Source organism: Pseudomonas sp. PsB (genome assembly GCF_043658375.1).
GTDB classification, from domain to species: domain Bacteria; phylum Pseudomonadota; class Gammaproteobacteria; order Pseudomonadales; family Pseudomonadaceae; genus Aquipseudomonas; species Aquipseudomonas putida_Z.
The window spans coordinates 1-53,494 of record NZ_JBIGLU010000028.1 but is presented as its reverse complement, the minus strand read 5'-3'; the positions used below and the strand labels follow the sequence as shown (position 1 = coordinate 53,494).

Here is a 53,494-nt window from a genome sequence, read left to right as displayed (position 1 = left end):
CAGCAATTTCAACTGTTGCGCATCAATCCTGGGGCCGCGTTGCGGCCCTTTCGCGACACAAGGCCGCTCCTACAGGTTGAACCGATCGGTCAGACCGAATCAGGCACCACGGCGATCACATCGATCTCCATCAGCCACTCGGCCTGGGCCAACCCGGCCACCACCAGCCCGGTGGAAATCGGGAACACGCCCTTGAGCCACTTGCCTACCTCCTTGTACACCGGCTCGCGGAAGCGCGGGTCGGTGATGTAGGTGGTGGTCTTGACGATGTGCGACAGGTCCGAGCCGGCTTCTTCGAGCAGTTGCTTGACGTTCTTCATCGCCTGCTCGGCCTGCGCCCGTGGGTCACCCAGGCCCACCAGGTTGCCTTCGAAGTCGGTGCCGACCTGGCCGCGCACGTAGATGGTGTTGCCGGCGCGTACCGCCTGGCACAGGTCGTTGTCCAAGGTCTGGTTGGGGTAGGTGACCTTGGTGTTGAACATGCGGATGCGAGTATGGGTAGGCATCAGTGGGCTCCGAGGGTGCTGACGTTGCTGATCTTGGGTTGTTGCTGCTCATCCGCTGCGCGTTGTTCGCGGTCGCGGTAGGCGGTATAGGTGCGTTGCGTGGCGATGTGGCCGGCGACGTGCTTGGCGTCGTGCCACACGCCCCAGATGAACGACGAGCCACGGCGCGACAGCCACGGCAGGCCAAGGAAGTACACACCCGGCTCGCGGGCCACGCCGCGTTGGTGCTGGGGCTTGCCGTTGGCGTCGAAGGTGTCTACCTGCAGCCAGCTGAAGTCGACACCGTAACCGGTGGCCCAGATGATGCTGGTGACGCCGGCCTTGGCCAGGTCCAGTTGCAGCAGCGGGTTGCGCATGCACTCCGGGTCGGCCAGGCGTTTGCGGGCTTCGGGCTCTTCCGGCAGGTCCAGGCCGTTGCGTTCGATGTAGGCATCGGCGGCATCCAGCAGGGCCAGGTAGTTTTCGTCGCCGCGGTTGATGTTCTCGACCAGGTTGTCCTGGAAGCGCGCCACGCCGTTCTCGAACGACTGGGTCAGGCCGACCAGGGTCATGCCCTGGTGGGCGAGGGCGCGGAAGTCCACGGTGTGGCCGCCACGGGCGCCACTGACGGCAATGGTCACGTGCTCGCGGCCAGGCTTGGCGATTTCCGCATCCCACTCACCCAGCACGCCCAGCCACCAGCAGAAGTCGCGGTTGCGGTAAGCGCGTGGTGGGCGATCGTGGGCGCCGACCGAGAGGTACACCTGGCGCCCGGCACGCATCAGTTCTTCGGCGATCTGCACGCCCGAGGAACCGGCGCCGACCACCAGCACAGCGCCTTCTGGCAACTGCTCGGGGTTGTAATAGGCAGCGGAATGGATCTGGTGCAGGTTGCTGTCTTTCGGCGCGATGGCCGGGATCACCGGCTTCTGGAACGGGCCGGTGGCGGCGACCACGCGGTTGGCGCGAATCACGCCTTCATTGGTTTCGATGGTAAAACCGGGGCGGTCGCTGTTGCGCAGCACTTTCTTCACTTCGATGCCGGTGCGTACGGGCAGGTTGTACTTGCGTACGTACTGCTCGAAGTAGTCGGCCACCTGGTCCTTGCCGGCGAAGGCGTCGGCGTCGAGGTTGAATTCCAGTCCCGGGAAGCGGTCGTGCCAGACCGGGCCGTTGGCCACCAGCGAGTCCCAGCGGCCGGTGCGCCAGGCCTCGGCGATACGCTTGCGCTCCAGCACCAAGTGCGGCACGCCAAGCTTGCTCAGGTGTTCGCTCATGGCCACGCCGGCCTGGCCGGCGCCGACGACGAGGGTGTCGATTTCGAGGTTGTTCAGTGTCATGTCCGAGCCCTTGTTCAGGCGGTTTTTGTCAGGTCGGTTTGGAGGACCGCCGTTGCCTGGGGCCAGACTAGGGATGCCGTGGAAATGGCGAAAATAGTATTTAGCTGGGGCTTGCCGATAAAACGGCGAAGGCCCTGGATTCTGTGGCTTGCGAGTTGGACGCCAAGGGACCGCGCGCTGTGTCGACAGGAATAATTGGCCCGAAACAGATGTAGGAGCAGCCTTGTGCTGCGAAGCGCCGCGCGGGCGGCGCTCGATCTCAGCCAGAGCAAAGTTTTTTCCTGCCTAACCCCTCGGAAAAAGGTCGTTTCGCCGGCCGAAAGGTTCCACCCAGAATGCCGTGTATCGCACAGCACAACAGGAACCATGACATGACTTTTTCCATCATCGGTCGTTGCCAGGAAACCGGCCAGGTCGGTATCGCCATCAGCTCTTCGAGCATCGCCGTGGGCGCCCGCTGCCCGTGGGTGCGTGCCGGTGTGGGTGCGGTCGCCACCCAGAACATCACCTTGCCGGCGCTGGGCCCGCAGATCCTCGATGCCCTGGAGCAGGGCCAGTTGCCGCCTGCCGCTGCGCTGGACCGGGTGCTGAGCGCCAATGGCTGGAGCGAGTACCGCCAGCTCACGGTGATCGACAGCCATGGCCAGGTGGCGCTGTTCACTGGCAAGGAAGCCTTGGGCACGCACTACGCCCTCGCCGGTGAGCAATGTGCGGCGGCGGGCAACCTGTTGGCCTCGACCCAGGTGATCGAGGCGATGGTGCAGGCCTTTGAACAAGCCGGTGGGCATCTGGCCGACCGCCTGCTGGCGGCCATGCACGCGGCGATGGCCGCAGGCGGCGAGGCGGGGCCTGTGCACTCGGCGGCGTTGAAGATTGCCGGCGAGCTGACCTGGCCGCTGGTGGACCTGCGCGTGGACTGGGCCGAGGCCGACCCGATCGGCGTGCTCGATGGCCTGTGGCAGGCGTATCGGCCGCAGATGCAGGACTACGTCACCCGCGCCCTCAACCCGACTGCCGCGCCAAGCTACGGGGTGCCGGGCGATGAGTGAATTTGCCAGTCGCGCACTGCTGGCCAGCCTGATCGGCTTTGCCACGGTCAGCCGGGATTCCAACCTCGAACTGATCAGCTTCATCCGCGACTACCTGGCCGAGCTGGGGGTGGAAAGCGAACTGTTCCATAACCCGGAAGGCACCAAGGCCAACCTGTTCGCCACCATCGGCCCCCGGGACGTTGGCGGCGTGGTGCTGTCCGGGCATACCGATGTGGTGCCGGTGGACGGCCAGGCCTGGACAGTCGAGCCGTTTGCCCTGAGTGAGCGCGACGGGCGCCTGTATGGCCGCGGCACGGCCGACATGAAGGGTTTCATCGCTTCGGTGCTGGCGGCTGTACCGGCGTTTCTCGCCCGGCCGTTGCGCATGCCGGTGCACCTGGCGTTCTCCTACGACGAGGAAGTCGGCTGCCTGGGGGTGCGCTCGATGCTGGCCGCGCTCGAGCAGCGCCCGCACAAGCCACGGCTGTGCCTGATTGGCGAACCCACCGAACTCAAGCCGGTGCTGGGGCACAAGGGCAAGCTGGCGATGCGTTGCCAGGTACATGGCGCGGCCTGCCACTCGGCGTACGCGCCGTATGGGGTGAATGCCATCGAGTATGCGGCGAAGCTGATCGGCAAGCTGGGTGATATCGGTGATGCCCTGGCGTTGCCGGAGCATCACGACGAGCGCTTCGACCCACCGTTCTCCACTGTGCAGACGGGTGTGATCAAAGGGGGCAGGGCGCTGAACATCGTGCCGGCGGAATGCGAATTCGATTTCGAAGTGCGGGCCTTGCCGGGGTTCGAGGCGCAGGCAGTGGCCGACCAGTTGCAAACCTATGCCGAGGCCGAATTGCTGCCGCGCATGCGCAAGGTCAATGCCGCCAGCGCCATTCGCCTGCAGCCGTTGAGTGCGTATCCGGGGCTGGCCACGCCAGCGGATAGCAAGGCGGCTGGCCTGGTGGCGTTGCTCAGTGGTTCGGATGAGTTCGGTACGGTGGCGTTTGGTACCGAAGGAGGGCTGTTCGACCAGGCGGGCATCCCGACTGTGGTGTGTGGGCCTGGGAGCATGGACCAGGGGCACAAGCCGGATGAGTTCGTCAGTGTCGAGCAGTTGCGGGGGTGTGATGCCATGTTGCTGAGGCTGGTGGATTACCTCAGGCAGGGTTGATTGCGCTGGCCTCTTCGCGGGTAAACCCGCTCCCACAGGATCTCGTCAGTCTCAAGGGCTGTGCAGTACCTGTGGGAGCGGGCGTGCCCGCGAAGGGCTGCAAAGCAGCCCCAATCAAGATTTCAGAAGGTAGCCTTGACCTGCAGGCCAACCACCAGCGCGTTGTCGATGTCCTTCCCGGAGAACGCGCCCGGCTCGATGATGTACTGCACATCCGGGCGCAGGTTCAGCCACGGAGTGGCCTGGTAGCCATAGCTCAGCTCGATCAACTGCTCGGCGCTGTCGATATCGGGGAACTGCTGCCCGGCATCGAACGCGGCATCTTCCAGCACGTCGCGGCTACGCGGGTTGGGCACGGCACGGCCATAGCCCAGCGCCACGGTATCCTTCGGGCGGCCTGCGAACGGCTTGTACAGCACCACGCCGGCGCCATACCACTTGGTGAACGGCGAGGCGGCCTTGCTCGACGCCGAGTACTGGCCGAAGGCATGCAGGCTACGGCCCGGCAAGCCCTGGTCGTTCCACACGGCCTGGTCGACCAGCAGATAGTGGCCGCCGCGGCCGGACACTTCCTCGTCGCTGCCGATGCGCTTCACATCGGAGCTGTCGTAGTAGTAGCCCAGTTTGTACTCGCCAGGCAGCTCGCCCTGCAGCTTGTACACCAGCTCTACCGGTACCACGGTGCCGGTGGTGTGCTTGGGGCCCAGGTGCCAGGCGCGGCTGGAGTTGCCGTTGCTTTCCGGGTCGACGTTGAACGCCGCCACACGCAACTGCCAGGACGGCGACAGGTCATACTTCACCCGCACGCCCAGGTGGGCATTGGGGTAATTGGTCCAGCCACTGCCGCCAGACATGTTAAGCGGGTGGCCGCAGAAGCCGGCGTTCATGAAGTTGCACAGGATGCCACTGTCCAGGCCGCCCAGGTCGTTGCCCATGGCCATGTAGCCGAGCTTGACGTTGAGTGCCGGGGTGAACAGGGTGCGCTCGTAGCTCAGCTCGGTCAGGCGGGTGTACAGGCCGCCGAAGTTTTCCTGGATCGGCAGGCGGTTGCCCACCAGGTCTTCCGAGGCGCTGTTGCCGCGGCGGTCGTTGATGGTCAGCTGGACCTTGCCGCCGTTGTCCAGGCCATACAGTTTCGACAGGTCGAACTGCACGCCCAGTTTCAGGTTTTGCGAGTAGCGCGCCGAGCGGTGCAGGCCGCCGTGGGCGTTGTAGGCGGTTTCGCCGCTGTAGTCGCCGGTGAACTTGACGCCGTCTTCTTCCAGCTGGTGACGCAGGCCGCCCCAGTCACCGGTCAGGGTGCTGCGGGTCATCAGGTCGCCGTCGGCCAGGGCGGTGCTGCTGGCCAGGGCCAGCAGCAGGGTCGGGGTGATGCGAATTGCGGATGGCATTGCTGAATCTCGTATTCTTTTCTGGGGCCAGTTCGCGGGCAAGCCCGCTCCCACAGGATGATCACTGCCCAAGCGGACGGTGCAGTCCCTGTGGGAGCGGGCGTGCCCGCGAAGAAGGCGACGCGGTCTTACGGCAAGGCGTAAGAAATCACGTAGTCGCCACGGTCAGTCGACTGGCGCGCGCCGCCAGCCGTGACCACCACGTACTGCTTGCCGGTCTTCGGCGAGACGTAGGTCATCGGGCCGCCCTGGCTGCCCACTGGCAGGCGAGCCTTCCAGATTTCGTTGCCGTTGCTGCTGTCGTAGGCGCGCAGGTAGAAGTCCTGAGTGCCGGCGATGAACACCAGGCCACCCTGGGTCGACAGGGTGCCGCCCAGGGTCGGCAGGCCGATCTTGATCGGCAGGTGCATGCGGATGCCGAGCGGGCCGGTGTCCTCGACGGTACCCACCGGCACCTGCCACGCCACCTGGCGGGTCTTCATGTCGATGGCGGTCAGGGTGCCGAACGGCGGCGCCTGGCACGGGATGCCGGCCACCGACAGGAAGCGGTTCTTGTTCACCGCATACGGGGTGCCCTTGAGCGGTACTGCGCCCATGCCGGTGTTCAGCGCTTCGCCACCGGAAGCGGCGCCGCCCTTGTTCTGCGACGGGATCATCTGGATCCACAGGCCCAGGCGCATGTCGTTGACGAAGATGAAACCATGTACCGGGTCGGTGGAAATGCTGCCCCAGTTCATGCCACCCAGCGAACCCGGGAAGCTCAGCGACAGGTCGGTGCCCGGCGCGGTGTACAGGCCGTCGTAGCGCATTTTCTTGAAGTCGATGCGGCACAGCAGCTGGTCGTACGGGGTTGCGCCCCACATGTCCGATTCGGTCAGGGTCTGCGCGCCGATCTGCGGCATGCCCACCGACTTCGGCTGGGTTGGCGAGTACGGCTCGTTGGGGATGTTGCTTGGCTTGACCGGTACTTCGTCGACCTGGGTCAGCGGCTTGCCGGTGGCGCGGTCGAGCACGTAGATCTGCCCGGCCTTGGTGCCGATTACCACTGCAGGTACCGACTGGCCGTCGTCCTTGGTGAAATCGATCAGGCTCGGCTGCATCGGCAGGTCGAAGTCCCACAGGTCGTTGTGCACGGTCTGGAACACCCACTTCTGGTTGCCGGTGGTGGCGTCCAGGGCCAGTACCGAAGCGCCATAGGTGTGGTCCAGCTTGCTGCGTTCGACACCGTAGATGTCGGTGGACGACGAGCCCATCGGCAGGAACACGGTATTCATCGCCGGGTCGTAGGACATCGGGGCCCAGCTGTTGGGGGTGCTGCGCACATAGGTGCTGTCGCCCTGCGGCGCCTGGCGATCTTCCGGGTTGCCGGGGTCGAAGGCCCAGCGCATTTCACCCGTGATCACGTCGAAACCACGGATCACGCCACCAGGCATGTCGGTCTGGACGTTGTCGGCGACGCGGCCGCCGACCACCACGGTGGTACCGGCCATCAGTGGGGCCGAGGACAGCTGGTAGTAGGAGTCCGGCACATCGCCCAGGCCGGCCTTGAGGTCGACCTGGCCGTTGTTGCCGAAGCCCTGGCAGAACTCGCCGGTGTCGGCGTCGACGGCAATCAGGCGGCCATCGATGGTGTTGGTCAGCAGGCGACGCTGGCAGTTGGCACCGGCCGGTACGCTGGCCGCGGTGATTGGCGAGCTGTTCGGCTGGGTCGGCTGGGCGATGGCGGCAGTGGCGTCGAAGTAGGCCATGCCACGGCAACGCTGCCAGACCTTGGACTGGGCGTTGATCGCGTTCTTCCACAGCTCCTTGCCGGTGTCGGCATCGAGGGCGATCAGGTTGTTGTGCGGGGTGCAGATGAACACCTTGTTGCCGACCTGCAGCGGGGTCAGCTGGTCTTCGGCACCGTTGCCGTCGCTGAGCGCCACGTCACCGGTGTGGTAGGTCCAGGCCACTTTCAGCTTGTTGACGTTGTCGCGGTTGATCTGGTCCAGCGCGGCGAAGCGGCTGCCACCTTCGGTGTTGCCGTAGTGGGCCCAGTCCTTCTGCGCCTTGTCGGCCTCGACCGGGGTCATGCCCGGGCCTTTGCCGGTGGGGGCGACGCTTGGGTGGGCGACGAACATGTTGCCGGCGGCGATCACCAGCAGCACGGCCATCACCCCGGCAACGCCATAGGCACCGCGGCCGGCGCTGGTGCCATTGGCGCGGGCCAGCAGCGGGTAGACCAGCGCCACCACCATGCCGATTGCGCCGAACATGAACAGGCGCGAGAACAGCGGCCAGAACACCAGGCCAGCGTCGATCAGCGCCCAGATGGCAGTGCCGACCAGGAACGCCGCGTACAGCCAGGCGCCAGCCGGTTTGCGGCGAGCGATGAGGACGCCGGCGATGGCCATGGCCAGGCCGCCGACCAGGAAGTACCAGGAACCGCCCAGGCCGGCCAGCTTGACGCCGCCCGCAGCCAGGAGGAGGCCGAGCAGGGCGATGATCACGCCCAGGCCGACCAGGATGATGTTTGTGGCGCCAGAGGCGCGCGGTGTTTCTTTCATGCCAGGGATCTCAGCAGGTGGAATGCGCGCAGTGTAATCTCTTAGCTTGCTAATTAACAAGTTGGTACATAATTTTGTGGGGCGGATTGTCGCAGGGCTGAACTCTGCAAGGTGTGGCTAAAAGTCTAGATCATGCGTTTAAAATTGCAGTAAACAGGGTGTTCATGTCGGTTGGGTAACCCACGTTCGAGTTTCGATTACCGGATTCACGCCGGCCAAGGAGTGCCGCTGCTGTAGAACACCGCGAGCCAGATGGTGGCGGTGCCGGGGGCGGTCCACTCCACGCGGTGGCGGTAATGCGGCGGGATATCCAGGCAATCGCCCGGCGCCAGCAGGCGGGTGTGGCTCTCGTGCTCGAAGCGCAGGCCGGCGGCGCCACTGAGCAGCACGATCCATTCGCCTTCGGCCTGGTCGTACCAGAAACCGGGCGGGCTGGCCTGGCCGCTGGAGACGATACGTTCCACGCGCACGCCCGGGCGGCTGAGCAGTTGGTCGACCCATTCGGCGCTGGTGGGGTCGCAAGGGGGCAGGGCAGTCAGCAGGTTGGTCGGGATCATGGAAAACCTCGTTTGGAAGGGGGTGGTTCCACTATGGACGCAATTGCCGTACGCCGCGCTTCTTGACCGGCCCGGCTGTTTGTAAGAACTTTCCGGGATTTGGAAGACGGGCAACAAATGGACAAACTCCTGGCGATGAAGATGTTCGTGGCCACCGTCGATGCCCAGGGCTTTTCTGCCGCCGCACGCCGGCTCGGGCTGGCGACATCGTCGGTGACGCGCCTGGTCGATGCCCTGGAAGCGGCGTTGGGCGCCACCTTGCTCAACCGCTCCACCCGCCAGGTCAGCCTGACCGAGGCCGGCGCCCGTTATTACGAGCGCGCGCGGGGTATTTTCGAGGCCCTGGACGCGGCCGATGCCAGTGTCGCCGATCGGGGCGAGGAGCCTGTCGGTGTGCTGCGCCTGTGCTTGCCGGTGGAGTTCGGCAGGCGGGTCATCGCCCCGCACCTGGGGCCGTTTTTGGCGCAACATCCGGCTCTGGAGCTGGACATCGACCTCAGCGACCGCCTGGATGACCTGCTTGACGGGCGCTATGACCTGTCGATCCGCCTGGGCGACCCCTCGCCCAATGACGAGCTGGTATGCCGCCAGCTGGGTCGCTTCCAGCGTTGGCTGGTGGCCAGCCCGGGCTACCTGGCCGGGCATGACGCGCTGGAGCATCCGCGGCAGTTGCTTGAGCACGCCTGCCTGCGCTTTCGCTACGGGCAGAAAGGGCGCCCCTGGCGCCTGGCCCGTGGGCAGGACAGCCTGGAGCTGGACGTGAGCGGGCCGTTGCGCAGTGCCAATGCCGACATGCTGCGCGAAACCGCACTGGCGGGCAGCGGTATCGCATTGTTGGCCGACTGGCTGGTACGTGAGGATGTGGCGGCCGGGCGCCTGCAACGCCTGTTCCCCGATTGGCAGGCCAGCCCCGGCGCGGCCAATGACAGCATCAACGCCCTGTACCTGCCCAACCATCGTGGTTCGCGGCGGGTGAATGCCTTTATCGACTTTTGCGAAAACTTGCTGCAGCGCAGCACCTAGTGTTGCGCAGTGCGCAAAGCCCTGTTGCGCCAGCGCTGGATTCTCGCCAGGAGTGCGTCTGGGTAAGGTGGCCGGCATATTCCAGCCATTGTCGAGGACACTCGCATGAATCCCTCCCTTGCCGCCGCGCAGCCTGCAGCCACCGGTCTCAGCCGGGCCCTGGTCGCCCTGCTGGCGTTCTGCTGCGGCGCGATCGTCGCCAATATCTACTATGCCCAACCCATCGTCGGCCTGATCGCCCCGGACCTGGGGCTGTCCACCGAGCATGCCAGCCTGATCGTTTCGCTCACGCAGCTGGGCTATGCGTTGGGCCTGCTGTTGCTGGTACCGCTGGCCGACCTGTTGGAAAACCGCCGCTTGATGGTGGCTACCGCCGTGCTGGCCTGCGTCAGCCTGCTGCTGGCGGGCACCAGCAGCAGCGGCCAGGGCCAGCTGTTCCTCGGCTATGCACTGCTGATCGGTTTCAGTTCCGTGGCGGTGCAGATGCTCATCCCGCTGGCGGCGCACCTGGCGCCGGAGCAGCAGCGTGGGCGGGTGGTCGGCAACATCATGGGTGGCCTGCTGCTGGGTATCCTGCTGGCGCGGCCGTTGTCCAGCCTGGTGGCCGACTACTTCGGCTGGCGTGTGGTGTTCATAGGCGCTGCCGGGGTGATGCTGGCGATCATCCTGCTGCTGGCCCTGACCTTGCCGCGGCGGGTGCCCGAGCACAAGGCCAGCTATGCCGGGCTGATGCTGTCGCTGCTCACGCTGCTGCGCCGTTACCCCTTGCTGCGCCAGCGCTCGCTGTACCAGGCGTTGATGTTCGCGGCGTTCAGCCTTTACTGGACGGCGGTGCCGATGGCCCTGGCAACCGAGCATGGCCTGTCGCAGAGCCAGATCGCGGTATTCGCACTGGTGGGCGCGGTGGGCGCCGTTGCCGCACCCATGGCCGGCCGCCTGGCCGATGCCGGGCATGCCCGGGCCGGTTCACTGTTGGCGTTGTTGCTGGCGCCGGCGGCACTGTTGCTGGGGCTGACGGTGCCTGGCTACAGCGTGATCGGCCTGGGCCTGACCGGCGTGCTGCTGGATTTTGCGGTGCAGATGAACATGGTCATCGGCCAGCGTGAACTGTACGCGCTGGACCCGGCCAGCCGCGGGCGGCTGAACGCGGTGTACATGACCAGCATCTTCCTGGGTGGGGCGCTGGGTTCGGCGGTGGCCAGTGCGGTGTTCAGCCAGTTTGGCTGGCAGGGTGTAGCGCTGGTGGGGGCGGGGTTGCCGGGTGTGGCCTTGCTCATCTTCCTGGCCAAAGCGCGCCGGGGTTGAATGCTAGCGCGGTCACCTGTGGGAGCGGCCTTGTGTCGCGAAAGGGCCGCAAAGCGGCCCCGGCAATTCTGAAGTGATGCGTAGATCCTGGGGGCGCTTCGCACCCCTTTCGCGACGCAAGGCCGCTCCCACAAAAAGAACTGCACACGCCTATATCAGACGCTACCGCCCAAGCGGCAACGCCACACCAATCAAGGCAAACAGGCTGCCGCAGCAGCGATTGAAGCCTTTACCGCCCTTGGCCAGCCATGGCCGGATGCGAAACGCCAGGCGTGCCAACAGGTATTCGACCAGGAACTCGACGCTGGCAAAGGTTGCCGCCATCACCACGAACTGCAGCAGCAACCCACGCTGCGGGTCGATGAACTGTGGCAGGAAAGCACCGTAGAACAGCAGCACCTTGGGGTTGGCCATGGCCGACAGCAGGCCTTGGCGGAACAGGCCGGCATTGCCCAGCCGCGCGCTTTGCGCGGTCAGTTCCAGGTGCAGGCCCGGGCTGCGCCACAGCTGGATACCCAGCCAGATCAGATAGGCGCCACCCACCCACTTGAGCACGCTCAGCACCGAGGCCGAGGCCTGCAGCAATGCGCTGAGGCCAAACATGGCCAAGGCGATCAGGGCGCTGAAGCCAAACACCCCGCCGACGATGGTGAACAACGTCCGGCGTGCGCCATACAGGGCGCCGTGGGTCAGGGCCAGCAGGCTGTTGGGGCCCGGGGTCAGCGACAGGCCGATGCTGGCCAGCAGGTAGATGAGCCAGGTGTCGAGTGCCATGGTGGGGAATGCCTTGTTGATGGGGAGGGCGTCAGTCTATGGCGCCGACCTTGGCCGGCAAGGGTATGATCCGGACATTGAATGGTCGTTTCTGGACGCGATGCCAATGCTGCCCGATATCCGCTTGCTGATCTTGCCGTTACCGGATTTTGCCCTGCTGCCGTTCGGCGCCTTTCTCGACAAGTTGCGTTTCAGCGCCGACGACGAGGACTACAGCCAGCAGCGCTACTGCAGCTGGACCGTGGCAGGGCTGACCCTCGACCCGGTGCCGTCGAGCAGTGGCGCGGTGGTGCAGGTCGAGGCCGTCGCTGGCCAGCTCGAGCTGGCCAGTTTCGACTACCTGGTGGTGTTCGGCGGGCGCAACGCCATGGCCACTGCCGCGCTGGCGCCTCGCTACCGGACCTTGCTCAGGCAGGCCGGCAAGGCTGGCGTCAAGCTGGTGGGGGTCGACAACGGTGCTTTCCTGTTGGCCGCCTGCGGGTTGCTGCAGGGGCACAAGGTAGTGGTGCATTGGCGCCACGAAGCCGAATTTCGTGCGGCCTTCCCGCATTTGCAGGTGCTGAGTGAGCAGCTGTATTGCATCGACGGTAGCCGCATCACCTGCGCTGGCGGCACCGCGGCCATCGACCTGGCCGTCGCCCTGTTGTCACGCGCCTGCGGGCGGGCCCGGGCGCTCAAGGGCCTGGCCGACATGCTGGTGGATGAAACCCGCGATAGCCGCCATGCCTTGCGTTCCCTGGAGCTGGGGACGGGGCAGGGGCGGCAGGTGCAGCGCGCGCAGGCGTTGATGCGTCATCACCTGGGAACGCCGTTGGCGGTGGAGCAGTTGGCGGCGGAGTTGGGCATCAGCCGGCGCCAGCTGGACCGGCAGTTTCACGCCAGCCACGGCATGAGCGCCAAGGCCTGGTGGCTGGAGATGCGCCTGCAACAGGCGCGCTGGCGCTTGCTCAATTCCAGCCACAGCCTGGCGCAGATTGCCGATGAAGTGGGCCTGGGCGATGCCAGTTACCTGGGCAAGTGCGTGCGGCGACGGTTTGGTTGCACGGCCCAAGCGTTGCGTGACGGCAATATCTCGCCCTGAAGCCCGGCGCGCACTCTGTAGGAGCGGCCTTGTGTCGCGAAAGGGGTGCGAAGCGCCCCCGGTATCTTGGCATCAATGCAAAACTGCCGGGGCCGCTTTGCGGCCCTTTCGCGACACAAGGCCGCTCCTACATAAAGCGCGTCAGCCGGGTCTACTGCGGCGTCCCGAACAACCCTGTCCAGTAAATCCCCGCATCACTCTTCGGGTCCACTGCATACGCAGCGCCCAGCTCGCGGAAGTCCGGGTTCATCAGCGTCGCGCAATGCCCGGGGCTATCCAGCCAGCCATCGACCACCTTGCGCGCGGTATCCCGCCCGGCGGCGATGTTTTCGCCGATCTGCTGGTACAGGTAGCCGGCCAGCTCTGCCCGGTCACCGGGGGTGCGGCCATCCTTGTCGATGTGGTCGAAGAAGTTCTGGTTGGCCATGGCCCGGGTGTGGTTGGCGGCAACCCCGGCCAGCACCGTGCTCCAGCTCAGTGCAGGGGCGGCGGCGAAGGGCTGGCCACCGCATTGGCGCGGCACCTTGCGCGCGGCGTTGATCTCCTGCAGCACCTTCTGCCCCTCGGCCTGCCAGTCGCCCAGGCGGCCACTGAGCAGCGGCCGGGCCAGCACGATGCGCCAGTCGCGACCTTCCTGGCTGACGCCGATATCGACGAACTGCGGGTCGAGCACCACCTGGCAGAAGCTCTCTTCGATGGCGTGCATGGCAGCGCGCGCATCACGCGGCCCCGACAGGCTGATGGCCTGCACATTGACCATCGGGTAGGCGGCGCGGGTCATGGCCTGCTGCAGGTCGCGGGTACCCTCTGGCGACAGCGCCAGGCGGGTATCGCTGTTGAGCGGCGGCAGCTCCAACGACGCTTCGCCACCGCAGGGCTGGGCCTTGCTGCGGTAGACATTGATCGAATCGATCAGTTGCGCCTCTTCGCCGGTGGCAGCCAGTGCCCCGGCCGAAACGACCAGGCCCAGCGACAAGGCGGCAACGGATGACAGGACGCGCATGTGGATCTCCCTATGACTGGCAGCGTCGTGGTTTGCGCTGCTCATCCTACACAAGCCCGGGGCTTTTGGCCCGGGATCGTGCAAAGCAATGAAAACGCCGGCATTCGTTGCTGGCGGCAAAAGAGGGAGTAGACCACTGATCATCGGAAAAGTGCGAACAGTTGGTAATCATTCTTATCGAAGCACAGCTGTCGGCCCGTTTGCCGGCGCCCGGCGGGTATCAGCGCGCCACCGCCTGGTTCGGTTTGTAGAACAGAAAATGCCGGGTCTGCGCCGTCCGGCGGTAGGCTTTGGCCCAGTCCGGGCGCACATTGCGGTCATGGAAGTACAAGGCACCCCCGGTGCGGTCTTTCAACTGCTGGTTGAGCGCCTTGCGCGCGATTTCCTTGGCAATGCCGTAGCGTTGCGCTTCTTCGACCTGGTCCGGGCGCCCGTCGCACCACCAGGAGAACTGGCAGGCCTTGCTTTCCACACCCTGCTTGACCACGCCGCAGATGGTATCCGGGAAGCCATCGTGGCCCAGGCGGTTGAGCACGACGTTGGCCACGGCGGCCATGTCTTCGGCGTCGGCACCCTTGGCCTCCCAGTAGATGGTGCGGGCCAGGCAGGTGATGCTGTCATCCAGCGGCGCCTGGCCGGCCGGGTCCACTGCCTGCGCTTCGCCCGGTGTGAGGGTCTCGGCCTTTTTCGGGGGTGGTGTGTCATTCACCACTTTTTCCTCGAGCACCTCGGCCTTGTCCTCGGCGACGGCAGCCTTGGCCGGGTCGGCCGCGTGCAAGGGGCCTGCGAGCAGGGCCGAAACCAGGCCGATCACCATCCACGTAAGGCGCATGATGCAAGCTCCCGAACTGTGGGCTGGTTCACAGTCTAGCCAAGCGCGAGCATCAGCACCAAAGGCAGGGTGGCGGCGGCCAACACGGTCTGCAGGGCGATGATGGTGGCCATCAGCGGTGCGTTACCGCCCATTTGCCGGGCCATCACATAGGAAGATGACGCGGTCGGCAGTGCCTGGAACAGCACCGCCACCACCGCTGCCTGGCCACCCAGGCCAAGCAGGCGGCACAAGCCCCAGGTGGTCAGCGGCATGACCAGGAACTTGAATGCCGACGCCGCCATCAGCGGGCGCACCTGCTGGCCCAGGCGGGCACCACCCAGGGCTGCGCCGACGCACAGCAGGCCCAGCGGCAGGGCGGCCTGGCCCAGGGCCTTGACCGTGGGTTCGATACCCGCTGGCAGGCCCAGCCCACTGGCGCGCAGCAGCAACCCGCCGGCGCAACCGACGATCAAGGGGTTGGCAAAGATGGCCCGCAGCACCGTGGCCGGTGAGCTATGGCGGGCGCTGAAGCGGGCGAACACCAGCACGCAAAGCAGGTTCACCAGTGGCACGATGGCGGCGTTGGCCACCGCCGCCAGGGCGATGCCGGCGCTGCCGTAGATACCCGCTGCAAGGGTGGCGCCGATGTAGTTGTTGAAGCGGATACCGCCCTGGAACACCGAGGTGAAGTCGGCACCGTCGTGGTTGATTGCGCCTTGGTACAGCACCAGCAGCACGGCCCCGGCCAGGGTCGAGAGCATCAGCACGCCGACCATGCCCAGCACCGGCACGCCATCGAGGTTGGCGGTGGCCAGGCCATGGAGGAACAGTGACGGCAGCAGTACGTAATAGCTCAGGCGCTCGGCGCCGGGCCAGAAGGTATCGGCGAGGAAGCCGCGCAGGCGCAGGAAAGTGCCCAGGGCAATCAGCAGGATGATCGGCAGCAGGGTAGTCAGCAGCAGGTGGAGCATGATCGACGTTCCGTGGTCGGGTACGGGGCACAGACTACTGGTGCGGATCGATCTGTAAAAACGTTGTTTTCTGCACTGACCGTTGAGAAAAAATGCATGTTGCTGGCGGTGGTCTCTGTGGGAGCGGGCATGCCCGCGAACACCGGCGCAGCCGGTGCCATCCACCGCGTTGAATTCTTCGCGGGCACGCCCGCTCCCACAGAGACCCTGCCAATACAACCAGTCATGTGCAGTCACAAGAAAGTCGAGCCGTGCTGTTCACGCCTCCAGCGCAGTCTTCAGCACCGCACTCAAATGCCGCCGCTGGCTTTTCTCATGCTCCAGCAACACCACCCGCCGGGTCAGCTGCGGGTCGCCAAACGGCAGGCAGGTGGCCGGTGGCAAGCGTTGCAGGTCGTCATCGGCCATGGGGATGATTGCCACGCCCAGGCCCATCACCGCCATGCGCGCCAGCGCTTCCTGGCTGTCCAGCTCCATCTGCTCGCTCACCTGCAGATGCTGGCGGCGCAGCTCCTGCTCGATCTGCCGCCCGGCCCAGGCACGCTTGTCGAAGCGCAGGAACGGCTGGCTGGCCAGCAACTGCGGCACGCTTAACCCGGCCAGGTCGGGGCTGGCGATGGCCCAGAAGCGGTCTTCGAACAACGGCGTGAAGTCCAGGCTTTGTGGGTAGGGGCTGACCGGCTCGGTGGTGATCGCCGCATCGAGTTCGCCGTCTTCCACCCGCCGTGCCAGTTCTGCCGACATGCCGGAGGCCACGCTGACATGCAGCTGCGGATGGTGCGCCTTGATCCACACCAGCGCCTTGGGCAGGCGCCGCGCCAGCACCGTGTGGATCGCCCCCAGGCGCAGGCGGCCGCGCAGGCTCGGGCCGCTGGCCAGGGCGTCGGCCAGTTCGTCATAGCTAGCCAGGATGGTCTCGGCGCGGGCCACCGCCAGCTGGCCGGCTTCGGTCAGCGACACCTGCCTGCGGCTGCGGTCGAACAAGGTCACCTGCAGTTCGTCTTCGAGGGTCTTGATGTGCAGGCTCACCGCCGAAGGGGTGAGGCTGAGCAGGTCGGCGGCACGGGCGAAGGTGCCGTGGCGGGCGATGGTCACCAGGGTGCGCAAGGCTTTGAGGGACATGCGGGTGAGGTCCGGTTTCAAGCTGACAGAGCTGCATTGTCAGGCCCGGCCCTATCGCCGGCAAGCCAGCTCCCACAGGTACGGCACCCTGTGGGAGCTGGCTTGCCGGCGATAGGGCCGGGGCAGGCAGCACTGCTCAACGCCCACCACGCCCATAAGCCTGGCTGATCCGGTCGATCACCATGGCAAGGGCGACGATCGCCAGCCCGGCCTCGACGCCTTGGCCGACATTCAGGGTCTGGATCCCCGACAGCACATCCTCGCCCAGCCCGCGGGCGCCAATCATCGAAGCCACCACCACCATCGACAGGGCCATCATCACCGACTGGTTGAGCCCGGCCATGATGCTCGGCAGCGCCAGCGGCAGGGCGATGCGCCGCAACCGCTGCCAGCGGCTGGCACCCAGGCCATGGGCGGCTTGCAGCAGCGAAGGGTCGATCTGGCTCAGGCCCAGTTCGGTCAGCCGCACCAGCGGTGGCAGGGCATAGATCAGCGTGGCGAACACGGCGGGCACCTTGCCCAGGCCGAACAGCATCAGCACCGGGATCAGGTAAACAAAGGCCGGCAAGGTCTGCATCACATCCAGTACCGGTAACAGCAACCGCTTCGCCAGCGGCCGGGCAGCCAGCAGGATGCCCAGCGGCACGCCCACCAGCACGCAGAGGCCGGTACTGACCAGCACCAACGCCATGGTCTGCAGCAGTTTGTCCCACAACCCGAGCATGCCGATCAGGGCCAGCAGCGCCACCAGTACCGCGCTGCGCAGTACGCTGCGGCTGGCATGCCAGGCCAGCAGGCCGATCAGCAACAGCAGCAGCCACCACGGCAGCAGGCGCAGCAGGGTTTCCAGGCCGACCAGCAGTTGCAGCAACTGGTCCGAGACGCTGCGCAGGTGATCGCCGTAATGCAGCACCAGCCAGTCGACCAGCCGGTTGACGCTGTCGGCAAAGGAGAATCGCAGGGCTTCGGGGAAGCCGCCGCTCACAGGCTGCCCTCGACCTTGCTGGCAATGTCCGCAGGCAACCAGGCTTTCCACACCTCGCGGTTATCGCGCAGGAAGGTGAGGGCAGCGTCGCGGGGCGGCGTGCGCTTTTCGCTCATGTCGGCCAGTGCCTTGTTCAGACGGTCGATGGGCAGGTCGACCCGCTCGAACACCCTCACCAGCTCCGGGTAGCCCTCGCGAAAGGCCTTGGATACGCCAATCGACAACTTGGCCGGCAGCGAGCTGCTGCCCTTGGGCTCGGGGTTGCCGGCATCGGTGAGGGTGGCCCAGGCCTGGGCATCGAACGGCGGCTCTTGCAGGCGTATGAGTTTGTAACGCCCCATCAAAGGGGTCGGGTTCCAGTAGTAGAACAGCACCGGCTGGCCACGGCGGATGGCTGAGCCGATTTCGGCATCCATTGCAGCCCCGGAGCCACTGCGGAAGTTGGTATAGAGATCATTCAGCCCGTAGGCCTTGAGTTTCTGGCTGTTGACGGTTTCGGATGTCCAGCCGCTGGGGCTATTCAGAAAACGCCCTTTGCCGGGTGACTCGGGGTCGCGGAACACCTGCGGGTAACGCTTGAGGTCCTCGACGCTGCGCAATTCCGGCGCCACGGGTTTCAGCTTGCGTGCCGCATCGCCCTCGATCACGTAGGCCGGCACCCACCAGCCTTCTTCGGCGTTCTTGACCGTGTCGCCCAAGGCGAACACCTGGCCGGCCTGTTCTGCCTTGACCCAAGCCGGACTGCGCCCGGCCCATTCCTCGGCGATTACCTGCAGGTCGTTGCGCGCCAGGGCCACTTCCATGCTGACGGTGCTGCCGGGCAGGGTGTCGGTGGTGTAGCCGTAGCCACGCTCCACGATCAGCCGCAGGATCTCGGTGGTGAGGGCACCGCTTTCCCAGCCGATGGCACCAAAGCGAATGGGCGTGGTGCGTTCTGCCGAGGCGGCGCTGTCGGTGCTGGCCAGGCCTACGGCGAGCAACAGGCCGGCCAGCAACGTCGGAATCTTTTTCATGGGGCCTCTTGGAGTGGCGCTACTGAGTTGCCGCAAGTGTAGACGACCGGCTCCAGGCCCGGCAGGAAGGCCGCTGCACGCGATTGGCAGCGGCCTGCAAGTGACTCAGACGCGGAACTGGTCCATCAGCGCCTGTTGCTGGTTGGCCAGGCTGTTCAGCGACTGGCTTACGCGCGCCGACTCGTTGGCCTGCCCCGACAGCGATTCGGTGACATCACGGATGGTTGCCACGTTGCTGTTGATTTCCTCGGCCACTGCGCTCTGCTCCTCGGCGGCCGAGGCGATCTGCAGGTTCATGTCGGTGATCACCGTCACTGCCTGGCCGATGCGCTGCAGCGCGGTGACGGCCTGGCCAACCTGCTGCACGCCGCCCTGGGCCTGGCGGTGGCTGTTGTCCATGGCCCCGACCACTTCGCGAGTGCCGTTCTGCAAGGCCTCGATCACCTGGCGGGTTTCCTCCACCGATTCCTGGGTACGCTGGGCCAGGTTGCGCACCTCGTCCGCGACCACGGCAAAGCCACGGCCGGCTTCACCGGCACGGGCCGCCTCGATGGCGGCATTGAGCGCAAGCAGGTTGGTCTGCTCGGCGATCGAGCGGATCACTTCCAGCACCGAACCGATCTTCTCGCTGTTCTGCGCCAGGCCTTCCACCTCGGCCATGGCGTTGCTCATGTCGGCGGCCAGGGCATCGATGCTGTGGGTGGTGCGGTCGATCACCGCCAGGCCTTCGCGGGTGGCCTGGTCGGCGTCGCGGGCGGCCTGCGCGGCCTGGGCGGCGCTGCGGGCGACGTCCTGGGCGGTGGCACTCATCTCGTGCGAGGCAGTGGCTACCTGGTCGACCTGGCGGTACTGCTGCTCCATGCCGGCGCTGGTCTGGGTGGCAATTGCCGAAGACTGGTCGGCGGTGCCACGGGCAGCCTGCACCGAGCGTTTGACCTCGGCGATGGTCGGCTGCAGCTTGTCGAGGAAGCGGTTGAACCAGCCGGCCAGTTCGCCCAGTTCGTCCTGCTTCTGGTAGGTCAGGCGGCGGGTCAGGTCACCTTCGCCGCTGGCGATGTCCTTGAGCATGCTTGCCACGCCGAGGATCGGCCGGGTAACGCCGCGGGCCATCAGCCACACCATCAGCAGGCCGGCAATCGCCGCCGCCAGGCCCAGGCCAAGTTCCAGCAGGGTGCCGCTGGTGTTCAGCGCGTCCAGTTCCTGTTTCAGCGCTTCGGCCGGCCCGGTCAGGGCGTTTTCCGGCACATCCAGCAGCACGCCCCAGGGCTGGGCATCCGGAATCGGCCGGAACGCGGCCAGCACTTTCAGGCGCTGCTGGTCGTGCACGATGGTCATCTTGCCGTCGGCCAGCTTGCGCACCAGTTCGGCACCCTTGGCGGTGTCGACCTGGTCGAAGCGCTGGGCCAGCTTGCTGGCGTCGGCGCTGTAGCCGGCCAGCAGGCCGACCGGGCTGAGGATGCCGACCGTGGTGCGGCCTTCGTACAGGCTGCGGCTGGCCTCCTGGCTCAGGGCTTGCAGGCTGTTGAGGTTGATGTCGATGGACAGGGTGGCGATCACCTTGCCGTCGACTGCCAGCGGGAAGACGATGCTGGTCATCAGCACCTGCTGGCCATCGATGTCGTAGAAGTAGGGCTCCACCACGCACACCTTGCCGGATGTGCGCGGGCACACCCACCAGGTATTGGCTGGCTGGCCGCTGGGGCCGATCTCGGTGTTGGCCATGTCATGCTCGGGCAGGGCCATGGCCGTCAACTGGCCGACACGCGGCTGCGACCAGTACAGGGCGAAGCGCCCGGTTTCGTTGCTGCCCAGATCCGCCTTGCCGGCGAACAGGCTGTCCTTGTTGTCCAGGGCGTTGGGCTCGAACACCAGCGACAGGCCGAGCAGCTCAGGGTTGGCTTGCAGGGCGGCGCGCACCTGGCGGGTCATGTCCTCGCGCAGGTCGAAGGCATCGAGAAAGCGCTTTTCCGCCTGCTCGCGCAGGAACAGCACCTGGCGGGCGAAACCGGCGCCGTACTGGTAGGCGTCCATGAACTGGCGGCGGATGTTCAGCGCCTGCACCTCGCCCTGCGACTCGATGCGCGACTGCGCCGACTCGGTCAGCATCTGCATGCTGCTGGCCTTGACCAGGTCCGAGCTGTGGTCCATGCGGTACAGCGACAGGCCGACGAGCAGGGTGACGATGCCGGCCAGGCAGAGACCGGCGAGCAGGGTGATCTTCCACTGGATGGAAAGTTGTCGCAAAGGCATGGGGTGGGTCCCTTTTTTTGGGCAGTAAGGGTTATGGCTTTGGGGCTGGGCGGGGTTGAGAGGTGCCTGGCTGGGGATGTGTGTCGCCTGTGAGATCGAGCGCCGCCCGCGCAGCGCTTCGCAGCACAAGGCTGCTCCTACATCTGTTTCGGGCCAGTAAAGCCTGCGCCAGCGCGCGCGACCGCCTTGTTTGTCCGACACGGTATCGAGGTGGACGCCAAGGGCCCGCGCGCCCCTACCTCAGGAATAACTGGCCCGAAACAGATGTAGGAGCAGCCTTGTGCTGCGAAGCGCCGCGCGGGCGGCGCTCGATCTCACAGGCGACAGAAATCTCCAGCCAGGCATCTCCCAGCCTTCCCACCATATCGGCCCATCCCATTTTTTCTTTATTCAAACATTCAATTTAAATTTCAGCCCTCCGTGTAATCCGCCGCAACATGGCGCTTTTGACATCTGCTGCCCACTGCTTCAGAGTGCGCGCTTTTTTTCTGTCGCAATGAGGTAAGCCAACCATGAATGCAGTGATCGCCGCGGTCGGCATCATGCTGATACTCAGCCTGTCCCGCGTGCACGTGGTCATCGCCCTGATCATCGGGGCTCTGGCCGGTGGGCTGGTGGGCGGCCTGGGTATCGAGGGTACGCTCAAGGCCTTCAACGGCGGCCTCGGCGGCGGGGCCACGGTGGCCCTGTCCTATGCACTGCTGGGCGCCTTTGCCGTGGCCATCGCCAAGTCCGGCCTGGCCCATGCCCTGGCCGACCGCGCCCTGGCCATGATCGACCGCCAGGGCCATGCCAATGGCGGCAAGGTCAAATGGTTGCTGGTCGGCCTGATGCTGGTGGTGGCGGTGTCGTCGCAGAACATCCTGCCTATCCACATCGCCTTCATCCCCTTGCTGGTGCCGCCGCTGCTGTACGTGCTGACCCGCCTGCGCATCGACCGCCGGCTGATCGCCTGCGTGATCACCTTCGGCCTGATCACCCCGTACATGTTCCTGCCGGTGGGCTTTGGCAACATCTTCCTCAACGAAATCCTGCTCGCCAACGTTGCCCGCGCGGGTGTCGACGTGAGTGGCGTGAATGTCACCCATGCCATGGCCATCCCGGCAGCCGGCATGCTGGCTGGCCTGTTGCTGGCGGTATTCATCAGTTACCGCAAGAAGCGTGACTACGACCTGGCGCGCATCGAGCAGGTGGAGCAGGTGAGCGTGCAGTACAACCCGCTGACCCTGCTGGTGGCCGGGCTGGCGATTGCCTCGGCGTTCATCGTCCAGTTGTGGCTGGACTCGATGATCATCGGCGCCATGGTCGGCTTCCTGATCTTCTCGCTGTCGGGCATCGTGCGCTGGAAGGACACTGACGACCTGTTCACCGAAGGCATGAAGATGATGGCCATGATCGGCTTCATCATGATTGCCGCCTCGGGCTTTGCCGACGTGATGAAGGCCACCGGTGAGGTGAAGAGCCTGGTGGAAACCTCGGCGCAGTGGATCGACCACAGCAAGGGCATCGGTGCCTTGCTGATGCTGCTGGTGGGCCTGCTGGTGACCATGGGCATCGGCTCGTCGTTTTCCACCGTGCCGATCCTGGCCGCAATCTTCGTGCCGCTGTGCGTGCAGCTGGGCTTCGACCCGCTGGCCACCGTGTGCATCGTTGGTACCGCCGGTGCCCTGGGCGACGCCGGCTCGCCTGCCTCGGACTCGACCCTGGGCCCGACCTCGGGGTTGAACGTGGATGGCCAGCACCACCACATCTGGGACACCGTGGTGCCCACCTTCATCCACTACAACCTGCCACTGCTGGCGTTCGGCTGGTTGGCGGCGATGACGCTGTAAGACGGGGAGGGCGTCAGCCCTTGTCGGGCGGCGGCGAGATGCTGTTGAGCACGGTGCTGCCGTCCTTGCTGCGGGTCAGGTAGACCGGCAGCACCTTGGGCAGGTTGTTGACCAGGCGCCCCACCTCACGGGTGTTGTAGATGCCGCTGATGCGGATGCGGCCGGTGCTGGCGTCGGCCAGCAACAGCGGTGCGTCGAGGTAGCGGTTGATAATCGGCAGGGCCTGTTCCAGGCTCAGGTTGTCGAGCACCAGCTTGCCGTCGCGCCAGGCCAGGCTGTTGCCGTAGTCGTCGCTCTGCTCCAGTTGCGGCTCGAAGTCGCCCTTGTGATAGCTGGCCTGCATCCCCGGGCCCAGGCGGTAGCCACCGGCGCTGCCGTCGCTGGATACCAGTACCGAACCCTCCACCAGGGTGACCTTGACCTGGTCCTGGTACTTCCACACGTTGAACTGGGTGCCGGTGACGCGGGTCTGGCCGCGACCGGCATGCACGATGAACGGGTGGCTGCTGTCGTGCTGCACCTTGAAGAACGCCTCGCCACGCTTGAGCGTGACCTGGCGCTGGTCCTTGTAGTTGAGGTAGGTGAGCTCGGTGTTGAGGTTGAGCTGCACTGTGCTGCCGTCGCTCAGTTGCACGGTCTGCATGTGCGCGCCGGCTTCGAAGTGCTGGTAGTGGTTGGGCAGCCAGCCTTGTTCCCAGCCCACCCAGCCGGCCAGCGGCAGCACCGCCAGGGCGATTGCGGCAGCGGATGCCAGCGGCCGCCAGTTGCGCGGGCGCGCGGCCTGTTGCACGGGCGGGTTGAAGTCGATGACAGTGGCATTGCGCGGCAGCAGGTCGGCGGTTTGCCAGATTTCCAGCATCGCCTGGTATTCCTCGGCATGCCGCGGGTCGGCCGCCAGCCAGCGGGCGAACGCCTCGCGCTCGCCCGCCGTGCAATCTTCGGCGTGCAGGCGCATGCACCAGTGCGCGGCGGCGTCGGTGATGGCATCGTCTGGGCTGGGATTGAGGCGGTCGTGGTTCATTGCGGCTCCGGGTTTTGCGCATTCTACCCTTGCTGGAGGGCTCCCGAGAACCGAGGTAATGGCGAATGACTATCAGTTGTGCCGGTTTTCGTCGGATTGGTGATGGTTTTTCAGCGTTTGAGAACCCTTCGCGCAGGTAAATTCAGGCTGAAATCGTTGGGGCTGCTGCGCAGCCCTTTCGCGACACAAGGCCGCTCCCACAGGTACAGCGCTGCCCGATGGGTTGGTGCGATACCTGTGGGAGCGGCCTTGTGTCGCGAAAGGGGCGCATAGCGCCCCCAGCGGCTCATCAGAACTGTGCCGCCTCCAAACCATACAGGCTGCCACTACCCGCCCGGATACTGGCCTCCAGCCCCAACCCCCGCGGCAAGACCCGCTGGAAGAAGAACTCCGCACACGCAAGCTTGGCCCCATGAAACGCGGCATCCTCGTCACGCCTGGCCAATGCCACCGCCGCCATCCGCGCCCACATGTAGGCATACGCAGTCAGCCCGAACAGCTGCAAATATTCCACCGCCACCGCGCTGACCAGGTTGGCATCCTCGCCGGCCCGCCCCCGCAGCCAGGCGCTGGTGGCCTCCAGCCGCGCCAGGCTCGCTTGCAGGGCTTCACGGTGCAGCGGCGCATCCACGCTGAAGGCCCGCACTTCGGCGGCAAAGCTGGCCAGCGCCTGGCCACCGTCGGCCAGCACCTTGCGCCCGAGCAGGTCGAGGGCCTGGATGCCGTTGGTGCCTTCATAGATCTGCGCAATGCGCACGTCGCGCACCCGCTGCTCCTGGCCCCATTCGCGGATGTAGCCATGGCCGCCATACACCTGCTGGCCGAGCACGCAGCTTTCCAGGCCGTTGTCGGTGAAGAACGCCTTGGCCACCGGCGTCAGCAGCGCCACCAGGCGCTGCGCATGCTCGCGCTCGCCAGCGTCTTCGGCGTAGCGCGCCAGGTCCAGCTGCTGGCCGACGTAGGCGGCAAACGCCCGCCCACCTTCGGTGAGGGTGCGCATGGTCAGCAGCATGCGCCGCACGTCGCCGTGGTGGATGATCGGGTCGGCAGCCTTGTCTTGTGCCTGCGGGCCGCTGGCGGCGCGGCTTTGCAGGCGTTCATTGGCGTAGCGGGCGGCGCTCTGGTAGGACGCCTCGGCACAGCCGATGCCCTGGATGCCGATGGACAGGCGCTCGTAGTTCATCATGGTGAACATCGCCGCCAGGCCCTTGTTCGGTTCGCCCACCAGGTAGCCGACGGCACCATCGAAATTCATCACGCAGGTGGCCGAGGCCTTGATGCCCATTTTGTGTTCGATCGAGCCGCAATGGGCGGCGTTGCGCGCCCCCAGGCGGCCATCGGCGTCGACCAGGTACTTGGGCACCAGGAACAGCGAGATGCCCTTGGCGCCGGTGGGTGCATCCGGCAGCTTGGCCAGCACCAGGTGGACGATATTCTCCGTCAGGTCCTGTTCGCCGCCGGTAATGAAGATCTTGCTGCCGCTGATGCGATAGCTGCCGTCGGCCTGGGGCTCGGCGCGGCTGCGGATCAGCCCCAGGTCGGTGCCGGCATGGGGTTCGGTGAGGCACATGGTGCCGGCCCAGCGGCCTTCGTACAGGGGCGGCAGGTAGGTGGCCTTGAGCGTTTCGCTGGCATGGGCATCGATCGCCAGGCAGCTGCCGGCGCTCAACGCCGAATACAGGCTGAAGCTGCAATCGGCGGCGTAGAGCATTTCTTCGAACAGCACACCGAGCATTTTCGGCATGCCCATGCCGCCGTGCTCGGGGTTGCCGCCCAGGCCGACCCAACCGCCTTCGCGGTAGGTGTGCCAGGCCTCGCGGAAGCCGTCAGGGGTAGTGACTTCGCCTGCGGCAAAGCGCACGCCTTGCTCGTCACCGTTGCGGCTGAGCGGGGCAATCAGCTGGCCGGTGACCTTGGCTGCTTCCTCGAGGATGGCATCGGCGGTATCGGCGTCGATGCGCTCGGCCAGGGCAGGCAGGCGGGCCCACAGGGCCGGGGCGTTGAACACATCATGCAGGACGAAGCGCATGTCGCGCAGGGGGGCTGTGTAGGTGGTCATCGGTAGCTCTTGAAAAGTGGGAAATCTGGGCTGGCCTCTTCGCTGGTAAACCCGCTCCCACAGGGATCGCGCCAAACCTGAGCACATTGCTGTACCTGTGGGAGCGGGTTTACCCGCGAAGAGGCCGCTACGGGTTCAGAGGGCTTTGGCCCGGTCGCGCAGCACGTACTTCTGGATCTTGCCGGTGGAGGTCTTGGGCAGTTCGCCGAACACCACGGTCTTCGGCACCTTGAACCCGGCCAGGTGCTCGCGGCACCAGCTGGTGATGTCGGCTTCGCGGGTGTCTTCGCGGCCCGGCTTGAGGGCAATGAAGGCGCACGGGGTTTCCCCCCATTTTTCATCCGGACGCGCTACCACCGCGGCTTCCAGTACCGCCGGGTGCTTGTACAGGGCGTCCTCGACCTCGATGGTGGAGATGTTCTCGCCACCGGAAATGATGATGTCCTTGAGCCGGTCCTTGATCTCGACATAGCCGTCGGCGTGCCACACGGCCAGGTCACCGGTGTGGAACCAGCCGCCACGGAAGGCTTCGACGGTGGCCTCGGGGTTCTTCAGGTAGCCCTTCATCACCGTGTTGCCGCGCATGAAGATCTCGCCCAGGGTGTCGCCGTCGCGCGGCACCGGCTCGAGGGTTTGCGGGTCGGCGACCATCAGGCCGTCGAGGGTCGGGTAGCGCACGCCCTGGCGGGACTTGATCCGTGCGCGCTCTTCCAGCGACAGTTCATCCCATTCGTCATGCCAGGCACACACGGTCACCGGGCCGTAAACTTCGGTCAGGCCGTAGGTGTGGGTGACCTGGATGCCCATCTCTTCCACGGCGCCGATGACCTTGGCAGGTGGCGCGGCGCCGGCGACCATGGCCTGCACCGGGTGCTCGATGGCCGCCTTGGCCGCCTCGGGCATGTTTACCAGGGCGTTGAGCACGATCGGCGCGCCGCACAGGTGGCTGACCCGGTGCTCGCGGATCAGGGTCAGGATCTTCTGCGGGTCGACCCGGCGCAGGAACACATGGGTGCCGGCCAGCGCGGTGATGGTCCATGGGTAGCACCAGCCGTTGCAGTGGAACATCGGCAGGGTCCACAGGTACACCGGGCGATGGCCCATGCCCCAGACCATCTGGTTGCCCAGGGCGTTCAGGTAAGCGCCACGGTGGTGGTAGACCACGCCCTTGGGGTTGCCGGTGGTGCCGGAGGTGTAGTTGAGCGAGATCGCCTGCCACTCGTCATCGGGCCATTCCCAGGCAAAGTCCGGGTCGCCTTCGGCGAGGAACGCCTCATAATCCAGTTCGCTGACCGCACGGCCTTCGCCGTACTCCGGGTCATCCACATCCACCACCAATGGCGGGTGCTCGAGCAAGGCCAGGGCCGCCTCGATGACGCTGTGGAACTCGCGGTCGGTGATCAGCACCTTGGCCTCGCCATGCTGCAGCATGAAGGCGATGGCCTCGGCGTCCAGGCGTACGTTCAGGGTATTGAGCACGGCGCCGGTCATGGGCACGCCAAAATGGGCTTCGAGCATGGCCGGAATGTTGGGCAACATCACCGCCACGGTGTCGCCACGGCCGATACCCCGGCCCACCAGGGCGCTGGCCAGGCGTCGGCAGCGTTGGTAGGTCTGCTGCCAGTTGCGGCGGATGGCACCGTGGATCACCGCCGGGTAGTTGCCGTATACGGCAGCGGTGCGTTCGATGAAACTCAGCGGGGTGAGGGCGACATGGTTGACGGCAGCGGGCATCAGGCCCTGGGCATAGATCGACATGCGGTAATCCTGTAGGGGAGGCAGGCACAACCTGTGCGCTTGACCCCCGGTGGCTGATTGTTAGCTCTGTTCAGGGTGCAGGGAGGCGGACGGTGGGCCGCTCCCCCTTGTCGCAGTTTTACGCGAGTCGCTATGGTATTAGGAATATCGACTATAGCAATATAGTAAAACTACTATAACAACGAGCCGCCTACCGTGGACAACACTGCCTATCCCTTGCTCGCCAAGGACCCGCAACCCAGCCTGATGCTGGCCGGCGATGCCAGGCCGCTGGCACTCAACCCGGCGCTGCAGGCCTGGGTCGATGAAGGCCCGGCCCTGGCCAGCTGGCTGCCGGGCAACTGCGCCGCCCTGGTGCGCGCCTGCCTGCGCCAGCGCCGGGCGATCGCCGATGTCGAGGTGCAGGTCGGCGAACGCATCGTGCTGTGGAGCTTCATCCCTGACGACCAGGGCCAGCAGGTGCTGGCGCGTTGCCGCGACGCCAGCGACGAGCGCCATGGCGCACGCGAGGCCAGCCGCGCCCGGCGCCTGTACCGGCTGATCATCGAGAACACCACCGACCTGATCTCCCGGCACAGCCCCGACGGCCGCTTCCTCGATGCTTCGCCGGCAGCATTCCGCCTGCTTGGCCTGTGGCCTGAACAACTGCGCGGCATGGCCGTGCACACCCTGCTGCACCCGCGCGAGCGCCGCCAGGTGCTGCGCCAGGCCGCCGCCGCCCTGGACCAGGACGGCTACCACACCATGACCTGCCGGGTGCGCCAGGCCGCAGGCGGCTACCGCTGGTTCGAAATCGCCAGCCGGGCCATCCGCGAAACCTACACCGGCGCGGTGGTGGAGGTGGTCAGCGTGTCCCGCGACATCACCCTGCGCATCGAAGCCCAGGAAAGCCTGGCGCACAGCGCCCGGTTGGCCACCTTGGGCGAGCTGGCTTCGGGCATTGCCCACGAGATCAACCAGCCGTTGGCCGCAGTGGTCAACTATGCCAATGCCAGCCAGCGCTACTTGCAGGGCCTGGAGCGCGACCCGCAGGCCCGCGAGCGGGTGGCGCAGGGCCTGCAACGCATCAGCGAACAGGCCACCCATGCCGCTGAAGTGATCCGCCGCCTGCGCGCCTTCCTGCGCAAGGGGCCGCGCCGCCTGCAGGCGCTGGATGTGGCCGAGGTGGCCGGCGAAGCCATGCGCCTGTGCGCCTGGGAAGCCGCGCGTGACCAGGTGGTGGTCGAGTTGCGCATGAGCGCGCAGCTGCCCTTGGTGTATGCCGACCGGGTACTGCTGGAGCAGGTGCTGTTGAACCTGCTGCGCAACGCCATCGATGCCAACCGCGAGCAGCATGGCGAGCGGCCGTCACGTATCCTGCTGGGCGCTGCGCGCGATGGCGATGGCGTGCTGGTCGAGGTGGTCGACCAGGGCCCGGGCGTGGCGCCCGAGCGCCTGGATGAAATCTTCACGCCGTTCACCACCAGCAAGGCCGACGGCCTGGGCCTTGGCCTGAGCATGAGCCGCAGCCTGATCGAGGGCTTTGGCGGCAGCCTGTGGGCGCGTGCCGGTGACAATGGCGGTCTGGTACTGTGCTGCCGCCTGGCGGTCAGCAGGGGATAAGGGGAGATGGCGGTGCAAGCGAAAGTGTATGTGGTCGATGATGACCAGGGTATGCGCGACTCGACGGTGTGGCTGCTGCAGTCGGTGGGCTTGCAGGCCTTGCCGTTCGCCGGCGGGCAGGCGTTTCTCGACGCCTGCGTCGACGATGGGCCGGCCTGTGTGCTGCTGGATGTGCGCATGCCTGGGCTGGGCGGGTTGGCGGTGCAGCAGGCGATGCGCGAGCGTGGCCTGGGGTTGCCGGTGATCTTCGTCAGCGGCCATGCCGATGTGCCGATCGTGGTGCGGGCATTCAAGGCCGGCGCCTGCGACTTCATCGAAAAGCCCTACAACGACCAGTTGCTGCTCGACAGCGTACAGGCTGCGCTGGAGAGCGCCGGGCGGGCACGCCAGGACGACCAGGCGCTGGCCCGGGTGCAGGCGCGCATCGACGGGCTGACCCCACGCGAGCGCGACGTGTTCGTGCCGTTGGCCCAAGGGTTGAGCAACCGCGAGATTGCCGAGCGCCTGGGGGTGAGCGTGAAGACGGTGGACCTGTACCGGGGGCGGGTGATGAAGCGGTTGCAGGCCGATAGCCTGGCGGAGTTGGTGGGCATGGCCATTGCCTGCGGGGCGGTGGAGGCACTGAGCCTGCGAACACCGTAGCAGGCCTTGACGCATGGCCTGTAGGAGCGGCCTTGCGTCGCGATGGGTCGCGAAGCGGCCCCAGGTTTTGTGCCCCAGCAGAAATTGCCGGGGCCGCTTTGCGGCCCATCGCGACACAAGGCCGCTCCTACAGGGGCAGCGCAAGGGGCAGAAATCATGAAATTTTCCATAGCAACCTAATCAAAGCTTTGACATTCACTGCCTAGGCAGTAATATTTTTACACAATTACCCGAGCAGCCTCCGATGGCCCATTTCTCCCCCGAAAACTTCCAGACCTGCGCCATCGGCATGCTGCTTGGCCGCGCGGCGATCCTCAAGGACCGCATTCTCGACTGGCACCTCGAATCCGAAGGCGTCACCGCCGCGCAGTTCAAGGTGCTGATCATCGTCACCCAGTACCAGGTGGACACCCCGGCCGAGCTGTGCCGCTACCTGGGCCTGGACAGCGGGTCGATGACCCGCATGCTCGACCGCCTCGAGCAGAAGGAGCTGATCGTGCGCAACCGCTGCGCCGACGACCGCCGCCAGGTGCGCCTGGCCCTTACCGCCGATGGCCAGCGCCTGGCTGACCGCCTGCCGGAAATCGGCGCGGCAGCCATGAACGAGTTGTGCGGCGCGCTGGCAGCCGAAGAGCTCGAGACCCTGGAAGGCCTGCTGGCCAAGGTCCTGCTCGCTGCCGGCGACCCGTTGACGATCCGCCGCTTCGGCGATCGTTGAACCCTGTCACGAATTATCCAAGGTATTGTCATGGCCACTCCCGCAGACACCCCGACTCCCTCCGCCGCGCCCGAACCGTCGCGCAAGCGCAAGGCCTGGCTGCTTGGCCTGGTGTTGCTGCTGATCCTTGCCGGCGTTGGTGCCTGGGCCTGGTACAGCCTGGTCGGGCGCTGGCACGAAAGCACCGACGATGCCTACGTCAACGGCAACGTGGTAGAGATCACCCCGCTGGTCACCGGCACCGTCACCAGCATCGGTGCCGATGACGGCGACCTGGTCCACGCAGGCCAGGTATTGCTGCAATTCGACCCGGCCGACAGCCAGGTGGCCTTGCAGTCCGCCGAAGCCAAGCTGGCGCGCAGCGTGCGCCAGGTGCGCGGGTTGTACAGCAACGTCGACGCGCTCAAGGCGCAGCTGGAAACCCGCCAGGCCGAGCTGCGCAAGGCCCGCCAGGACTTCAACCGGCGCAAGGTGCTGGCCGACAGCGGTGCGATTGCCGCAGAAGAATTGTCCCATGCCCGCGATGACCTGAGCGTGGCCGAGGCTGCCGTCAACAGTGCGCGCCAGCAGCTCAGCACCAGCAGCGCGCTGGTCGATGACACCGTGGTGTCCTCGCACCCCGAGGTGATGGCCGCCGCCGCCGACCTGCGCCAGGCCTACCTCGACCATGCCCGCACCACCCTGGTGGCACCGGTCACCGGCTACGTCGCCAAGCGTACCGTGCAGCTGGGCCAGCGCCTGCAACCGGGCACCGCGACCATGGCGGTGATCCCGCTGGACCAGGTGTGGATCGACGCCAACTTCAAGGAAACCCAGCTGCGCGACATGCGTATCGGCCAGCCGGTGCAGATCAGCGCCGACCTGTACGGCAGCGAGGTCAGGTACAGCGGCACGGTCGACAGCCTTGGCGCCGGCACCGGCAGCGCCTTCGCCCTGTTGCCGGCGCAGAATGCCACTGGTAACTGGATCAAGATCGTCCAGCGCGTGCCGGTACGCATCCACCTCAGCCCCGACCAGCTCAAGGACCACCCGCTGCGCATCGGCCTGTCCACCGTGGTCGAGGTCGACCTGCACGACCAGAGCGGCCCGGCCTTGGCCCAGCAGCCACCGCAGCAGGCCAGCTACACCACCCAGGTGTATGACCGCCAGCTGGTCGAAGCCGACAACCTGATCGCCCGGCTGATCCACGAAAACAGCGCAACCGGCAAGACGGCCCAGCGATGAGCAACAACGCTGCTGCCCAGTTCACGCCACCGAGCCTGCTGCTGACCACCATCGGCCTGTCGCTGGCGACGTTCATGCAGGTGCTCGACACCACCATCGCCAACGTGGCCTTGCCGACCATTTCCGGCAACCTGGGGGTGAGCTACGAGCAGGGCACCTGGGTCATCACTTCGTTCGCGGTGAGCAACGCCATCGCCTTGCCGCTGACCGGCTGGCTCAGCCGGCGGTTCGGCGAGGTGAAGCTGTTCATCTGGGCCACGCTGCTGTTCGTGCTGGCCTCGTTCCTGTGCGGTATTGCCCAGTCGATGCCGGAACTGGTCGGTTTTCGCGTGTTGCAGGGCGTGGTGGCCGGGCCGTTGTACCCGATGACCCAGACCTTGCTGATCGCCGTCTACCCGCCGGCCAAGCGCGGCATGGCCCTGGCGCTGCTGGCGATGGTCACGGTGGTGGCGCCGATTGCCGGGCCTATTCTCGGGGGCTGGATCACCGACAGCTACAGCTGGCCGTGGATCTTCTTCATCAACGTGCCCATCGGCCTGTTCGCCGCCGCCGTGGTGCGCCAGCAGATGCGCACCCGGCCGGTGGTCACCAGCCGCCAACCGATGGACTATATCGGCCTGCTGACGCTGGTCATCGGCGTTGGCGCCTTGCAGGTGGTGCTGGACAAAGGCAATGACCTGGACTGGTTCGAGTCGTCGTTCATCATTGTCGGCAGCCTGATCTCGCTGGTGTTCCTGGCGGTGTTCGTGATCTGGGAACTGACCGACCGTCACCCGGTGGTCAACCTGCGCCTGTTCGCGCACCGCAACTTCCGCGTCGGCACCATCGTGCTGGTAGGGGGCTATGCCGGGTTCTTCGGCATCAACCTGATCCTGCCGCAGTGGCTGCAGACGCAGATGGGCTATACCGCTACCTGGGCCGGCCTGGCGGTGGCGCCGATCGGCCTGTTGCCGGTGCTCATGTCGCCGTTCGTGGGCAAGTACGCGCACCGCTTCGACCTGCGTGTGCTGGCCGGGCTGGCGTTCCTGGCGATCGGCAGCAGCTGCTACATGCGTGCCGGGTTCACCAGCGAGGTGGACTTCCAGCATGTGGCGCTGGTGCAGCTGTTCATGGGCATTGGCGTGGCGCTGTTCTTCATGCCGACCTTGAGCATCCTGCTGTCCGACCTGCCACCGCAGCAGATTGCCGATGGCTCGGGCCTGGCGACTTTCCTGCGTACCTTGGGCGGCAGTTTCGCGGCGTCGCTGACCACCTGGATCTGGATTCGCCGGGCGGACCAGCACCATGCCTACCTGAGCGAACACATCAGCCAGTTCGACCCGGCCACGCGGCATACCCTGGAGCAGCTGGGCGGGGCCAGCCCGCAGAGCTATGCGCAGCTGGAGCAGATACTCAACGGGCAGGCGTACATGATGTCGACGGTGGACTACTTCACCCTGATGACCTGGGTGTTTGCCGGGTTGATCCTGCTGGTGTGGTTCGCCAAACCGCCCTTTACCGCCAAGGCGGGGCCGGCGTCGGCAGGGCATTGAGCCGGGCCAGAACAAGGCCCGGGCTCTTTGCCAGATGCCAGGTCAGGCACTCGCTGCTGCGTACCAGGGCCGCTGCATGCGCAGCACCAACCGGTCGATTTGCGGCACCAGCAGGTTGCCGGCCAGCACGGCGAAGCAGAGGCCATCGGCGTACAGCCCGAATTCGCGAATCAGCTCGGTCAGCGTGCCGACGGTCACGCCGAAGAGGATGCGACCGGCGCGGGTATCGGGGCTGGTGACCGGATCGGTGGCGATGAAGAAGGCGGTGAAGAGATAGCCGCCGAGGCTGAGGTTGTACACGGCTTCCTGCAGGCTGTGGCCGGCGGCCATGCACAGCAATACTGTGCTCGCGATCATCGCCAGCGGAATCTCGATGCGGATCACCCGCAGCGAAGCCAGCAGCAAACCGCCGGCAATGTAGCCGTACCCCGACAGGTTGTGGGTGACATGGGTGAACTCGTTCTGCGCCAGTTGAGTGGCGCCAGCGAACGCATCGAGTTCAAGGCGTGGCGCCAACTGTAGCTGTTGCAGCAGAACCGCCTTGGCGTCCAGGGCTGCGGTCCAGGGGGCATGGTTCGATGGCGCGGGGTACAACTGCTGGTAGAAGCAGATGGCGACCACCCCCAGGCCAACCATCGCAGGGTTGAGGCGGTTGCGACCAAGGCCTCCACTGGCGTGCTTGCACAGTGCCAGCGCGGCAAAGCTGGCCAGGGCGATCATCCACAACGGCACCATCAGCGGCAATGCCCGAGCCAGTATCAGGCCCAGCACCAGCCAGCTGAGGTCGCTCAAACCCTTGCGTACGTCATGCCCGCGCAGGCGCAGCAGGGCGGCTTCGAAGCCCAGGGCGAACAGCACGCACCAGAAGGCCTGCAACCAGACCACGACGCCGAATTGCCAGGCATACAGGACGGTGCCCGGCAGCAGGCACAGGACGACCAGCAGCATCACCGTGCGCAGTCGTTGCGGGATGGGGTGGCGTATCAGGCTCATGCGCGGACCTCCGTCTTGCTCTGGCGGAAGCGTTCGCGCAGCGGGATATTGCTTCGGCAGATGCTGCTGCAGCTGCCGCATTCGATGCAGGCGTCCAGGCGCAGCTCTTGCAGGCTGGCCTTGTCCAGGCGTTCTGCGGCAGCGTAGAGGTCCAGCGGCCTGAGCGACATCGGGCAGACATCCACGCAGCGCGTGCAGCGAATGCAACTGCTGGCGGGGCGAGCAGCCGGCAGGTAGCGCTCGGCGCCGAATATCAGGCAACTGCTGGTCTTGCTGACGAAGGCGTTGGCGTCCGGTAGCGGCTGCCCCATCATCGGGCCGCCGACCTGGGTCAGCTGCCCAGTGGAGGACGCGCCAGCAATCGCGCGCAGTTCGCTGACCGGGTAACCCACCGGCACCCGCACATTGCCCGGGCGCTCGCAGTCACCGGTCAGTGTCAGCACGCGGCTGGTCAGTGGTTCGCCCTGGAAGACGGCCCGGCCCAGTGCGTAGAGGGTTGCGACATTCAGCGCCAGCACGCCGATATCGGCGGGGCGGCTCCCCGGGGCCAGGTTGCGGCCACTGAGGCTCTTGATCATCAACGGCTGCCCACCTGCCGGGTAACGCTCCGGAAGTGGACAAATCTCGACCCGGGTGCGCGCCTGGCGAGCGGCGGCACGTAACGTGGCCATCGCCTCCGGCTTGTTGGTTTCGATGCCGAAACGGGTAGTCGTTATTCCCAGCAGCGCGGCGACATAGTCGGCGGCCTCGATCAACGCTTCGGCATTCTCACGCATTAGGCGGTCATCGCAGGTAAGGAAGGGCTCGCATTCGGCGCCGTTGATCAGCAGCAGATCGGGCTGCTGTGCGCCGGCCAGCTTGAGGGCAGTCGGGAAACCCGCACCACCAAGGCCGACTATGCCCATCTGCAAGGCGCGCTCGACCAGCGCCTCTGGCGTTTGCGGCAGGCTCGGCGCCGGGCGCTCGAGCCACTCATCCAGGCCATCTGCGTTCAGGATGACGGCCATGACCGGCTCGGCCGAGTCGGCCGCGAAGACGTGATCGATCCGGTCCACGATGCCGGAGGTACTGGCATGCACCCAGGCGGTGGTGTTGTCGCCAATACCGATCACTTCGCCCTTGCGCACATGCTGCCCCGGCTGCACGCAAGGCTGGACAAACCGCCGACCCCGCCCGAGGGGGATCGCCAGCTGGATTTTTCCGATTGCGACGGGGGCAACAGGGTTGGCGTTGGACAGTTCCTTGTATCCCCTGAGCTCGATCCCTCCATGCCAACTACGCTGAGAGGATGAGGCGATGGCCAGCAGACGGCGCCAGAAAGTTTTCTGTTGCGGCTGACGCTGGGCGCGGATGCGGCTCTGCAGGCGTTCGACGCTCTGCAACGAATGGCTAGACATTTACTGTCCTCCAATTTTTGGGCAAAGAACGCCCCTGTGCGCTTATGCACATGGTTGTTTTATTGCTTCCGGGACGTTAAGCGGAAAGGGAGGGGGGATGATTGATCACCCGCGCAGATCAGAGTGCTCAATGAGGATTTTGTTCGGTTTTTGACCAGGTTTGCTGATGAACGGTAGGCCAATTGCCATCTCGCAATTCTGGTGAAATAGCCTGCGCCGCGAACGGGCGGCCAGAGTCGGCGAGGTGTCGAATGATGCGCGCAAGCCTGCTGGTGATGCTGGTGACGTTGCTGTATGGCTGCGGCGAAAGGATCGAACGCTTTGGCGGGCCGACCATGGGCAGCACGTATTCGATCCAGTACGTACCCACCGCGCAGGCGCCCGGCGCGCAGCAGGTAAAGGCCGAAGTCGAGAGGATTCTCGAGGCGCTCGACAAGCAGTTTTCCAACTGGCGCGGCGATTCCGTGGTTGCCCGTTTCAACGCTCTGCCGGCCGGCGCCTGTCAGGCGGTGCCGGAAGAGATGCAGCACTTGCTGGTGTACGGTGTGTCCCTGTTCCGCGAGAGTGGCGGGGCTTTCGACCTGACGGTCCTGCCATTGATGAACCTCTGGGGCTTCGGCCCGCAGTCACGCGGCAGGCAGGTGCCGGACGCCAGCGCACTGGCGCGAGAGCAGGCACGGGTAGGCCTGCAGCACTTGCACCTGGATGGAGAAAAGCTGTGCAAGGATGTGGCAGCGCAGCTGGATTTCGACAGCATGCTCGCCGGTTATGCAGTGGACCGGGTGGGTGACAGGCTTGCGGCCCTGGGTATCCAGGCCTATCTGGTCGAGATCACCGGTGAACTCAAGGGCGTCGGCCGCAAGCCGGATGGCTCGCCCTGGCGCATCGCCCTCGAGGTACCGAGTGGCGGGAGCGAGCAGCAAGTGGAGCGCGCCATCGCCCTGGATGGCTACGGCGTTGCCACCGCCGGCGATTATCGCAACTATTTCGAGGAAGGTAGCCAGCGCTACTCGCACACCTTCGACCCCCGTGTCGGCAGGCCGGTCAAGCACGCGCTGGCGGCAGTGTCGGTGGTCGACCCTTCGGTGCTGCGTGCCGATGCCCTCGATACATTGTTGATGGTGCTCGGCCCGGAGGAAGGCTATGCCTTCGCCGAGCGGCATGAAATAGCTGCCTACTTCATCATGCACCAGGGGCTGGGTTTCGTTGCGCGGGCGACGCCGCGATTCGAGACGTTGTTTCCCCAGCAGGGCACGCCCAGGCAGTAGCAGCAGGAAAGGTCATTCCCACGCGCAGCCTTTTCCCCTATTGTCGATGCTCCCTTTCCAAACGATTGGCAGACCCATGGAGAAAGTCATCGTCATCACCGGTGCCAGCCGCGGCATCGGCGCCGCCACGGCGCTGCTGGCCGCCCGCCAGGGCTACCGCATCTGCATCAACTACCACGCCGACGACCAGGCCGCCGAGGACATCCTCGGCCAGGTCCGCGCCCTGGGCGCCAAGGCCATCACCGTGCGCGCCGACGCCAGTGTCGAGGATGAAATCATCCAGCTGTTCCAGCGCGTGGACGAAGAACTCGGCCCGGTCACCGCGCTGGTCAACAACGCAGGCACCATCGGCCAGCAAAGCCGGGTCGAGGACATGTCCGAGTTCCGCCTGCTCAAGGTCATGAAGACCAACGTCGTCGGCCCCATGCTCTGCGCCAAGCACGCACTTAAGCGCATGGCACGCCGGCACGGCGGGCCGGGCGGGGCCATCGTCAACGTGTCATCGGTGGCCGCACGCCTGGGCTCGCCCAACGAATACGTGGATTATGCCGCCTCCAAGGGCGCCCTCGACACCTTCACCATTGGCCTGGCAAAGGAAGTGGCAGGCGAGGGCGTGCGGGTAAATGGTGTGCGGCCAGGCTACATCCATACCGGGTTCCACGCGCTGTCGGGCGACCCCGACCGGGTCAGCAAGCTCGAGCCCGGCTTGCCCATGGGCCGCGGCGGGCGCCCCGAGGAAGTGGCCGAGGCCATCCTCTGGCTGCTCTCGGACAAAGCCTCGTACTCCACCGGCAGCTTCATCGACCTGGGCGGCGGGCGCTGAGCGTGCCGGTCAATCCTCCAGCAGCGTGCGTACCCGTTCGGCCAGCACTTCCAGCTCGAACGGCTTGGTCAGCACCTGAGTGCCTTGCAGCAACTGGCCGTCACTGAGCGCCGCGCTTTCGTCGTAGCCAGTGATGAACAGTACCCTGAGGTCGGGGTGGCGCTCGCGGCAACGTTCAGCCAACTGGCGGCCATTCAGGCCGCCGGGCAGGCCGATATCGCTCAACAGCAGGTCTGGCCGCTCGCCAGCTTGCAGGTGGGCGAGGGCGGCCGGGCCGTTCTCGAATGCATCGACCCGATAACCCAGTTCTTCCAGCACCTCGCAGACGACCACGCGCAAGGCGGCCTGGTCTTCGACCAGCAGGATACGCTGCGTGGCGCCGCTGCTTTTTTCCAGCAATGTGCGCGGTGGCCTGGGGGCGGAGGCTTCGGGGTGCTGGTGGTGGCGGGGAAGCAGCAGCTCGATGCGGGTGCCTTCGCCAAGTGTCGACAACACCCGTAGCTGCCCACCCGACTGGCGCACGAAACCATAGGTCATCGACAAGCCCAGCCCAGTGCCGTGGCCCATCGGCTTGGTGGTGAAGAACGGGTCGACGGCGCGCTCGGCCACCTCCGCCGACATGCCATTGCCGTTGTCGCTGATGCTCAGCCGTACGTATTCGCCAGCTGGCAGTTCCAGTGCACGGGCTTGCTGGTCGTCGAGCAGCAGGTTGTCACCGAGGATATCGATCACGCCGCCGGCGGGCATGGCATCGCGGGCATTGATGCACACGTTGAGCAGGGCGCTTTCCAGTTGCGGCGGGTCGATGAAGGTCGGCCACAGCTGGCAGGGGAATTGGCTGGTCAGGGTGATGGAGGGACCGATGGTGCGGCGCAGCAGCTCTTCCATGCCGCCCACCAGCGTGGCCACCTGCGTGGAGCAGGGCTGCAGGGTCTGCTGACGGGAGAATGCCAGCAGCCGGTGTACCAGCGAAGAGGCCCGCTGCGCCGAGTCGCTGGACAGCTTCAGCAACGGCTCCAGGGCGTCGAAACGGGATTGTTCCAGGCGTTGGCGCATCAGCTCCTGGGCACTGAGGATGCCGCCCAGCAGGTTGTTGAAGTCGTGGGCGATGCCGCCACTGAGCTGGCCGACCGCTTCCATCTTCTGTGCCTGGCGCAGGGCTTCCTCGGCCTTGGCCTGTTCTGCCAGTGCCGCATTCACCCGTTGTTCCAGCTCCTCGTTCAGGCGCTGCAGGGCCTGCTCTGCCCGTCGGCGTGCGGTGACGTCCTTGAACAGTACCGCCACCTGGCGCTTTTCGGCCGGCTCTACACGGAAGGTGGTCACCGACAACACATGGCCGGTGGCGACCAGCTCCTGCTCGAAATGCAGCGGCTCGCCCGTGCGCAGCACCGCGCCATAACGAGCGACCCAGTCGTCTGCCTCATCGGGCACCATCTCGCGCAGTTTCTGCCCGACCACGTTGGGGATGCCGGCGTGCTTGGCATAGGCCGCATTGGCCAGCACATGCACATAGTCGCTCAGCGGGCCGTGCGGGCCGTCGAAGAACTCGATGATGCAGAAGCCCTCGTCCATGGTGTCGAAGAGCGAGCGGTAGAAGTCCTGGTCGTGTTGCTGATGGCTTGCCAGGCGGGCTTCCAGCAGCGCGTTCTGTTGCTGCAGGGCTTCGACTTGTTGGCGCAGTGAAAGCAGGTCGCGGGAGGGCATGCCGACGTCCGACAGTGGATGAAGCCCAGACTTTAGCGTGTTCGGCAACAGGCGAATAGCCAGTCAACGCGGGTGTGGCGCAATGGCCAGCAGCCGCTCGATCCGTTCGCCAAGGGTGCTCAGGTCGAAGGGTTTGTGCAGCAGTTCGGTGCGCCTGTCGGGCCGGGCAAAGTGCATCGTATCGGCAGTGTCGTAGCCGGTAATCAGCAATACCGGGGCATGCTCCACAAGGTTTTGGTAGGCCTCTGCAAGCTGATTACCGTCAACCCGCCCAGGCAGGCCGACATCGGTGATCAGCAAGTCCGGTGGTGGCCCTTCCTGCAACGACTCAAGCGCCGAGTGGCCGCCCTCGAAAGCTTGCACCTGGTAGCCCAGCTCCGTCAGCACTTCGACCAGCACCAGGCGCAAGGCCGGTTGGTCTTCCACCAGCATGATCCGGCACCCGCGCGCCTGCAGGGGCGTGGTGGCGGATGTGGCTGGCTCGTCGTGGCAGGTTGCGGGAGCGCTCCGGTCCCGGGGCAGGTACAGGTGAACGCAAGTGCCTTGCCCAGTGACGCTGTCGAGCAGCAACTGCCCCCCGGACTGGCGGACAAAGCCATAGGCCATGGACAACCCCAGGCCGGTGCCCTGGCCCAGTGGCTTGGTGGTAAAGAAGGGTTCGAGGACGCGTTGCAGCACCTCACTGGACATGCCCATGCCGGTGTCCTCGACACTAATGTGCAGATACTGGCCCGTCGGCAGGTCCAGGCGCTTGGCCTCGGCCGCTGCGAGATCGGCGTTTTCGCAGCCGATGCGCAAGGTGCCGCCCAGCGGCATGGCGTCACGGGCGTTGATGCACAGGTTGAGCAGAGCGTTCTCCAGCTGCTGTGGATCGATGCGGATCGACCATTGCGCGGCCAGCGTGCGGTCCTGAAAGTCGATGTGCGGGCCGGTCGAGCTGCGGATCAGGTCATGCATGTCGGCGACCAGGCGCTGCACATCCACCGCTTGTGGCAGCAGCGTCTGCTGGCGCGAAAAGGCCAGCAACCGCTGCACCAAGGCTGCGGCGCGCAGTGCGTTGCTGCGGCCGAGGTCGAGCATGCGGGCGGTGTCGGCAAGGCGTTGCTGGCCCAGGCGTTGCTCTGCCAGCTCCAGTGCGCCAAGCAGGCTGCCCAGCAAGTTGTTGAAGTCGTGGGCGATGCCACCGGTCAACTGGCCGACCGCCTCCATTTTCTGCGAATGGCGCAGGGCTTCTTCGGCCTGGCGCAGGCGCTCCTGCTCGGCCACGCGCTCGGTGATGTCATAGGCGAACAGGTACCCGCCCTGGACTTGCTGCTGCGCATCGTGCAACGGGTGGTAGCGAATCTCGTAATGGCGCGGGGAGTCAGGCGGGCCGAGAGTGATGGTGTCGATGAAGGCTTCGCCGGCCAGCACGCGTGGCCACACCGGTGCCAGGCGGCCCATGATGTCAGGCTGGTTGAGCAGGAACTGCGGCACGTAATCGCCGATCTGCGGCACGAAGCCACGGTAATGCGCGAAGGTTTCCCGGGCCATGCGGTTGATCGCTATCAGGCGCATGCTGCGGTCGGCAGCAAACACGTTGGCCAGGCTGTTGTCGAGCAATTCGCCCAGTAGGCGGTTGTGGGCCTGTGCAGTGTCGTCGCGCTCGGCCAGGCGAGCTTCCAGTTCTGCGACACGCGCTTGCAGCTGTGCCAATGACGGGAGCGAATCTGCTTGCATGGCGAGGGCCCGGTGAGCGGATCGGGCAACTATAGCCGCCCACCGGGGCACCAGCCATCAGAACGAGCGGATGATCCGCCCCAGGGTTTCCATGGCCCGTTCGGCATCCTCGTGCCAGGGGCTGCCGTAGTTCAGGCGGATGCAGTTGCCGAAGCGCCGGGTGGGCGAAAAGATCGGCCCGGGGGCGATGCTGATGCCCTGGGCCAAGGCCATGTGGAACAGCTTGAGGGCGTCCATCTGTTCGGGCAGCTCCAGCCACAGGAAGTAGCCGCCGGACGGTTGGCTGACCCGCGTCTGCGCCGGAAAGTGCCGGGCAATGGCCGCCAGCATGTTGGCCTGCTGGCCTTCCAGGGCATAGCGCAGTTTGCGCAGGTGGCGGTCGTAGCCACCGTGCTGCAGGTAGTCGGCGATGGCCGCCTGGGCCGGCATCGAGGCACACAGCGAGGTCATCAGCTTGAGCCGTTCGATCTTCTGTGCAAAGCGCCCGGCTGCCACCCAGCCGATGCGGTAGCCGGGTGCCAGGCTCTTGGCGAACGAGCCGCAGTGCATCACCAGGCCCTGGGTGTCGAAGGCCTTGGCCGGTTTGGGTGCCTGTTGCGAGTAGTACAGTTCGGCGTACACGTCGTCTTCGATCAATGGCACCTGATGACGCGCCAGCAGCTCTACCAGTGCCTGCTTTTTCGCCTCCGGCATGCTGGCGCCCACCGGGTTCTGGAAGTTGGTCATGCACCACACGGCCTTGACCGGGTGCTTCTCCAGCGTTTGCGCCAGCACGCCCAGGTCCATGCCTTCGCGCGGGTGCACAGGGATTTCCACGGCCTTGAGCTTGAGCCGCTCCAGTACCTGTAGGCAGGCATAGAAGGCGGGGGCTTCGATGGCCACCAGGTCACCGGGCTGGGTGACGGCCTGCAGGCACAGGTTCAAGGCTTCCAGCGCGCCGTTGGTGATCAGCAGCTCCTCCATCGGCAGCATCAGCCCGCCAACCATGTAGCGCAGGGCAATCTGCCGGCGCAGCTGCGGGTTGCCGGGTGACAGGTCGGTCACCACCATGCGCGGGTCCATGCTGCGGCTGGCGCTGGCCAGCGAACGCGACAGGCGTTGCAGCGGAAACAGCTCGGGGCTGGGGAAGGCCGAGCCGAACGGCACGGTGTTGGGGTCCTTGATCGAGTCGAGGATCGAGAACACCAGCGCGCTGACATCGACATCGGTGGACTCGCTGACCGGCTGCAATGCCTGCGGTTCGCTGAACTGGCGCGGGGCGTGGGCGTTGACGAAATAACCCGAGCGCGGCCGGGCGCGGATCAGCCCGCGCCGTTCCAGCAGGTAGTAGGCCTGGAACACGGTGGACGGGCTGACCCCGTGGGTCTGGCTGGCATAGCGCACCGAGGGCACGCGCTGGCCGGGGCCCAGCACCCCGGAGCGGATCAGTTCGGCGATGTCGTCGGCAAAGCGTTCGTAGCGTTTCATTCTGGCCTTCTGTCGAAGCCTGGCAGGCAAGGTGGAATCAGTGTAAGGGATCAACGGTTCAGCGGTGCGACGAAGCGGCTGTGGGCCACGCTGCGGATGGCGGGGTCGTCGCGCTCGCTGATCTCGAAGCTCAGCGTCTGCGAGCTGCTGGCCGGGCGCTCGGCGAGCATCGCCACCGACACCGGCAGTTCACTCATTTCACCGGCCGGGATCATGAATGAGGTCTTGCCCTGCAGGCTGAAGCCGTCGGCGTCCAGCAGGCGCAGCTGATAGTGCCGGGTGCTTTCGGTCTTGTTGATGACCTTGAGCAGGTAGATGTTCTCGATCTGGCCCTGGGCATTCTCGCGGAACAGGCCGCGGTCCTTGATCACATCCAGCGACACCATCGGGCGCAGCTGCAAGGCCACCACCAGTGCCGCGATCATCACCCCCAGCGCGGCGGCGTAGCCCAGCAGGCGCGGGCGCAGCCAATGGGTGGTGCCACCTTGCAGGCTGCGTTCGGACTTGTAGCCGATCAGGCCACGGGCATAGCCCATCTTGTCCATTACCCCGTCACAGGCATCGATGCACGCCGCGCAGCCGATGCACGCCATTTGCAGGCCATCGCGAATATCGATGCCGGTAGGGCACACCTGCACGCACAAGGTGCAGTCGATGCAGTCGCCCAGGCCCTGGGCGCGGAGGTCGCTGCCTTTCTTGCGCGGGCCACGGGCTTCGCCGCGCCGCGGGTCATAGGCGACCGCCAGGGTGTCCTTGTCGAACATCACGCTCTGGAAGCGTGCATAGGGGCACATGTGCAGGCACACCGCTTCGCGCAGCAGGCCGGCATTGATGTAGGTGGCGGCGGTGAAGAACAGCACCCAGAACAGCGCCACGCCGCCCAGTTGCAAGGTGAACAGCTCCGCGGCCAGTGGGCGGATCGGGGTGAAGTAGCCGACGAAGGTCAGCCCGGTGAGCACGCCAATGGCCAGCCACAGGCTGTGCTTCAGCGTGCGCCGGGCCAGTTTGTTCAGGCTCCAGGGCGCGGAAGCCAGCTTGATGCGCTGGTTGCGGTCGCCCTCGGTGACCTTTTCGCACCACATGAACAGCCAGGTCCAGGTGCTTTGCGGGCAGCTGTAGCCGCACCACACGCGGCCGGCATACACGGTGATGGCGAACAGGCCAAAGGCGCAGATGATCAGCAGCGCCGACAGCAGGATGAAGTCCTGCGGCCAGAAGGTGGCGCCGAAGATGTGGAATTTGCTGTTGCCCACGTCCCACAGCACGGCCTGGCGGCCATTCCAGTTCAGCCAGGCGGTGCCGAAGAACAGCACGAACAGGGCGCCGGCGAAGCCGATGCGCAGGTTGCGGTACAGCCCGGTGAAGCTGCGGGTATGGATGCCATTGTCGGCGCGGCGCGGCAGGGGGCTGGCTGGGGCGGTGGCGATCTCTGTGAAAGGGATTCTATCGTTCATGGCTCGGTGCTCATCAGGCCTCGATCAGGCATGAGCACTATGGCCCTGAGGCTGTTATCAGCACAGGCTCAGATTTTGCGATAAAAACCGTATCAGATTTCCGGGCAGGCCCCGCCAGGCCTCAGATTACCGAGCCTGGCGTGCTGGCCTTCAGATGCCTGCGGCTATCCACCGCACCCGCCACGGTCAGTGCATCGGCCTCGGCTTCGGTGATGGGCACACGCTGGCCGGCGAGCAGGGCCACGGACATGCGCAGCTGTTCGTCGGTGACGATTTCGATGGACGGGCCATCACCCTCGATGCGCAGGTCTTCGGCGATCAGGGTGCAGCGGCGGGTGGTTTCGTCGATTTCAATGGGCATGGGGTGGTCCTCCTGGGGGTTACAGGGGTGGACCACAGGGCAGGGCGGGTTGCTGCATCCGGAAGCTGAGCGGCACTTTGTCATTTGCCCGGAGGTCAACCCTTGCAGATGGCAGGCCCGGCCTCTTCGCGGGTAAACCCGCTCCCACAGGGTTTGCACAGGTTTCAATGCAATGCAGTACCTGTGGGAGCGGGTTTACCCGCGAAGAGGCCGGGCCTGACAACACAATGCTCAGCATGGGAAAAAAGCAATGGACCTCATCTGGCAAGCAATCCAGGCCGAATTCGCCGATATCACCGACGAGCGCGAGGTCACGCAAATCCTCGTACGCCTGCTGATGGCAGCCCTGCTCGGCGCCGTGCTGGGCTTCGAGCGCGAGCACAAGGGCAAGGCCGCCGGGGTGCGCACGCATATGCTGGTTTCGCTGGGCGCCGCGCTGTTCGTGCTGGCACCGAGCATGGCCGGGGCCGATGAGCAGGCGCTGAGCCGGGTGATCCAGGGCATTGTCGCCGGTATCGGTTTTCTGGGTGCGGGCACCATTCTCAAGGGGAACGGCCAGGACGCCAGCCATGTGAAGGGCCTGACCACTGCCGCCGGATTGTGGATGACCGCCGCCATCGGTACGGCAGCCGGCATGGGCCGTGAAGCCACGGCGTTGATCAGCACGATACTGGCCCTGCTGGTGCTGGGCACGATGCCGTTGTTGGTGGACAAGCTCGAAGGGCAGGATGAGGGAAAGCAGGAGGAGGAAGAGGGCAGGAAGCACTGAGGGGAGCCGAAGCTCCCCTCAAAGCGTTGTTGCCTGCTCTTTTTTTATTATTGGGACCGGCCTGTTGTTGTTTTTGTCAGCCTGTCCTGGTGTTGCGGGCGACCCCCATGCGGGGTCAAGAGCAAACGTATTTTTTTGAGCGCTGACCTGCCTTCATCATTGCTGATCCGAACCTGGCTGCCGCTACCTGGAGGTAGTTTTATTGTTCTGTGCCAGACCGCGGGGCGTACCCCTGAAAAGCGTGTCGACTCCAAAAAAATCTGCTTGCTACGCCTCTGCCGTGTTGTTCTTGTTATGTCAGAGCCGTTACCTGTTGTTTTTATTGGGTGTCACATTCTTTTTGTTGTTGTACCAGAGATATAGCAGGGTGCGTGCCAACTTTTGCAAACCCTTTAAAATCAAGCACTTGGCGATTTTGGTCGAAATCGACCGGCCTGAAATTCTGCCGATTTGTTTCCCTGTTACCCGATTTTTTGCTGCAAAACGTGGGGGCGGTAACACTTCACCCACGCCAATGTGACACCCGTATGACTTATTGCGCGCTGCGCGCCCGCGCTACCCGCGACCCGTTGTCGCGGCCCAGCACGCTGCTGATGCGGCGGCCGGCGGCGATCAGCAGGTCCAGGTCGATGCCGGTTTCAATGCCCAGCCCCTGCAGCAGGTACACAACGTCTTCACTGGCGATATTGCCGGTAGCGCCTTTGGCATAGGGGCAGCCGCCCAGCCCGGCCACCGAGCTGTCGAACACGCTGATGCCTTCGAGCAGGCTGGCATACACGTTGGCCAGGGCCTGGCCATAGGTATCGTGGAAGTGCCCGGCCAGTTGCTCGCGCGGTACCTGTGCCGCGACCACCTCGAACAGGCGCCGGGTTTCGCCGGCGGTGCCGGTGCCGATGGTGTCACCCAGCGATACCTCGTAGCAGCCCATGTCGTGCAGGGCACGGGCCACCGGGGCGACCTGCTCGGCGCTGACCTTGCCTTCATAGGGGCAGCCAAGCACGCACGACACATAGCCGCGCACGCGCACACCGTGGTTGCGCGCGGCTTCCATGATCGGCTCGAAGCGCTTGAGGCTGTCGCTGATCGAGCAGTTGATGTTGCGTTGCGAGAAGGCTTCGGAGGCGGCCGCGAACACCGCCACTTCCTTCACGCCGGCGGCCAGGGCGTCCTCGAAACCGCGCAGGTTGGGGGCCAGCGCCGCATAGGTGACACCCGGGCGCTGCTGGATACCGGCGAACACTTCGGCGGAGCCGGCCATCTGCGGCACCCACTTGGGCGAGACGAAACTGCCCACTTCGATATAGGCCAGGCCCGCTTCGGTGAGGTCGTCCACCAGACGCACCTTGTCGGCGACGCTGATGGGCTGGGCTTCGTTCTGCAGGCCGTCGCGGGGGCCTACTTCGACCAGGCGGACGTGTTTGGGCAAGGACATGGCGGGTTTCCTGTGGCGTTCAGCGGTTGTCTTTGTTGTTCAGGGTGGCGGCCAGGGCTTGTTCGCAGCGCTCCTGGGCGGTGTCCAGCTCCAGCTGCATCTGGTGGATGTCGAGCATCTGCTGTTCCAGCTGGGCGCGGCGCTCGGCGATTTTCGCCAGCATGCTGTTGAGCTGCTTGAGGTTGCCGCTGGAGGGATCGTACAGCTCGATCAGCTCGCGGCATTCGGCCAGCGAAAAGCCGATGCGCTTGCCGCGCAGGATGAGCTTCAGGCTGACCTTGTCACGCGCCGAATAGATACGCTCCAGGCCACGGCGCTCGGGGCTCAGCAGGCCCTGTTCCTCATAGAAGCGGATGGCGCGGGTGGTGATGTCCAGCTCGCGGGACAGGTCGGAGATGCTGTAGGTCTGGGTGCTCATGCTGGGGCTCGGCGTGGGGTATGCGGGTATCCTGAGGGCAGGTTGACGTATACGTCAAGCAGGGGCACGGGATGTGTGTTGCCTGTGCTGGCCTCTTCGCGGGTAAACCCGCTCCCACAGGAAGTGCACAGGCCTTGAGGGCACCGCCGTCCCTGTGGGAGCGGGTTCACCCGCGAAGAGGCCAGCACAGGCGAAAAAATTACTCAGACAACCCCGACCTGCGATACCCATTCGGTGTCTGCCCACTCAACCGCTTGAACCACCGGGCAAAATAGGTGGGGTCGGTAAAGCCCAGGCTATCCGACAACTGCCCGATGCTCATCCGCGTATAGATCAGGTTGCGCCGCGCCTCCAGCAGCAACCGCTGGTGCACCACCTGCAGCGCGGTCTGCCCACTCAGTGCCCGGCACAGCTGGTTAAGCTGCAAACTCGGAATATTCAGCCGCGCGGCAAAGTCCTCCACCGACAGGTGCTCACGGTAATGCGCCTCGACCAGGCGCAGGTACTGCCCCAGCAACTGGCGGTCGCGTTCATCGCGGTTGCGAGGCGGCTGCCCCAACTGCTGGCGGCGGCTGATCCACACCATCAGCGCCGTCACCAGCGCCTCGAGCAGTGCCGCCCGCGCCGGGGCGTTGCCCTGGTACTCCTGCTGCAGGGTCTCGATCAGGCTGCGCAGGTGCACCCGGTCCCGGCCCAGCGGGTAACACGCCGCCTTCGCCAGCACCGCCAGCGGCGCGCCCAGGCGCTGCTCGAGGTTGGCCACCAGTGCCGTGCCAAAGGTCAGCACATGCCCCTGGATATCGGCGCTGAAGCGAAAGCCATGCACGGTCATCGGCGGCACCACCTGGATCGCCGCTTCGCTGATGGCGCTGCGCACCCCCTCTACCTCCACCTCGGCCCGGCCGCGTTGCACATACAGCAACTGGAACAGCTCGGCATGCTGGTGCGGCTTGATTTCCCAGTGGTGCAAACGGCTACGCGCCGGGATCGACTCGCAGTGCAGCAGGTCGGTGCCGGGCCAGGCCTGGTTTTCGCCATACAGCTTGAACAAGGGGACGCCGGGGAGGGTGGATTTCATGCGTGCAGGCCTGTCCGTTAATCGAACGTCTTTTGTAAAAGTGCAGGTTATGCATGGAATAGCACACTTCAATGGCTGTTTTTGCCAGTAAAAATGCAAGGGCAAACCCTAACAGCAGATGCCGCCCCACTGCCAGTCCAGGGCCGGCATCGTCCGCACAGAGACAACAACAATGAAAACTCAGGTCGCAATTATTGGTGCAGGTCCGTCTGGCCTGCTGCTGGGCCAACTGCTGCACAAGGCCGGTATCGATACGGTCATCGTCGAACGCCAGACGCCCGAATACGTGCTTGGCCGCATCCGTGCCGGGGTGCTGGAGCAAGGCACGGTCGACCTGCTGCGTGAAGCCGGTGTGGCCGAGCGCATGGACCGTGAAGGCCTGGTTCACGAGGGTGTCGAACTGCTGGTCGGCGGGCGCCGCCAACGCCTGGACCTCAAGGCCCTGACCGGTGGCAAGACGGTGATGGTATACGGCCAGACCGAAGTCACCCGTGACCTGATGCAGGCACGTGAAGCCAGCGGCGCGCCGATCATCTATTCGGCAAGCAATGTCCAGCCGCACGAACTCAAGGGCGAACGGCCCTACCTGACCTATGAAAAAGATGGCCAGGTGCACCGGGTGGACTGCGACTACATTGCCGGTTGTGACGGCTTCCACGGTGTCTCGCGGCAGAGTATCCCCGAGGGCATCCTCAAGCAGTACGAGCGGGTCTACCCGTTTGGCTGGCTGGGCATGCTGTCAGACACGCCACCGGTCAACCACGAACTGATCTACGCCCACCACGAACGCGGTTTCGTGCTGTGCAGCCAGCGTTCGCACACCCGTAGCCGCTACTACCTGCAGGTCCCGCTGGAAGAGCAGGTGGAGGCGTGGTCCGACGAGCGCTTCTGGGAGGAGCTGAAGGCACGCTTGCCCGAAGACGTGGCTGCGCGCCTGGTCACCGGCCCGGCGCTGGAGAAGAGCATCGCGCCGCTGCGCAGCCTGGTGGTCGAGCCGATGCAGTATGGCCAGCTGTTCCTTGTCGGGGATGCTGCGCATATCGTCCCGCCGACCGGCGCCAAGGGCCTGAACCTGGCGGCATCGGACGTCAACTACCTGTACCGCATCCTGGTCAAGGTGTACCGCGAAGGGCGCACCGACCTGCTGCAGCAGTATTCGCCGCTGGCCTTGCGCCGGGTGTGGAAAGGCGAGCGTTTCAGCTGGTTCATGACCCAGTTGCTGCACGACTTCGGCAGCCACAAGGACGCCTGGGACCAGAAGATGCAGGAGGCCGACCGCGAGTACTTCCTGACCTCGCCGGCGGGGTTGGTGAACATTGCCGAGAACTATGTAGGGCTGCCGTTCGAAGAAGTGGCCTGACCTGTAGAGCGGCCTTGTGTCGCGAAAGGGGTGCGAAGCGCCCCCAGGTTCTTCGCATTCCTGCAAAATTGCCGGGGCCGCTTTGCGGCCCAATCGCGACACAAGGCCGCTCCCACAGGTACAGCAGCGCCTGTGACGCAAACGATTACATGTGGGAGCGGCCTTGCGTCGCGATTGGGCTGCAAAGCAGCCCCGGCATTCGAAAGCCAGCATTGCCTAGCGGGCCAGTAACGCCTCCATCTCCCGATACCCCCGCTGCCGCGCATGCTCCAGCGCGGTCACCCCATCCTTGTCGGCAATCTGCCGATCCGCCCCGGCCGCCAGTAGCCGGCGCACGATCTCCACATGCCGCGGCCCGCCGTCACCGAGGATCACCGCCTCCAGCAGCGCAGTCCAGTGCAGGCGGTTGAGATGGTTCACGTCCACCCCGGCATCGATCAGCAACTGCACGGTCTCGACATGCCCGCGTTCGGCGGCGGGTATCAGCGCAGTGCCTCCGTACCGGTTGGTGCTCTTGAGGTCGGCACCGTGGTTCAAGGTCAGCCGCAGGATGTCGTTCAGGCCACGTGCCCCGGCATACAGGTACGGGCTGTCGTCGATGTTGTCCTTGGCATTCACATCGGCACCGGCCTCGATCAGCGTTTTCGCGGCCGCAACCTGGTTGCCATGGGTAGCCACCAGCAGGGCTGTGCGCCCTTGCTCGTCACGGCTCTCCAGCTGCGCACCTTGTGCCAGCAGTTGTTGCAGGGTGCGCACATCATCGTGACGGGCAGCGTTGTGCAGGCGGTTGTCCATGGCAGTGCTCTCGGCGTGGGCGGCAAGGCTGGTGCACAGGGCGAACAGTATCGCAGCAAGTAGTGAACGCATGGGGCAGGCTCCTCGATGACCTGCCCGCATCCTAGAAAAAACACGCCAGGGCTTGAAGTTAAGTTTGCGCATGACAGACAGTGCCTTGCTGAATAGGTAATGGCAGGAAGCACTACGATGACATTCTCCACCCCCCTGATGGGCGCCTTGTGCCTGGTAGCTGCCAGTGGCTGGGCCTGTGCCGACCAGGTGCTGCCCGCACCACCGGAACTGGCCTCCGGCTACCGCACCGGCCTGCAGCCGGTGCATGCCAGCCGGCACATGGCCGCCGCCGCCAACCCGCTGGCCAGCGAGGCGGGGCGGGCGATGCTGCGTGCCGGTGGTAGCGCCATCGACGCGGCCATCGCCATGCAGATGGTGCTGACCCTGGTCGAACCGCAATCCAGCGGCATTGGCGGCGGGGCGTTCATCCTCTACTGGGATGGGCAGCGCGTACAGGCGTACGATGGCCGCGAGGCAGCCCCGGCGGCGGTGACGGAAAACCTGTTCCTGCAAGCCGATGGTTCACCGATGCCATTCAGGGCGGCGCAGATCGGCGGGCGTTCGGTGGGCGTACCGGGAGTTCTGCGTGCCCTGAAGCTGGCCCATGAGCAGCACGGCAAGCTGCCCTGGCGCGACCTGTTCGCCCCGGCCATTGCGCTGGCACGTAACGGTTTCGCGGTTTCCGAACGCCTTCACACGCTGGTGGCGGGCGACCCGTTCATTGCCCGTTCACCGGCCATGGCCCGCTACTTCCTGGATGAACAGGGCAAGCCACTGGCGGTGGGGGCTACCTTGCGCAACCCCGAGCTTGCGCAAACCTTCGAGCAGATTGCCGAGCAGGGCCCCGAAGTGTTCTACAGCGGCGAGATCGCCGACGCCATCGTCGCCAAGGTGCGCAGCCATGCCAATGCCGGCTACCTGTCGTTGCAGGATATGCAGCATTACCGGGCCAAGATGCGCGAACCGCTGTGCGGCCCCTACAAGGCCTGGCGCATCTGTGGCATGCCGCCGCCGTCGTCGGGCGGGGTGACGGTGCTGCAGACCCTGGGCATCTTGGAGGCACTGCAACGGGCTTCGCCACAGCGCGACCTTGCCGCCATGCGGCCGCTGCGTACTTCGTCGGTTGCCGGGCTGGAAGCCCCGCCGCTGGCCGTGCACCTGGTTGCCGAGGCCGAGCGCCTGGCCTATGCCGACCGCGCCCAGTACCTGGCCGACAGCGATTACGTGCCGGTGCCGCTCAAGGCCCTGACCGACTCCGCATACCTGGCCAGCCGCGCTGCGCAGGTCGGCGAGTACAGCATGAAACGCGCCCGCCCGGGCCGGCCGCAGGGGGCCGATCTGGCCCTGGCGCCAGACCGCTCGCCGCTGCGCATATCCACCTCGCACCTCAGCGCGGTGGACGACCGCGGCCAGGCCCTGGCCATGACCACTTCGGTGGAAGCGGCGTTCGGCTCGCACCTGATGGTCAAGGGCTTTTTGCTCAACAACCACCTGACCGACTTCTCGTTCATCCCCCGGGAACAAGGCAAGCCCGTGGCCAACCGGGTACAACCGGGCAAACGGCCGCTGTCGGCCATGGCGCCGACCCTGGTGTTCTCGCAAGCTTCCGGCGAGCTGGTGGCCAGCCTGGGCTCGCCCGGCGGCTCGCAGATCATCGGCTACGTGAACAAGGCGCTGATCGGCCTGCTGGATTGGCAGCTCGACCCGCAGCAGGCCGCCGGCCTGCCCAACTTCGGCAGCCGCAATGCCGGCACCGAAGTAGAGGCGGGGTTGGCCAGCCCGGCACTGATCCGCCAGTTGGCAGCCTGGGGGCATGAGGTGACGCCGATGACCATGACCAGTGGCATGCAGATCATCCAGCGCAGTGGCGAGGGTTGGTCGGGCGGTGCCGACCCTCGGCGCGAAGGCGTGGCAGTCGGCGACTAGCGGTGCGCGTTGCGGTGCAGCAGGTGGCGTGGTAGAAGTCAGTCTTGCCATTCAGAAGTTGAATATCAAGATGTCCATCAGCGTGAAATCGAATAGGGCCCTGTTCGACCTCGACCTGTTGCGTGCCATTGTCGTGGTGGCCGATTGCGGAAGCTTCACCACGGCTGCTGCGCGGCTGCACTCCACCCAATCGACCATCAGCCAGAAGGTGCGCCGGCTGGAGGATATGGTTGGCCACCGTCTGCTGGTGCGTGGCAATCGCGACGTGCTGCCGACCGACGCCGGGCAGACCTTGCTCGGCTATGCCCGGCACATGCTGGCCCTCAACGACCAGATGCTCGAAGCCTTGGCCGGGGCGATGGTTGGCATGACCGTGCGCCTTGGCGTGCCCGAGGACTTCGTGGGCGGGCGTACCACCAATGCATTGTCGGCGTTCAGCCGGCTGCACCCGCAGGTGAAGCTGGAAGTGACCAGCGGCCTGTGCCGCGACCTCAGCCAGGCCTACGACAACGGTGAGCTCGACCTGGTGTTGCTCAAGCAGCGGCGCAACAGCCGCGAAGGCGTGGCCTGCTGGCCAGAACGCCTGCAGTGGATCGACAGCGCGCGCACGCCCGCCTTCGAGCTGGACCCGATCCCGCTGGTGACCTTCCCGCCCCGCGGCCTGTACCGCGACGACATGATCACCGCCATCGAAGGCATGGGCCGGCGTTGGCGCATCAGCTTCACCAGCTCCAGCCTCAGCGGCATCCAGGCAGCGGTCGCCGATGGCATGGGTATCAGCCTGCTGCCGCCACGGGCGGCCACTGGTGAGCACCGGGTGCTGGGGGCAGGGCAAGGGTTGCCGGAGGTCGACAGCTATGAAATCGTCATCGTCCACCGGCCGACGGCGGATGTGATGGTCAAGGCGTTGGCCGAGGTGATGACGCAATTGCTGGCGGGTGGCGGGATCTGACGATCTGTGCGGGGATACAGGATTTGGCAATCTCACGCGATCCCTTGTAGGAGCGGCCTTGCGTCGCGAAAGGGCTGCGCAGCAGCCCCAGGTTTCAGCGTCGCTGCAGAGATTGCCGGGGCCGCTGTGCGGCCCTTTCGCGACACAAGGCCGCTCCTACAAGAACCTCGTCCACCGGCCGACGGTGGATGCTGGCAGGTGGCGGGATCTGACGATCTGTGCGGGGATACAGGATTTGGCAATCTCACGCGATCCCTTGTAGGAGCGGCCTTGC

The 53,494-nt window shown here is 65.5% G+C and carries 44 protein-coding genes and 1 pseudogene; 17 read left to right on the top strand and 28 right to left on the bottom strand.

Annotation, left to right across the window (positions count from 1 at the left end):
* Window positions 1-89: 89 nt before the first annotated feature.
* Window positions 90-506: a RidA family protein gene (locus ACGLHT_RS24315; protein WP_025338851.1), complete on the bottom strand. Its 417-nt coding sequence runs from the start codon at window positions 504-506 to the stop codon at window positions 90-92.
* Window positions 506-1,825 carry an NAD(P)/FAD-dependent oxidoreductase gene (locus tag ACGLHT_RS24310; protein ID WP_274120702.1) on the bottom strand — a complete coding sequence of 440 codons (1,320 nt, stop codon included), beginning with the start codon at window positions 1,823-1,825 and terminating at the stop codon, window positions 506-508. Before ACGLHT_RS24310 ends, ACGLHT_RS24315 begins: the two co-directional genes overlap by 1 nt.
* Before the next feature lie 371 nt (window positions 1,826-2,196).
* Between ACGLHT_RS24310 and ACGLHT_RS24305 the strand changes: the two genes are divergently transcribed.
* Both ACGLHT_RS24305 and argE read left to right on the top strand, forming a co-directional pair.
* A complete protein-coding gene (locus tag ACGLHT_RS24305; protein WP_025338853.1) occupies window positions 2,197-2,874 on the top strand; it encodes a DUF1028 domain-containing protein in 678 nt (225 codons plus the stop codon).
* Window positions 2,867-4,027: an acetylornithine deacetylase gene (argE, locus tag ACGLHT_RS24300; RefSeq protein WP_274120701.1), complete on the top strand. Its 1,161-nt coding sequence runs from the start codon at window positions 2,867-2,869 to the stop codon at window positions 4,025-4,027. Before ACGLHT_RS24305 ends, argE begins: the two co-directional genes overlap by 8 nt.
* A 122-nt stretch (window positions 4,028-4,149) precedes the next feature.
* Here the strand turns inward: argE and ACGLHT_RS24295 are convergent, their stop codons facing one another.
* The 3 genes from ACGLHT_RS24295 to ACGLHT_RS24285 form a co-directional block, all read right to left on the bottom strand.
* On the bottom strand, window positions 4,150-5,418 hold the full coding sequence (locus ACGLHT_RS24295; RefSeq protein ID WP_025338855.1) for a carbohydrate porin: 1,269 nt from the start codon (window positions 5,416-5,418) through the stop codon (window positions 4,150-4,152).
* Window positions 5,419-5,546: 128 nt separating this feature from the next.
* Window positions 5,547-7,964, bottom strand: coding sequence for a glucose/quinate/shikimate family membrane-bound PQQ-dependent dehydrogenase (locus ACGLHT_RS24290; protein WP_274078794.1), 2,418 nt, complete (start codon window positions 7,962-7,964; stop codon window positions 5,547-5,549).
* A gap of 206 nt (window positions 7,965-8,170) precedes the next feature.
* Complete coding sequence (locus tag ACGLHT_RS24285; RefSeq protein WP_046615410.1) at window positions 8,171-8,521, bottom strand: cupin; 351 nt, start codon at window positions 8,519-8,521, stop codon at window positions 8,171-8,173.
* Between the two features lie 117 nt (window positions 8,522-8,638).
* Between ACGLHT_RS24285 and ACGLHT_RS24280 the strand changes: the two genes are divergently transcribed.
* Together ACGLHT_RS24280 and ACGLHT_RS24275 are read left to right on the top strand one after the other, a co-directional pair.
* Window positions 8,639-9,544: a LysR family transcriptional regulator gene (locus tag ACGLHT_RS24280; RefSeq protein ID WP_137163733.1), complete on the top strand. Its 906-nt coding sequence runs from the start codon at window positions 8,639-8,641 to the stop codon at window positions 9,542-9,544.
* A gap of 105 nt (window positions 9,545-9,649) precedes the next feature.
* Window positions 9,650-10,849, top strand: a complete 1,200-nt coding sequence (locus tag ACGLHT_RS24275; RefSeq protein ID WP_274120700.1) for an MFS transporter — start codon at window positions 9,650-9,652, stop codon at window positions 10,847-10,849.
* A gap of 162 nt (window positions 10,850-11,011) precedes the next feature.
* Here ACGLHT_RS24275 and ACGLHT_RS24270 read toward each other — a convergent pair whose 3' ends face one another.
* A complete protein-coding gene (locus ACGLHT_RS24270) occupies window positions 11,012-11,623 on the bottom strand; it encodes a LysE family translocator (protein WP_075045011.1) in 612 nt (203 codons plus the stop codon).
* A gap of 106 nt (window positions 11,624-11,729) precedes the next feature.
* On the opposite strand from ACGLHT_RS24270, the gene ACGLHT_RS24265 reads away from it, so the two are divergent.
* Window positions 11,730-12,704, top strand: coding sequence for a GlxA family transcriptional regulator (locus tag ACGLHT_RS24265; protein ID WP_274120699.1), 975 nt, complete (start codon window positions 11,730-11,732; stop codon window positions 12,702-12,704).
* 151 nt (window positions 12,705-12,855) lie between these two features.
* Here ACGLHT_RS24265 and ACGLHT_RS24260 read toward each other — a convergent pair whose 3' ends face one another.
* From ACGLHT_RS24260 to ACGLHT_RS24225, 8 genes and pseudogenes are all read right to left on the bottom strand, one after another.
* Window positions 12,856-13,707, bottom strand: a complete 852-nt coding sequence (locus ACGLHT_RS24260; RefSeq protein ID WP_025338862.1) for a CAP domain-containing protein — start codon at window positions 13,705-13,707, stop codon at window positions 12,856-12,858.
* Between the two features lie 220 nt (window positions 13,708-13,927).
* Window positions 13,928-14,539 carry a cell wall hydrolase gene (locus ACGLHT_RS24255; RefSeq protein WP_274120697.1) on the bottom strand — a complete coding sequence of 204 codons (612 nt, stop codon included), beginning with the start codon at window positions 14,537-14,539 and terminating at the stop codon, window positions 13,928-13,930.
* Between the two features lie 35 nt (window positions 14,540-14,574).
* Entirely contained in the window at window positions 14,575-15,492 is a 918-nt protein-coding gene (locus ACGLHT_RS24250; protein WP_085591487.1) for an AEC family transporter, read from the bottom strand.
* A 258-nt stretch (window positions 15,493-15,750) separates the two neighbouring features.
* Window positions 15,751-16,614, bottom strand: a complete 864-nt coding sequence (locus tag ACGLHT_RS24245) for a LysR family transcriptional regulator (protein WP_085705253.1) — start codon at window positions 16,612-16,614, stop codon at window positions 15,751-15,753.
* 136 nt (window positions 16,615-16,750) lie between these two features.
* A complete protein-coding gene (locus tag ACGLHT_RS24240; RefSeq protein WP_137163736.1) occupies window positions 16,751-17,599 on the bottom strand; it encodes a proline/glycine betaine ABC transporter permease in 849 nt (282 codons plus the stop codon).
* The gene (locus tag ACGLHT_RS24235) at window positions 17,596-18,612 is read right to left on the bottom strand and encodes an ABC transporter substrate-binding protein (protein WP_274120696.1); all 1,017 of its coding nucleotides are present in this window, start codon (window positions 18,610-18,612) and stop codon (window positions 17,596-17,598) included. Before ACGLHT_RS24235 ends, ACGLHT_RS24240 begins: the two co-directional genes overlap by 4 nt.
* Before the next feature lie 105 nt (window positions 18,613-18,717).
* A complete protein-coding gene (locus ACGLHT_RS24230; RefSeq protein WP_370290277.1) occupies window positions 18,718-19,473 on the bottom strand; it encodes a methyl-accepting chemotaxis protein in 756 nt (251 codons plus the stop codon).
* 102 nt (window positions 19,474-19,575) lie between these two features.
* Window positions 19,576-20,541: pseudogene (locus ACGLHT_RS24225) on the bottom strand (HAMP domain-containing protein); the annotation flags it as partial.
* Between the two features lie 833 nt (window positions 20,542-21,374).
* On the opposite strand from ACGLHT_RS24225, the gene ACGLHT_RS24220 reads away from it, so the two are divergent.
* Complete coding sequence (locus ACGLHT_RS24220) at window positions 21,375-22,694, top strand: Na+/H+ antiporter family protein (protein ID WP_085616997.1); 1,320 nt, start codon at window positions 21,375-21,377, stop codon at window positions 22,692-22,694.
* 13 nt (window positions 22,695-22,707) lie between these two features.
* Here ACGLHT_RS24220 and ACGLHT_RS24215 read toward each other — a convergent pair whose 3' ends face one another.
* From ACGLHT_RS24215 to ACGLHT_RS24205, 3 genes are all read right to left on the bottom strand, one after another.
* The gene (locus ACGLHT_RS24215; protein ID WP_274120693.1) at window positions 22,708-23,715 is read right to left on the bottom strand and encodes a FecR family protein; all 1,008 of its coding nucleotides are present in this window, start codon (window positions 23,713-23,715) and stop codon (window positions 22,708-22,710) included.
* Window positions 23,716-24,004: 289 nt separating this feature from the next.
* A complete protein-coding gene (locus ACGLHT_RS24210) occupies window positions 24,005-25,774 on the bottom strand; it encodes an acyl-CoA dehydrogenase C-terminal domain-containing protein (protein ID WP_274120692.1) in 1,770 nt (589 codons plus the stop codon).
* Between the two features lie 135 nt (window positions 25,775-25,909).
* The gene (locus ACGLHT_RS24205) at window positions 25,910-27,532 is read right to left on the bottom strand and encodes an acyl-CoA synthetase (protein WP_075045019.1); all 1,623 of its coding nucleotides are present in this window, start codon (window positions 27,530-27,532) and stop codon (window positions 25,910-25,912) included.
* Between the two features lie 195 nt (window positions 27,533-27,727).
* Between ACGLHT_RS24205 and ACGLHT_RS24200 the strand changes: the two genes are divergently transcribed.
* The 5 genes from ACGLHT_RS24200 (at window position 27,728) to ACGLHT_RS24180 (ending at window position 33,250) form a co-directional block, all read left to right on the top strand.
* The gene (locus ACGLHT_RS24200; protein ID WP_274120691.1) at window positions 27,728-29,134 is read left to right on the top strand and encodes a sensor histidine kinase; all 1,407 of its coding nucleotides are present in this window, start codon (window positions 27,728-27,730) and stop codon (window positions 29,132-29,134) included.
* Window positions 29,135-29,140: 6 nt separating this feature from the next.
* Window positions 29,141-29,776, top strand: coding sequence for a response regulator transcription factor (locus ACGLHT_RS24195; protein WP_274120690.1), 636 nt, complete (start codon window positions 29,141-29,143; stop codon window positions 29,774-29,776).
* 244 nt (window positions 29,777-30,020) lie between these two features.
* Complete coding sequence (locus tag ACGLHT_RS24190; RefSeq protein WP_025338875.1) at window positions 30,021-30,494, top strand: MarR family winged helix-turn-helix transcriptional regulator; 474 nt, start codon at window positions 30,021-30,023, stop codon at window positions 30,492-30,494.
* A 30-nt stretch (window positions 30,495-30,524) separates the two neighbouring features.
* Window positions 30,525-31,718 carry an HlyD family efflux transporter periplasmic adaptor subunit gene (locus tag ACGLHT_RS24185; protein WP_025338876.1) on the top strand — a complete coding sequence of 398 codons (1,194 nt, stop codon included), beginning with the start codon at window positions 30,525-30,527 and terminating at the stop codon, window positions 31,716-31,718.
* A complete protein-coding gene (locus ACGLHT_RS24180) occupies window positions 31,715-33,250 on the top strand; it encodes a DHA2 family efflux MFS transporter permease subunit (protein ID WP_025338877.1) in 1,536 nt (511 codons plus the stop codon). Before ACGLHT_RS24185 ends, ACGLHT_RS24180 begins: the two co-directional genes overlap by 4 nt.
* A gap of 42 nt (window positions 33,251-33,292) precedes the next feature.
* Here ACGLHT_RS24180 and ACGLHT_RS24175 read toward each other — a convergent pair whose 3' ends face one another.
* Together ACGLHT_RS24175 and rsxC are read right to left on the bottom strand one after the other, a co-directional pair.
* A complete protein-coding gene (locus tag ACGLHT_RS24175; protein ID WP_274078804.1) occupies window positions 33,293-34,243 on the bottom strand; it encodes an RnfABCDGE type electron transport complex subunit D in 951 nt (316 codons plus the stop codon).
* Entirely contained in the window at window positions 34,240-35,640 is a 1,401-nt protein-coding gene (gene rsxC / locus ACGLHT_RS24170; protein ID WP_274120689.1) for an electron transport complex subunit RsxC, read from the bottom strand. Before rsxC ends, ACGLHT_RS24175 begins: the two co-directional genes overlap by 4 nt.
* Before the next feature lie 251 nt (window positions 35,641-35,891).
* On the opposite strand from rsxC, the gene ACGLHT_RS24165 reads away from it, so the two are divergent.
* Both ACGLHT_RS24165 and ACGLHT_RS24160 read left to right on the top strand, forming a co-directional pair.
* On the top strand, window positions 35,892-36,908 hold the full coding sequence (locus ACGLHT_RS24165; protein ID WP_274078806.1) for an FAD:protein FMN transferase: 1,017 nt from the start codon (window positions 35,892-35,894) through the stop codon (window positions 36,906-36,908).
* A gap of 76 nt (window positions 36,909-36,984) precedes the next feature.
* Complete coding sequence (locus tag ACGLHT_RS24160; protein ID WP_274078807.1) at window positions 36,985-37,731, top strand: SDR family oxidoreductase; 747 nt, start codon at window positions 36,985-36,987, stop codon at window positions 37,729-37,731.
* Window positions 37,732-37,740: 9 nt separating this feature from the next.
* On the opposite strand, the gene ACGLHT_RS24155 is transcribed toward ACGLHT_RS24160, so the two are convergent.
* The 5 genes from ACGLHT_RS24155 to ACGLHT_RS24135 form a co-directional block, all read right to left on the bottom strand.
* Window positions 37,741-39,435 (bottom strand): response regulator, encoded by a 1,695-nt coding sequence (locus ACGLHT_RS24155; RefSeq protein ID WP_274078808.1) that lies wholly within the window; start codon window positions 39,433-39,435, stop codon window positions 37,741-37,743.
* Between the two features lie 63 nt (window positions 39,436-39,498).
* Window positions 39,499-41,154: a PAS domain-containing sensor histidine kinase gene (locus ACGLHT_RS24150; RefSeq protein WP_274120688.1), complete on the bottom strand. Its 1,656-nt coding sequence runs from the start codon at window positions 41,152-41,154 to the stop codon at window positions 39,499-39,501.
* 57 nt (window positions 41,155-41,211) lie between these two features.
* A complete protein-coding gene (gene mapR / locus ACGLHT_RS24145; protein ID WP_025338884.1) occupies window positions 41,212-42,621 on the bottom strand; it encodes a GntR family transcriptional regulator MpaR in 1,410 nt (469 codons plus the stop codon).
* 50 nt (window positions 42,622-42,671) lie between these two features.
* Entirely contained in the window at window positions 42,672-44,075 is a 1,404-nt protein-coding gene (ccoG, locus tag ACGLHT_RS24140; RefSeq protein WP_274120686.1) for a cytochrome c oxidase accessory protein CcoG, read from the bottom strand.
* Between the two features lie 121 nt (window positions 44,076-44,196).
* Window positions 44,197-44,436, bottom strand: coding sequence for a DUF3203 family protein (locus ACGLHT_RS24135; protein ID WP_013972933.1), 240 nt, complete (start codon window positions 44,434-44,436; stop codon window positions 44,197-44,199).
* Between the two features lie 250 nt (window positions 44,437-44,686).
* On the opposite strand from ACGLHT_RS24135, the gene ACGLHT_RS24130 reads away from it, so the two are divergent.
* Window positions 44,687-45,205 (top strand): MgtC/SapB family protein, encoded by a 519-nt coding sequence (locus ACGLHT_RS24130; protein ID WP_013972932.1) that lies wholly within the window; start codon window positions 44,687-44,689, stop codon window positions 45,203-45,205.
* A gap of 532 nt (window positions 45,206-45,737) precedes the next feature.
* Here the strand turns inward: ACGLHT_RS24130 and ACGLHT_RS24125 are convergent.
* The 3 genes from ACGLHT_RS24125 to ACGLHT_RS24115 all read right to left on the bottom strand — a co-directional run bounded on the left by ACGLHT_RS24125 (window position 45,738) and on the right by ACGLHT_RS24115 (window position 48,133).
* Entirely contained in the window at window positions 45,738-46,637 is a 900-nt protein-coding gene (locus ACGLHT_RS24125) for a hydroxymethylglutaryl-CoA lyase (protein WP_061551595.1), read from the bottom strand.
* A 19-nt stretch (window positions 46,638-46,656) separates the two neighbouring features.
* Entirely contained in the window at window positions 46,657-47,055 is a 399-nt protein-coding gene (locus ACGLHT_RS24120) for a MerR family DNA-binding transcriptional regulator (protein ID WP_013972930.1), read from the bottom strand.
* Between the two features lie 199 nt (window positions 47,056-47,254).
* A complete protein-coding gene (locus tag ACGLHT_RS24115; RefSeq protein ID WP_274078813.1) occupies window positions 47,255-48,133 on the bottom strand; it encodes a helix-turn-helix domain-containing protein in 879 nt (292 codons plus the stop codon).
* A gap of 172 nt (window positions 48,134-48,305) precedes the next feature.
* On the opposite strand from ACGLHT_RS24115, the gene pobA reads away from it, so the two are divergent.
* Window positions 48,306-49,493 carry a 4-hydroxybenzoate 3-monooxygenase gene (gene pobA / locus ACGLHT_RS24110; RefSeq protein WP_075045032.1) on the top strand — a complete coding sequence of 396 codons (1,188 nt, stop codon included), beginning with the start codon at window positions 48,306-48,308 and terminating at the stop codon, window positions 49,491-49,493.
* 216 nt (window positions 49,494-49,709) lie between these two features.
* Here pobA and ACGLHT_RS24105 read toward each other — a convergent pair whose 3' ends face one another.
* Entirely contained in the window at window positions 49,710-50,360 is a 651-nt protein-coding gene (locus ACGLHT_RS24105; RefSeq protein WP_274120685.1) for an ankyrin repeat domain-containing protein, read from the bottom strand.
* A 117-nt stretch (window positions 50,361-50,477) separates the two neighbouring features.
* Between ACGLHT_RS24105 and ggt the strand changes: the two genes are divergently transcribed.
* Together ggt and ACGLHT_RS24095 are read left to right on the top strand one after the other, a co-directional pair.
* Entirely contained in the window at window positions 50,478-52,268 is a 1,791-nt protein-coding gene (gene ggt, locus ACGLHT_RS24100; protein WP_137163750.1) for a gamma-glutamyltransferase, read from the top strand.
* A gap of 70 nt (window positions 52,269-52,338) precedes the next feature.
* A complete protein-coding gene (locus tag ACGLHT_RS24095) occupies window positions 52,339-53,220 on the top strand; it encodes a LysR substrate-binding domain-containing protein (RefSeq protein ID WP_085591441.1) in 882 nt (293 codons plus the stop codon).
* Window positions 53,221-53,494: the final 274 nt, after the last annotated feature.

Excerpts from the sequence above, each read along its gene's own strand:
- ACGLHT_RS24180 (WP_025338877.1), top strand. The coding sequence starts at position 31,715 with ATGAGCAACAACGCTGCTGCCCAGTTCACGCCACCGAGCCTGCTGCTG.
- ACGLHT_RS24125 (WP_061551595.1), bottom strand. The coding sequence starts at position 46,637 with ATGTCCTTGCCCAAACACGTCCGCCTGGTCGAAGTAGGCCCCCGCGAC.
- ACGLHT_RS24310 (WP_274120702.1), bottom strand. The coding sequence starts at position 1,825 with ATGACACTGAACAACCTCGAAATCGACACCCTCGTCGTCGGCGCCGGC.
- ACGLHT_RS24265 (WP_274120699.1), top strand. The coding sequence starts at position 11,730 with ATGCTGCCCGATATCCGCTTGCTGATCTTGCCGTTACCGGATTTTGCC.
- ACGLHT_RS24295 (WP_025338855.1), bottom strand. The coding sequence starts at position 5,418 with ATGCCATCCGCAATTCGCATCACCCCGACCCTGCTGCTGGCCCTGGCC.
- ACGLHT_RS24280 (WP_137163733.1), top strand. The coding sequence starts at position 8,639 with ATGGACAAACTCCTGGCGATGAAGATGTTCGTGGCCACCGTCGATGCC.
- ACGLHT_RS24105 (WP_274120685.1), bottom strand. The coding sequence starts at position 50,360 with ATGCGTTCACTACTTGCTGCGATACTGTTCGCCCTGTGCACCAGCCTT.
- ACGLHT_RS24305 (WP_025338853.1), top strand. The coding sequence starts at position 2,197 with ATGACTTTTTCCATCATCGGTCGTTGCCAGGAAACCGGCCAGGTCGGT.
- ACGLHT_RS24315 (WP_025338851.1), bottom strand. The coding sequence starts at position 506 with ATGCCTACCCATACTCGCATCCGCATGTTCAACACCAAGGTCACCTAC.
- rsxC (WP_274120689.1), bottom strand. The coding sequence starts at position 35,640 with ATGTCTAGCCATTCGTTGCAGAGCGTCGAACGCCTGCAGAGCCGCATC.
- ACGLHT_RS24155 (WP_274078808.1), bottom strand. The coding sequence starts at position 39,435 with ATGCCCTCCCGCGACCTGCTTTCACTGCGCCAACAAGTCGAAGCCCTG.
- ACGLHT_RS24230 (WP_370290277.1), bottom strand. The coding sequence starts at position 19,473 with ATGGAGCAGCAGTACCGCCAGGTCGACCAGGTAGCCACTGCCTCGCAC.
- pobA (WP_075045032.1), top strand. The coding sequence starts at position 48,306 with ATGAAAACTCAGGTCGCAATTATTGGTGCAGGTCCGTCTGGCCTGCTG.
- ACGLHT_RS24160 (WP_274078807.1), top strand. The coding sequence starts at position 36,985 with ATGGAGAAAGTCATCGTCATCACCGGTGCCAGCCGCGGCATCGGCGCC.
- ACGLHT_RS24150 (WP_274120688.1), bottom strand. The coding sequence starts at position 41,154 with ATGCAAGCAGATTCGCTCCCGTCATTGGCACAGCTGCAAGCGCGTGTC.
- ACGLHT_RS24190 (WP_025338875.1), top strand. The coding sequence starts at position 30,021 with ATGGCCCATTTCTCCCCCGAAAACTTCCAGACCTGCGCCATCGGCATG.
- ACGLHT_RS24245 (WP_085705253.1), bottom strand. The coding sequence starts at position 16,614 with ATGTCCCTCAAAGCCTTGCGCACCCTGGTGACCATCGCCCGCCACGGC.
- ACGLHT_RS24285 (WP_046615410.1), bottom strand. The coding sequence starts at position 8,521 with ATGATCCCGACCAACCTGCTGACTGCCCTGCCCCCTTGCGACCCCACC.
- mapR (WP_025338884.1), bottom strand. The coding sequence starts at position 42,621 with ATGAAACGCTACGAACGCTTTGCCGACGACATCGCCGAACTGATCCGC.
- ACGLHT_RS24255 (WP_274120697.1), bottom strand. The coding sequence starts at position 14,539 with ATGCGCCTTACGTGGATGGTGATCGGCCTGGTTTCGGCCCTGCTCGCA.
- ACGLHT_RS24130 (WP_013972932.1), top strand. The coding sequence starts at position 44,687 with ATGGACCTCATCTGGCAAGCAATCCAGGCCGAATTCGCCGATATCACC.
- argE (WP_274120701.1), top strand. The coding sequence starts at position 2,867 with ATGAGTGAATTTGCCAGTCGCGCACTGCTGGCCAGCCTGATCGGCTTT.
- ACGLHT_RS24250 (WP_085591487.1), bottom strand. The coding sequence starts at position 15,492 with ATGCTCCACCTGCTGCTGACTACCCTGCTGCCGATCATCCTGCTGATT.
- ACGLHT_RS24290 (WP_274078794.1), bottom strand. The coding sequence starts at position 7,964 with ATGAAAGAAACACCGCGCGCCTCTGGCGCCACAAACATCATCCTGGTC.
- ACGLHT_RS24235 (WP_274120696.1), bottom strand. The coding sequence starts at position 18,612 with ATGAAAAAGATTCCGACGTTGCTGGCCGGCCTGTTGCTCGCCGTAGGC.
- ACGLHT_RS24120 (WP_013972930.1), bottom strand. The coding sequence starts at position 47,055 with ATGAGCACCCAGACCTACAGCATCTCCGACCTGTCCCGCGAGCTGGAC.
- ACGLHT_RS24185 (WP_025338876.1), top strand. The coding sequence starts at position 30,525 with ATGGCCACTCCCGCAGACACCCCGACTCCCTCCGCCGCGCCCGAACCG.
- ACGLHT_RS24095 (WP_085591441.1), top strand. The coding sequence starts at position 52,339 with ATGTCCATCAGCGTGAAATCGAATAGGGCCCTGTTCGACCTCGACCTG.
- ccoG (WP_274120686.1), bottom strand. The coding sequence starts at position 44,075 with ATGAACGATAGAATCCCTTTCACAGAGATCGCCACCGCCCCAGCCAGC.
- ACGLHT_RS24175 (WP_274078804.1), bottom strand. The coding sequence starts at position 34,243 with ATGAGCCTGATACGCCACCCCATCCCGCAACGACTGCGCACGGTGATG.
- ACGLHT_RS24195 (WP_274120690.1), top strand. The coding sequence starts at position 29,141 with ATGGCGGTGCAAGCGAAAGTGTATGTGGTCGATGATGACCAGGGTATG.
- ACGLHT_RS24115 (WP_274078813.1), bottom strand. The coding sequence starts at position 48,133 with ATGAAATCCACCCTCCCCGGCGTCCCCTTGTTCAAGCTGTATGGCGAA.
- ACGLHT_RS24205 (WP_075045019.1), bottom strand. The coding sequence starts at position 27,532 with ATGTCGATCTATGCCCAGGGCCTGATGCCCGCTGCCGTCAACCATGTC.
- ACGLHT_RS24260 (WP_025338862.1), bottom strand. The coding sequence starts at position 13,707 with ATGCGCGTCCTGTCATCCGTTGCCGCCTTGTCGCTGGGCCTGGTCGTT.
- ACGLHT_RS24220 (WP_085616997.1), top strand. The coding sequence starts at position 21,375 with ATGAATGCAGTGATCGCCGCGGTCGGCATCATGCTGATACTCAGCCTG.
- ggt (WP_137163750.1), top strand. The coding sequence starts at position 50,478 with ATGACATTCTCCACCCCCCTGATGGGCGCCTTGTGCCTGGTAGCTGCC.
- ACGLHT_RS24210 (WP_274120692.1), bottom strand. The coding sequence starts at position 25,774 with ATGACCACCTACACAGCCCCCCTGCGCGACATGCGCTTCGTCCTGCAT.
- ACGLHT_RS24215 (WP_274120693.1), bottom strand. The coding sequence starts at position 23,715 with ATGAACCACGACCGCCTCAATCCCAGCCCAGACGATGCCATCACCGAC.
- ACGLHT_RS24135 (WP_013972933.1), bottom strand. The coding sequence starts at position 44,436 with ATGCCCATTGAAATCGACGAAACCACCCGCCGCTGCACCCTGATCGCC.
- ACGLHT_RS24165 (WP_274078806.1), top strand. The coding sequence starts at position 35,892 with ATGATGCGCGCAAGCCTGCTGGTGATGCTGGTGACGTTGCTGTATGGC.
- ACGLHT_RS24275 (WP_274120700.1), top strand. The coding sequence starts at position 9,650 with ATGAATCCCTCCCTTGCCGCCGCGCAGCCTGCAGCCACCGGTCTCAGC.
- ACGLHT_RS24270 (WP_075045011.1), bottom strand. The coding sequence starts at position 11,623 with ATGGCACTCGACACCTGGCTCATCTACCTGCTGGCCAGCATCGGCCTG.